At 56.3% G+C, this 57,671-nt stretch carries 54 protein-coding genes and 1 other RNA gene (2 of these 55 running past the window's edge); 40 read left to right on the top strand and 15 right to left on the bottom strand.

Translation table 11 applies throughout. The annotated features are described in order from the left end of the window. Nucleotides 1-550 carry the 5' portion of a DUF6076 domain-containing protein gene (locus tag DW724_RS07560; protein ID WP_118761125.1) on the bottom strand. 539 nt of this gene lie to the left of the window's left edge, so the window shows 550 of its 1,089 coding nt (coding positions 1-550); the start codon lies at nt 548-550; its stop codon lies beyond the left edge, outside the window. 88 nt (nt 551-638) lie between these two features. Between DW724_RS07560 and DW724_RS07555 the strand changes: the two genes are divergently transcribed. The 3 genes from DW724_RS07555 to DW724_RS07545 all read left to right on the top strand — a co-directional run bounded on the left by DW724_RS07555 (nt 639) and on the right by DW724_RS07545 (nt 4,122). Then, the gene (locus tag DW724_RS07555) at nt 639-1,265 is read left to right on the top strand and encodes an IS256 family transposase (protein WP_147358647.1); all 627 of its coding nucleotides are present in this window, start codon (nt 639-641) and stop codon (nt 1,263-1,265) included. A 315-nt stretch (nt 1,266-1,580) separates the two neighbouring features. Beyond that, nucleotides 1,581-3,965 carry a ferrous iron transport protein B gene (feoB, locus tag DW724_RS07550; RefSeq protein ID WP_118761123.1) on the top strand — a complete coding sequence of 795 codons (2,385 nt, stop codon included), beginning with the start codon at nt 1,581-1,583 and terminating at the stop codon, nt 3,963-3,965. Nucleotides 3,966-3,978: 13 nt separating this feature from the next. After that, nucleotides 3,979-4,122: a FeoB-associated Cys-rich membrane protein gene (locus DW724_RS07545; protein WP_116704689.1), complete on the top strand. Its 144-nt coding sequence runs from the start codon at nt 3,979-3,981 to the stop codon at nt 4,120-4,122. 97 nt (nt 4,123-4,219) lie between these two features. Here the strand turns inward: DW724_RS07545 and DW724_RS07540 are convergent, their stop codons facing one another. After that, nucleotides 4,220-4,765 (bottom strand): NADH peroxidase, encoded by a 546-nt coding sequence (locus DW724_RS07540; protein WP_110435265.1) that lies wholly within the window; start codon nt 4,763-4,765, stop codon nt 4,220-4,222. A gap of 30 nt (nt 4,766-4,795) precedes the next feature. Next, the gene (locus tag DW724_RS07535; protein ID WP_118285485.1) at nt 4,796-5,206 is read right to left on the bottom strand and encodes an RrF2 family transcriptional regulator; all 411 of its coding nucleotides are present in this window, start codon (nt 5,204-5,206) and stop codon (nt 4,796-4,798) included. A 485-nt stretch (nt 5,207-5,691) separates the two neighbouring features. Between DW724_RS07535 and DW724_RS07530 the strand changes: the two genes are divergently transcribed. Together DW724_RS07530 and DW724_RS07525 are read left to right on the top strand one after the other, a co-directional pair. Beyond that, nucleotides 5,692-6,174 carry an RNA polymerase sigma factor gene (locus DW724_RS07530; RefSeq protein ID WP_243105705.1) on the top strand — a complete coding sequence of 161 codons (483 nt, stop codon included), beginning with the start codon at nt 5,692-5,694 and terminating at the stop codon, nt 6,172-6,174. Beyond that, nucleotides 6,171-7,190 (top strand): DUF4179 domain-containing protein, encoded by a 1,020-nt coding sequence (locus DW724_RS07525; RefSeq protein WP_118761122.1) that lies wholly within the window; start codon nt 6,171-6,173, stop codon nt 7,188-7,190. The genes DW724_RS07530 and DW724_RS07525 overlap by 4 nt, the downstream gene beginning before the upstream one ends. A gap of 50 nt (nt 7,191-7,240) precedes the next feature. Here the strand turns inward: DW724_RS07525 and DW724_RS07520 are convergent, their stop codons facing one another. From DW724_RS07520 to DW724_RS07500, 5 genes are all read right to left on the bottom strand, one after another. Further along, nucleotides 7,241-7,786, bottom strand: a complete 546-nt coding sequence (locus DW724_RS07520) for a CAP domain-containing protein (protein WP_118761121.1) — start codon at nt 7,784-7,786, stop codon at nt 7,241-7,243. Between the two features lie 152 nt (nt 7,787-7,938). Beyond that, nucleotides 7,939-9,216, bottom strand: coding sequence for a glycosyl hydrolase family 18 protein (locus tag DW724_RS07515; RefSeq protein WP_118761120.1), 1,278 nt, complete (start codon nt 9,214-9,216; stop codon nt 7,939-7,941). A gap of 122 nt (nt 9,217-9,338) precedes the next feature. Beyond that, entirely contained in the window at nt 9,339-10,031 is a 693-nt protein-coding gene (locus DW724_RS07510; RefSeq protein ID WP_118761119.1) for an LrgB family protein, read from the bottom strand. Further along, entirely contained in the window at nt 10,024-10,392 is a 369-nt protein-coding gene (locus DW724_RS07505) for a CidA/LrgA family protein (RefSeq protein WP_147357269.1), read from the bottom strand. Before DW724_RS07505 ends, DW724_RS07510 begins: the two co-directional genes overlap by 8 nt. A gap of 5 nt (nt 10,393-10,397) precedes the next feature. Then, the gene (locus DW724_RS07500; protein WP_158579384.1) at nt 10,398-10,952 is read right to left on the bottom strand and encodes a DUF4364 family protein; all 555 of its coding nucleotides are present in this window, start codon (nt 10,950-10,952) and stop codon (nt 10,398-10,400) included. A 260-nt stretch (nt 10,953-11,212) separates the two neighbouring features. Here DW724_RS07500 and DW724_RS07495 point away from each other — a divergent pair, with 260 nt between their 5' ends. Next, the gene (locus DW724_RS07495) at nt 11,213-11,812 is read left to right on the top strand and encodes a GNAT family N-acetyltransferase (protein WP_110435257.1); all 600 of its coding nucleotides are present in this window, start codon (nt 11,213-11,215) and stop codon (nt 11,810-11,812) included. Between the two features lie 185 nt (nt 11,813-11,997). On the opposite strand, the gene DW724_RS16400 is transcribed toward DW724_RS07495, so the two are convergent. After that, the gene (locus DW724_RS16400; RefSeq protein ID WP_442861270.1) at nt 11,998-12,048 is read right to left on the bottom strand and encodes a hypothetical protein; all 51 of its coding nucleotides are present in this window, start codon (nt 12,046-12,048) and stop codon (nt 11,998-12,000) included. On the opposite strand from DW724_RS16400, the gene DW724_RS07490 reads away from it, so the two are divergent. The 22 genes from DW724_RS07490 to rsmA all read left to right on the top strand — a co-directional run bounded on the left by DW724_RS07490 (nt 12,036) and on the right by rsmA (nt 35,770). Then, complete coding sequence (locus DW724_RS07490) at nt 12,036-12,704, top strand: JAB domain-containing protein (protein WP_442861269.1); 669 nt, start codon at nt 12,036-12,038, stop codon at nt 12,702-12,704. The two genes, DW724_RS16400 and DW724_RS07490, sit on opposite strands and share 13 nt — an antisense overlap. Before the next feature lie 57 nt (nt 12,705-12,761). Then, nucleotides 12,762-14,684, top strand: coding sequence for an excinuclease ABC subunit UvrB (gene uvrB / locus DW724_RS07485; RefSeq protein WP_242994852.1), 1,923 nt, complete (start codon nt 12,762-12,764; stop codon nt 14,682-14,684). 131 nt (nt 14,685-14,815) lie between these two features. After that, entirely contained in the window at nt 14,816-17,662 is a 2,847-nt protein-coding gene (uvrA, locus tag DW724_RS07480; protein WP_118761118.1) for an excinuclease ABC subunit UvrA, read from the top strand. A 180-nt stretch (nt 17,663-17,842) separates the two neighbouring features. Continuing rightward, entirely contained in the window at nt 17,843-19,918 is a 2,076-nt protein-coding gene (gene recJ, locus DW724_RS07475) for a single-stranded-DNA-specific exonuclease RecJ (RefSeq protein ID WP_118761117.1), read from the top strand. Nucleotides 19,919-19,938: 20 nt separating this feature from the next. After that, nucleotides 19,939-22,125 carry a RelA/SpoT family protein gene (locus DW724_RS07470; protein WP_110435252.1) on the top strand — a complete coding sequence of 729 codons (2,187 nt, stop codon included), beginning with the start codon at nt 19,939-19,941 and terminating at the stop codon, nt 22,123-22,125. 456 nt (nt 22,126-22,581) lie between these two features. Next, the gene (dtd, locus tag DW724_RS07465) at nt 22,582-23,034 is read left to right on the top strand and encodes a D-aminoacyl-tRNA deacylase (RefSeq protein ID WP_118761116.1); all 453 of its coding nucleotides are present in this window, start codon (nt 22,582-22,584) and stop codon (nt 23,032-23,034) included. Nucleotides 23,035-23,210: 176 nt separating this feature from the next. Then, the gene (locus DW724_RS07460) at nt 23,211-23,843 is read left to right on the top strand and encodes an MBL fold metallo-hydrolase (RefSeq protein ID WP_110435250.1); all 633 of its coding nucleotides are present in this window, start codon (nt 23,211-23,213) and stop codon (nt 23,841-23,843) included. Beyond that, the gene (hemZ, locus tag DW724_RS07455) at nt 23,840-25,309 is read left to right on the top strand and encodes a coproporphyrinogen dehydrogenase HemZ (protein WP_118761115.1); all 1,470 of its coding nucleotides are present in this window, start codon (nt 23,840-23,842) and stop codon (nt 25,307-25,309) included. Before DW724_RS07460 ends, hemZ begins: the two co-directional genes overlap by 4 nt. A 46-nt stretch (nt 25,310-25,355) precedes the next feature. Next, nucleotides 25,356-26,279: a uridine kinase family protein gene (locus DW724_RS07450; protein ID WP_118761114.1), complete on the top strand. Its 924-nt coding sequence runs from the start codon at nt 25,356-25,358 to the stop codon at nt 26,277-26,279. Between the two features lie 169 nt (nt 26,280-26,448). Next, a complete protein-coding gene (locus DW724_RS07445) occupies nt 26,449-26,841 on the top strand; it encodes a zinc ribbon domain-containing protein (RefSeq protein ID WP_117751371.1) in 393 nt (130 codons plus the stop codon). 84 nt (nt 26,842-26,925) lie between these two features. Beyond that, nucleotides 26,926-28,551: a putative polysaccharide biosynthesis protein gene (locus DW724_RS07440; RefSeq protein ID WP_158580236.1), complete on the top strand. Its 1,626-nt coding sequence runs from the start codon at nt 26,926-26,928 to the stop codon at nt 28,549-28,551. A gap of 15 nt (nt 28,552-28,566) precedes the next feature. Next, nucleotides 28,567-29,364 (top strand): nucleoside triphosphate pyrophosphohydrolase, encoded by a 798-nt coding sequence (mazG, locus tag DW724_RS07435; protein ID WP_118761112.1) that lies wholly within the window; start codon nt 28,567-28,569, stop codon nt 29,362-29,364. 11 nt (nt 29,365-29,375) lie between these two features. Beyond that, nucleotides 29,376-29,657, top strand: a complete 282-nt coding sequence (locus DW724_RS07430; RefSeq protein ID WP_118359743.1) for an HU family DNA-binding protein — start codon at nt 29,376-29,378, stop codon at nt 29,655-29,657. Continuing rightward, nucleotides 29,654-29,899, top strand: coding sequence for an RNA-binding S4 domain-containing protein (locus DW724_RS07425; protein ID WP_118285471.1), 246 nt, complete (start codon nt 29,654-29,656; stop codon nt 29,897-29,899). Before DW724_RS07430 ends, DW724_RS07425 begins: the two co-directional genes overlap by 4 nt. A gap of 74 nt (nt 29,900-29,973) precedes the next feature. Then, a complete protein-coding gene (yabP, locus tag DW724_RS07420) occupies nt 29,974-30,258 on the top strand; it encodes a sporulation protein YabP (RefSeq protein WP_110435242.1) in 285 nt (94 codons plus the stop codon). A 6-nt stretch (nt 30,259-30,264) separates the two neighbouring features. Continuing rightward, nucleotides 30,265-30,723, top strand: a complete 459-nt coding sequence (gene yabQ / locus DW724_RS07415) for a spore cortex biosynthesis protein YabQ (RefSeq protein ID WP_118761111.1) — start codon at nt 30,265-30,267, stop codon at nt 30,721-30,723. A gap of 46 nt (nt 30,724-30,769) precedes the next feature. After that, nucleotides 30,770-31,051, top strand: coding sequence for an FtsB family cell division protein (locus DW724_RS07410; protein ID WP_110435240.1), 282 nt, complete (start codon nt 30,770-30,772; stop codon nt 31,049-31,051). 33 nt (nt 31,052-31,084) lie between these two features. Continuing rightward, the gene (locus DW724_RS07405; protein ID WP_110435239.1) at nt 31,085-31,549 is read left to right on the top strand and encodes a S1 RNA-binding domain-containing protein; all 465 of its coding nucleotides are present in this window, start codon (nt 31,085-31,087) and stop codon (nt 31,547-31,549) included. A 360-nt stretch (nt 31,550-31,909) separates the two neighbouring features. Beyond that, nucleotides 31,910-33,097: an amidohydrolase gene (locus tag DW724_RS07400; RefSeq protein ID WP_118761110.1), complete on the top strand. Its 1,188-nt coding sequence runs from the start codon at nt 31,910-31,912 to the stop codon at nt 33,095-33,097. After that, nucleotides 33,094-33,936: a fumarate hydratase gene (locus DW724_RS07395; protein WP_110435236.1), complete on the top strand. Its 843-nt coding sequence runs from the start codon at nt 33,094-33,096 to the stop codon at nt 33,934-33,936. The genes DW724_RS07400 and DW724_RS07395 overlap by 4 nt, the downstream gene beginning before the upstream one ends. Nucleotides 33,937-34,131: 195 nt before the next feature. After that, a complete protein-coding gene (hpf, locus tag DW724_RS07390; protein ID WP_118761109.1) occupies nt 34,132-34,659 on the top strand; it encodes a ribosome hibernation-promoting factor, HPF/YfiA family in 528 nt (175 codons plus the stop codon). 247 nt (nt 34,660-34,906) lie between these two features. Continuing rightward, entirely contained in the window at nt 34,907-35,770 is an 864-nt protein-coding gene (gene rsmA, locus DW724_RS07385; RefSeq protein ID WP_118761108.1) for a 16S rRNA (adenine(1518)-N(6)/adenine(1519)-N(6))-dimethyltransferase RsmA, read from the top strand. 216 nt (nt 35,771-35,986) lie between these two features. Here the strand turns inward: rsmA and DW724_RS07380 are convergent, their stop codons facing one another. The 5 genes from DW724_RS07380 to DW724_RS07360 form a co-directional block, all read right to left on the bottom strand. Then, on the bottom strand, nt 35,987-36,418 hold the full coding sequence (locus DW724_RS07380) for an Lrp/AsnC family transcriptional regulator (protein ID WP_118761107.1): 432 nt from the start codon (nt 36,416-36,418) through the stop codon (nt 35,987-35,989). A 139-nt stretch (nt 36,419-36,557) separates the two neighbouring features. Next, nucleotides 36,558-36,971: a hypothetical protein gene (locus DW724_RS07375; RefSeq protein ID WP_118761106.1), complete on the bottom strand. Its 414-nt coding sequence runs from the start codon at nt 36,969-36,971 to the stop codon at nt 36,558-36,560. Nucleotides 36,972-37,038: 67 nt separating this feature from the next. Beyond that, nucleotides 37,039-39,054, bottom strand: a complete 2,016-nt coding sequence (locus DW724_RS07370) for a YgiQ family radical SAM protein (protein ID WP_118761105.1) — start codon at nt 39,052-39,054, stop codon at nt 37,039-37,041. A gap of 405 nt (nt 39,055-39,459) precedes the next feature. Further along, nucleotides 39,460-39,705, bottom strand: coding sequence for an IreB family regulatory phosphoprotein (locus DW724_RS07365; RefSeq protein WP_110435230.1), 246 nt, complete (start codon nt 39,703-39,705; stop codon nt 39,460-39,462). A 158-nt stretch (nt 39,706-39,863) separates the two neighbouring features. Further along, complete coding sequence (locus DW724_RS07360) at nt 39,864-40,193, bottom strand: BofC C-terminal domain-containing protein (protein ID WP_118728902.1); 330 nt, start codon at nt 40,191-40,193, stop codon at nt 39,864-39,866. A gap of 349 nt (nt 40,194-40,542) precedes the next feature. Between DW724_RS07360 and DW724_RS07355 the strand changes: the two genes are divergently transcribed. The 6 genes from DW724_RS07355 to DW724_RS07330 all read left to right on the top strand — a co-directional run bounded on the left by DW724_RS07355 (nt 40,543) and on the right by DW724_RS07330 (nt 48,572). Further along, nucleotides 40,543-42,933, top strand: coding sequence for a transglycosylase domain-containing protein (locus DW724_RS07355; protein WP_118761104.1), 2,391 nt, complete (start codon nt 40,543-40,545; stop codon nt 42,931-42,933). Nucleotides 42,934-42,988: 55 nt separating this feature from the next. After that, an RNA gene (gene ffs / locus DW724_RS07350) (signal recognition particle sRNA large type) lies at nt 42,989-43,255 on the top strand. A 371-nt stretch (nt 43,256-43,626) separates the two neighbouring features. After that, nucleotides 43,627-45,252 carry a DNA polymerase III subunit gamma/tau gene (gene dnaX / locus DW724_RS07345; RefSeq protein ID WP_118761103.1) on the top strand — a complete coding sequence of 542 codons (1,626 nt, stop codon included), beginning with the start codon at nt 43,627-43,629 and terminating at the stop codon, nt 45,250-45,252. A gap of 14 nt (nt 45,253-45,266) precedes the next feature. Continuing rightward, complete coding sequence (locus DW724_RS07340) at nt 45,267-45,620, top strand: YbaB/EbfC family nucleoid-associated protein (RefSeq protein WP_110435226.1); 354 nt, start codon at nt 45,267-45,269, stop codon at nt 45,618-45,620. Further along, nucleotides 45,620-46,219 (top strand): recombination mediator RecR, encoded by a 600-nt coding sequence (gene recR, locus DW724_RS07335; protein WP_110435225.1) that lies wholly within the window; start codon nt 45,620-45,622, stop codon nt 46,217-46,219. Before DW724_RS07340 ends, recR begins: the two co-directional genes overlap by 1 nt. Before the next feature lie 757 nt (nt 46,220-46,976). Then, nucleotides 46,977-48,572: a peptide chain release factor 3 gene (locus DW724_RS07330; RefSeq protein ID WP_118761102.1), complete on the top strand. Its 1,596-nt coding sequence runs from the start codon at nt 46,977-46,979 to the stop codon at nt 48,570-48,572. Nucleotides 48,573-48,968: 396 nt separating this feature from the next. On the opposite strand, the gene gdhA is transcribed toward DW724_RS07330, so the two are convergent. Beyond that, nucleotides 48,969-50,312, bottom strand: coding sequence for an NADP-specific glutamate dehydrogenase (gdhA, locus tag DW724_RS07325; protein ID WP_118761101.1), 1,344 nt, complete (start codon nt 50,310-50,312; stop codon nt 48,969-48,971). A gap of 217 nt (nt 50,313-50,529) precedes the next feature. Between gdhA and DW724_RS07320 the strand changes: the two genes are divergently transcribed. The 6 genes from DW724_RS07320 to DW724_RS07295 all read left to right on the top strand — a co-directional run. Then, entirely contained in the window at nt 50,530-50,844 is a 315-nt protein-coding gene (locus DW724_RS07320) for an MGMT family protein (protein ID WP_118761100.1), read from the top strand. A gap of 211 nt (nt 50,845-51,055) precedes the next feature. Continuing rightward, complete coding sequence (locus DW724_RS07315; RefSeq protein WP_118761099.1) at nt 51,056-51,565, top strand: HD domain-containing protein; 510 nt, start codon at nt 51,056-51,058, stop codon at nt 51,563-51,565. 606 nt (nt 51,566-52,171) lie between these two features. Continuing rightward, the gene (locus DW724_RS07310) at nt 52,172-52,678 is read left to right on the top strand and encodes a MarR family winged helix-turn-helix transcriptional regulator (RefSeq protein ID WP_118761098.1); all 507 of its coding nucleotides are present in this window, start codon (nt 52,172-52,174) and stop codon (nt 52,676-52,678) included. Further along, the gene (locus DW724_RS07305; RefSeq protein WP_118761097.1) at nt 52,678-54,408 is read left to right on the top strand and encodes an ABC transporter ATP-binding protein; all 1,731 of its coding nucleotides are present in this window, start codon (nt 52,678-52,680) and stop codon (nt 54,406-54,408) included. Before DW724_RS07310 ends, DW724_RS07305 begins: the two co-directional genes overlap by 1 nt. Next, a complete protein-coding gene (locus tag DW724_RS07300; RefSeq protein ID WP_442861265.1) occupies nt 54,408-56,333 on the top strand; it encodes an ABC transporter ATP-binding protein in 1,926 nt (641 codons plus the stop codon). The genes DW724_RS07305 and DW724_RS07300 overlap by 1 nt, the downstream gene beginning before the upstream one ends. 274 nt (nt 56,334-56,607) lie before the next feature. Next, nucleotides 56,608-57,671: the beginning of a SpoIIE family protein phosphatase gene (locus DW724_RS07295; protein ID WP_118761096.1), read on the top strand. Its footprint extends 1,291 nt past the window's final position; 1,064 of the gene's 2,355 nt are visible here — the first part of the coding sequence; its start codon is at nt 56,608-56,610; the stop codon falls past the right edge of the window.

Raw genomic sequence — 57,671 nt, 5'->3', positions numbered from 1 at the left:
AATAACTACCGAACATTCTGGCAAAGCCCTCTGCGGTGCGGTCTGCTTCGTTGCCGTCTGATTTTTCTGCAAAATCAAGCATGGCCGTTTGGTATTCCCCAAAGGAGTAGGCCAGATGCCCGCATACGGCGGTATAGCGCTGGAGCATGATTGCTTCGGCATAGTTCTGGATTTCTTCAAACTGCAAGGAATTTATTGCGGCTTTTATGGCAAACTCCACATATTTCAGTGCATTGTCCGCAGTAAAGACCCGTTCTATCCGTTCTCTGTGTTTTGATATGTCCATATAAGAGAATGGCGGAGTTTCGCTGAGAGTATCCAGCATCGCCAGAGCAGCTTCCCTTGCCATAGGACAGAGTGCATAAGCATCCTGTCCGGCATTCAGCATCCCGAGCAGCAGATTGATTTTCTCGCATTGCTCGTTCATTTTTGTAATAGTATTCGCAGGGACATTCAGTGCATCACAGGCAAGCGTACCGACAGGAAATGTTTTGCCCTCATATATGACCGTATCCTGCCAGAAATCCAAAGTCATCAATTCTGGATTCATGCTTGACCTTCTGTCCTGTTTTTTATTTTTCTAATTATATCATGTAAATGTGAAGAAATCTCTGATCTCAGATAAGTTGTCCTGTTTTTTGAAACAGGATGGACATCGAGACATCATCGCCGTTGAACCTATGGCCGAAGAATCCAAGAGCTCCTGTGGAGTGCTGTTTCAGAATCTGAAGGACTGTGGTCTGTCTACGCCCAGGCTTATCATTTTCGATGCTCACTCTGGGTTGGTTTCGGCAATTCGTGAGTCCTTTTCCGGAGCCTCATGGCAGCGCTGCAAGGTGCATTTCATGCGGAATATTCTTGCCTATGTGCCGCAGAAAGAGAAGAAAGCCTTTGCCGCAGTACTAAAGGAAATCTGGCTGGCGCCTACGGCTGAGTTCGCCAGAAAGCGCGCATATGATATGATCGACTCCTATGCCAAGCGCTTTCCGAAAGCGGTTCAGTGCCTTGAAGACGGATTGGAAGATTCTCTGGTCTTCTATACATTCCCAATGCTGGATGCGCGAAGGATTTCATCTTCCAACATGATTGAGAGATTGAATCGTGAAATCCGCAGACGTACCAGCGTGATTGGAATCTTTCCAAATGAAAGTTCTTATGTTCGTCTGGTGACAACGTATCTCATGGAATACGCCGAGGACTGGTCTGTTTCCAGAGCCTACATAAGCCATGAATCCATTGCGGCCACACTGACCACCGCAGCCTAACTTCATTTTTCAGGAGCCTTTTTGCGATCTTTACTTGACGCGGTCTGCTTTGCAGCGTACCGGAATATCGTTTTTGCCCTGTTCGTTAAGCTCGCTCGTCTGGCGCTGCCGGTATTGCGGACACATGATTTGTCATGTTTTCCGATGGCGGCGTTATGTTCCTTGTAATTCTCAATGTCATCCGTGCGCTGCGCGTGCACAATCGGCAGGATTGCTGTATAATAAGCATTGACAACTCCCGCTCATAGGAGAATAATAGTACACGAGTATAAGAGCAAAACTGTCGACGGCATGAAGCCGCGAGGAGATATAGATATGACATTGGATAAACTGAAACCGCATGAAAGTGCGAAGATTACCGCGGTAGGCGGAAGCGGAGCCTTACGCCATCACCTGCTCGATATGGGACTGACGCCGCAGACCGAGGTTACGCTGCAGAAGGTCGCTCCGATGGGGGATCCGGTGCAGTTTGAGCTGCGCGGCTATGAATTGACCCTGCGCCTGGATGAAGCGCGGAAGATCGAAGTCGGCACGCCGTATCAGCGAACAAAAAAGCCTTCCGCCGGACAGGTACGCCACCGTCCTGCGGCGCACCCCGGCATGGGTGAGCTCAGGAAATCCAAGGACTACCACATTTATGAGCACGCCAAAGCCGCGGCTGCCGATAAAAAACTGACATTTGCGCTTGCCGGCAATCAGAACTGCGGCAAAACGACGCTGTTCAATCAGCTGACCGGTGCCAACCAGCATGTCGGCAATTTTCCCGGTGTTACGGTGGATCGCAAGGACGGCACGATCCGCAGCCATCCGGAGGCAACCGTTACCGACCTGCCCGGCATCTATTCGCTGTCGCCGTATTCCAGCGAGGAGATCGTAACCCGCAGCTTTCTGCTGGACAACAAGCCGGACGGCATCATCAATATTGTAGACGCGACCAACATTGAGCGAAACCTCTACCTGACCATGCAGATGATGGAGCTGGGCATTCCGATGGTGCTGGCGCTGAATATGATGGACGAGGTTCGTGCGAACGGCGGCACTGTCCATGTAAATGAGCTTGAGCAGGCGCTCGGCATTCCGGTAGTGCCGATCTCAGCCGCAAAGAACGAAGGCATTGATGAGCTGATCGACCACGCGATCCACATCGCCCGCTATCAGGAAACACCCGGAGGCATCGACTTCTGTCAGGACAGCAGTGATAAGAACGATCCGGTAGCCGCTGTTCACCGGTGCATCCATGCAACCGCTCTGATGATCGAGCCGAATGCCAAACGAGCTGGTCTGCCGGTGCGATTTGCCGCCACCAAGCTGATCGAAAAGGACCCGCTCATCGAAAAGGCGCTCGCGCTGTCCGATGACAATCGCTCCGCTTTTGACCAGATCGTATCCGTCATGGAGAAGGATTCCGGTTTGGACCGCGAAGCGGCGCTGGCAAACATGCGGTTCAGCTTTCTGGAAAACCTGTGCAGCACAACAGTCGTCCGCCCGCACGAGAGCAAAGAGCATAAACGCAGTATGGCGATCGACCGCTTTTTGACCGGCAAATACACCGCTATCCCTTGCTTTGCCGGTATCATGGGTTTGATCTTCATCATGACCTTCAGCTGGATCGGCGCATGGCTGTCCGACGGCATGACCGTTCTGGTCGATGCCTGCATTTCGTGGCTGGATGCCGGGTTATCCGCCCTGCAGATCAACCCCGTTGTTCACTCGCTCGTTGTAGACGGTATCGCAAACGGCGTTGGCAGCGTACTCAGCTTCCTGCCGACCATTGTAACGCTGTTCTTCTTCCTCTCGATTCTGGAGGACACCGGCTATATGGCGCGTGTGGCCTTTATCATGGATCGGCCGCTCCGCAAGCTGGGACTGTCCGGCCGCAGCTTTGTGCCGATGCTGGTCGGCTTCGGCTGCTCGGTTCCGGCCATCATGGCTACCCGCACACTGTCCAGTGAGCGTGACCGCCGCATGACGATTTTACTTACTCCGTTTATGAGCTGCTCGGCCAAGCTGCCCATCTACACCATGATGATCAGCGCCTTTTTCCCCAGGCGGTATCGTGCGCTTGCTATGATAGGCCTGTATCTGTTCGGCATTCTCTGCGGCATCCTGTATGCGGTCATTTTGAAGGTCTCCCGCTTCAAGGGCGAACCGGTTCCGTTCGTCATGGAGCTGCCGAATTACCGTCTGCCCAGTGCCAAAAGTGTTGTGCACCTTATCTGGGAAAAGGCAAAGGGCTTTATCCAGAAGGCATTTACCATCATCTTTGCCGCTTCTATCGTAATCTGGTTCCTGCAGACCTTCGATGCACGCTTTAATGTGGTGTCTATGCCGGAAAGCAGCCTGCTGGCTGCGCTGGGCAGCATTTTTGCACCGCTGTTCGCACCGCTCGGCTTTGCGGACTGGCGTGTGTCCACCGCCCTGATTACCGGCTTTACCGCAAAGGAAAGCGTTGTATCCACGCTGACGTTGCTGCTCGGCGGCGAGGTATCCAGCATCGGCACCCTGTTTACGCCGTTTACCGCGGTCGTATTTCTGGTATTCGTGCTGCTCTACACCCCTTGTGTTGCGGCAATTGCCACCGTAAAGCGTGAGATGGGTAGCACACGGGCTGCCATCACGACTGCGCTGACCCAATGCGTGATTGCATGGCTCATTGCCTTTGCCGTCCGCTGTATCGGTCTTGCATTTGGTCTGGCATAAGGAGGCACGGTATATGAATCTCCCCACTATTTTGATTCTGGCATTGATCGGTATCGCGCTGTTTGCCGCGCTCCGTTCGATGAAAAAGCATCCGTCCGGCTGTTCCGGACACTGCTCCGGCTGTCCCGTGCAATGCAAAAGTGAAAAACACAAATAAAACAGCAGCCTGTCCGTTCCAAGAGCGGACAGGCTGCTGTTTATCGGTTTCTGAAAAAAGAGGACAGGCATTTCTGCCTGCCCTCTGAAAGTCTCAATTACTTGTTGAAGTAACGCTTCAGCAGGCCCTCGAAAGCCTTGCCGTGGCGAGCCTCGTCGCGTGCCATCTCATGTACGGTGTCATGGATTGCATCGAGGTTCAGAGCCTTAGCGCGCTTTGCCAGATCAAACTTGCCAGCGGTTGCGCCGTTCTCAGCGTCTACACGCATCTGCAGGTTCTTCTCGGTGGAGTCGGTTACAACCTCGCCAAGCAGCTCTGCGAACTTAGCAGCGTGCTCTGCTTCCTCGAATGCAGCCTTCTCCCAGTACAGGCCGATTTCCGGATAGCCCTCGCGGTGTGCAACGCGAGCCATTGCCAGATACATACCAACCTCGGAGCACTCGCCCTCAAAGTTAGCACGCAGGTCAGCCATGATGTCCTCCGGAGCACCCTGTGCAACGCCTACAACGTGCTCAGCTGCCCAGGTCTTTTCGCCGGCCTGCTCCTTAAACTTCTCTGCCGGTGCGTGGCAGATCGGGCACTCTGCCGGAGCTGCTTCGCCTTCATATACATAACCACATACGGAACAAACAAACTTTTTCATGATTTTTTCCTCCTGTATCGTTGAACAAATTTATTTTTGAGGGGGCAGGAAACGATCCATTGTTATCGAACAAAGCTGATCGCGCAGAGATCGGTTGATCTCCGAGAACACGCGATGAAAATCACATTCATTCTGGGTGCCCATGTGTGTGCACTGGAACTCATTTGCAAGGCAGTGATTGATGGCGATCGGACCATCAATGCATTCGATGATCGCGCCGAGACTGATCTCCGATGGGGAGTGGTTCAGCTCATAGCCGCCGGCAACGCCCTTATAGGATTTTGTAATACCGGACTGCGTCAGCTTGCGGAGAATTTTAAGCGCAAACCGGAGTGTTACGCCGGTTGCCTCGGAAATATCCTTCGCGCACTGCTTTTCGCCTGCAAGTGCCAGACAATAGGTCACACGAATTGCATAATCCGCTTCATGTGTGATTCTCAAATCGTTCCTTCCTTTCTCTCCTTGGAACAACTTTAGTATAACCGTGTTGTGCCAAAATGTCAATAGGTTTTCTTAAAAATAAATAATATTTTTTATTTGATAATGGTTATCAATAAGTAACTTGCTTTTGGATCGGATTAACTATACCAGATAAGGACAGTATACCATGGCGGGAGACTTTTGTCTATCGGTTCAGGAATGGAGAGTTGAGGATGGAAAATGAACGTGGAGATTCAGCATTCGTCATTTATTCATTTGTATTGTGCGATGCGGTGGGGAAATGTGTTTTGAATCTCTGTACCGATTTCGTTTTGTGTGCTTGTACTGTATAATAGGTAATGCAAAATGCAAGTACGAAAAATTTTTCCTTGTACAAAACCATTTGCCGCACCGAACCGTCTAATAGATGAAAGCCGCAGACAGGAAGCGCTTTTGACGAAACCTGTCTGCGCTGTCCGGACGCTTTCGGAAAGGAGAATTCGCTTATGATGGATAGAGAGCAATTTACCTCCGCGGTGCTGGCAGCCGAGCCTACGCTGTACCGGGTCGCGAAAACCATGCTCCGCAGCGAGCATGACTGTGCAGACGCGGCGCAGCAGGCAATCCTGCGGGCCTGGGAGCAGCTGGATTCGCTGCACAGCACGCGGTATTTCAAAACGTGGCTGGTCCGCATACTCATCAACGAGTGCAGCACGATATTGCGCCGTCAGCAGCGGCTTGCGCCGTATGACGCGGCTGCTGCAGAGGCGATACCGGCGCCTGCGGCTGATGATTACAGTGACCTGTATGCCGCCATCACCGCACTGGAGGAAAAGCTGCGCCTGCCGGTGGAGCTGTACTACTTAGAGGGCTTTAAGACCCGTGAGATTGCCGGAATGCTCGGCATACCGGAAAACACGGTCAAGACCCGTCTCCGAGCGGCAAGAGAGCATTTGCGCAAGGACTTGAAAGGAGCGTGCTTCGCATGATGAACCATAATGATTTCCCGAAAATGACCGAAGAATTTGACCGCAGTGTCCGCAGGGCGCTGGACAGCCTGCCCGAGCGAGAAAGCAAGCCGGTACGCCGTTTCTCAGCAAAGAAAATCGTCTGCGCCGGACTGGCTGCCGCGCTGTGCATCGGCGGAACCGCATTTGCCGCGAATGCACAGAGCTGGTTTCCACTGCTGTTTCCGAATGGCGGAGACGCGAATCTCGAAGGGTATGTGCAGACGGCGGACAATGCCAAGTTGACCGACGAGAACGAGCATTACCGTCTGTCGGTGGAGTCCGTGCTGTTTGACGAGAGTGCGGGTACGGGTGTGATCAGTCTGCACCTTGCAAACAAAAAGCAGGACGGCGTAAAGCCGTTCACGCTGGCGCATCTGATCGACAGCTATCAGAACAAGCCAGACATCACATGGTCCACGCTGTCCTCGTGCTATGCCGAGGAGGGACAGCTTGATTTCGAGGTCATGTACGGCGACAGCGGCTTCTGCGGCAGTGAATTTTACCTCGATACCGCACGTTCGACCGACAACGACTACTATTTCGAGGGCGCATTTGCGATTTCGAGCGATTACAGGCAGGGAGAGCCGCTCCGTCTGGAGGCGCTCGAGCCGGGTAAAACGACCGTGCGTGCGGACGGAGCGGGTACCGCAAAGACGGTTCTGGCGGTCGATCTGCCGGAATTTCAGCAGATGCCGTACCTGACGAGCGCAGACGGTGATGTAACCCTGTCGCAGATCGGCATTCGCATCCGCAACGCGGATATGCACTGCACGGTGGATGATGTGGATACGCTGAGCGTGCAGATGAAGGACGGCTCGGAGTACGTTATTCTGGATGAAAACGCCGATATCGATCGGACATTGTACACTTACGGTTTCAATTCCACCGAGGACACCGACCGCATCGACACCGAGATTGCGGTGCTTGCGCGTGCATTTGACCTGGATAATGTGCAGTTGGTCACCATCAACGGTGAGGTATATCCGCTCTCGTGATAAACGGCAGGATAGAGCAAAACAGACCGCAAATGCGGTCTGTTTTGCGTTTATGCGGTGAAAAGCTGTGCCCAGTATGCGGTTCCGTTCACAACGGTACAGCCGACGCCGATCGAGGTGAAGCTGCTGCTGAGAATGTTCGCGCGGTGGCCGGACGAGTTCATCCACGACTGCACAACAGCCTCCGGCGTGCTCTGGCCATAGGCGATGTTCTCACCGGCACGCGCGTAGGAAACGCCGGCCTCGGTCAGCGCGGTAAAGCAGGATGCGCCGCTCGGGCGCGTGTGCGAAAAGCTGGTTTGCAGTTCTCCTGCGCGGGTCTGCGCCGCCTGCTGCACCGTGGTGCTGATGGTCAGCGCGGGCAGTCCCTGTCTGGCACGCTCGGCGTTCACCAGTGAGACCACCTGCGCGGCGTAGCTGCTGTTCGCGGCGGTGCTTTGTGAGGGCTTGCTCGCAGAAGGACGGCTGACCGTCTGCGTGTAACTCGGACGCACGACGAACGAAAAGCGGTTCTGCTGCAGATGTGCAGCTTCTGCAGCAGTGGTGGATGCGATGACAAGCGCAAGTGCCAGCGGCACGAGTCTCTTGAACTTCATAGGTAGATACCTCCTTGGATTTTGCGGGAAATTCCCATGCACCGTATGATAGCGGGTTTTGTAACCGTTTTGCAATGGAAATCCAAGGAGAAACTGCCGAAGCACGGAAAAAACCGACCGAAACAGGGGAAATTCGGTCGGTTTGGTGAATTTTATCCAAGCTTTTCGATGTCGTACAGGCTGTTCAGCACGAGCCACAGCTGCGGAAAATACCGCATGATATTCCAGATGCTGACGCCTGCCAGCTGATATTCTCCGGCAAGCGCCAGTTTGGCACGGATAGAACGCGCATCCTCGAACCAGACCTCGTGCTCGGCACGGTCGCGCCAGTAGTTGTAGTGCGGAGACTGTGCCGTGTCATCATAATGAATCGGCGCGCCGACCTGAATCGCCTGCTCGACGGCCTGCACGTTGCCCAGACTACGGGCGCGCGACTGTCCCTGCACATAGGGAAGCGCCCAGTCGTAGCCGTAGTTCGGGATGCCCATGAACAGCTTATTCGGCGGCACCTGCGACACGGCAAACCGCACGACCTGCTCTACCTTGTTAATCGGCGCGACCGCCATCGGAGCGGACAGTGTGTAACCCCATTCATAGGTCATCAGCAGGGCACGGTCCGCCGCAGAGCCGAGCGCGGCATAGTCGTGCGCCTCATACAGAAGACCTTGCTGCGCGGCGGAGGTTTTAGGCGCGAGTGCCGCGAAGACCGTGTATCCGGCAGGCGAGAGCCGCTCGCGGACCGAGCGGACAAACGCGGCATATGCGTCCGCGTCCTCCGGCGGCACATACTCAAAGTCGATGTCCACACCGGCGAAACCCTGCATGGCCAGTACCTGTGCCAGATTTTCGATCAGCGCCGCGCGAGCCGTCGGGGTGTTCAGCAGCCGGTGGGCACGTTCGCCGGAGAACTGCCCGTCCTCGCCGAGTGTTGTCAGAACGAGCAAAGGTTTTACCTGATACTGCCGCGCCATGCGCACGAGCAGCTCGGCGGAGAACGGTAAAATGCGTCCGGCGTTGTCAAAACCGACGGAAAATACGGATAAGTACGTCAGATAGGGCAGTGTTCGGCGCAGAACGCGCAGGTCGATGCTCGGATAGGCGTAGCCGTTCACCGCAAAGCGTCCCAGCTTATTTCCATAGCTGAGTACAAGCATCTGCCCCGGCTGAATGCGGTCGGTGCCGCCAAGCTGTGGATTGTTCTGCCACAGCTGCATCACGGTTGTGCTGTTCTGCGCGGCAATGCTGCCGAGCGTGTCGCCGCGGCGGACGATGTACGTTTTTGCCGGCTGCGGAACGACAATGGTCTGCCCAGGCGTAAGCCGGTACGGCTCGTGCAGCTCGTTCTGCTGGATGAGGAACGGCAGGGGAATACCATGCAGCTGCGCAATGCGGTACAGCGAATCACCCGGCCGAACAACATGGATCACCATAGAAAAACCACCTTTCTCCTGCATTTTATGCAGGGGAAAGGTGGTTCTGTGAATGGAGAATTAGGGTATCGCGCAAGGATAGCGATATTTTCCATTCTTCGTTCTCAATTTTCAATTACTGCTTACAGCAAAATAGCAGAGCCGATGGAAACGATAAGTGCCGTCAGCAGACCGGCAACGCCGATCGCCAGACCGGAAATTGCGCCTTCGGTCTCACCCAGCTCAATGGCGCGCGAGGTACCGACTGCGTGAGCTGCCGTGCCGATGGACAGGCCCATCTGCACCGGATTGCGCACGCCGATGCACTTGAGGAAGGTCGGCAGGATGATCGCGCCGATGATGCCGGTGACGACAACCGCAATCGCGGTGATGGAGGTTACGCCGCCGAGCATTTCGGCTACCGCGACTGCAATCGGAGTTGTTACCGATTTCGGCACGAGAGAAAGCGTCGTGCTTTCGCTCAGACCGAACAGATGGCTGAAGAGCAGCACGCTGCCGATGGATACCATCGAGCCGACGAACGCGCCGAGCAGAATGGGCAGCAGGTTTTTCAGCAGTACATCCAGCTTGCGGTAAATCGGGATCGCAAGCGCTACCGTTGCCGGCGTCAGGAAGAACGAGATCAGCTTGCCGGATTCCTCATAGGTCTGATAGGGGGTGCCGGTTGCGATCAGCAGCGCACCGACCAGAATCGAGGCAATCAGCAGCGGATTGCAGACCGCAGAACCGGTTTTCTTTTGAATCTCTACGCCAAGCGCATAAAAACCGATGGAAACCAGCAGCCAGAACTGCGAGGAGGAGAGAAGATCAGTCATGGTCGAACGCCTCCTCGGTTTCACGATGCTGCAGACGGAACACGATATGTACGGTCAGTGCGGTAGCAGCGGCAGTACACAGCGTGGTCAGCAGGCAGACGGCAAGAATGGCAAGTGCTTCACTTTTGATGTCGTTCCAGATTTCCAGCACGCCCAGCATGGCGGGCAGAAAGAAAAATGCCATGTTCTGCAGCAGAAAATCCGCTACGCTCTCTACATGGTGCAGACGAACCGCACCGAAGATGAGCAGGGCGAGCAGCAGGGTCAGACCGAGCACGTTGCCGGGCAGCAGACCGCGGAGTAAAAGGGAGAGCAGTGAGCCGCCGACACAGCAGGCAAGCAGCACACCGAGTTGCTTCATGTGTTTCAAGGTTTTTGCGCTTCTTTCTCGTTTGCGTAGTTTTTGGTCATTGCGGCGAGCAATGTTTGGTAGATGGCCTCGGCGTTTTCCTTAAAGGTACGCTCGAGCATGGCAGCCTGTCCGTGACTGACGACGTTCATTTCCACCGCGAACACCTGCTCCATTTCCATGCGGACGGTCAGGTCGTTCGGACCGTGCTCGGTGACGGCGGTGTGGATGCCGGCGTCGCGCCGGATCTGGCGGACGACACGCAGCGCAGAGCGCTGTGCGGCTTCGCGGACCGGATAGGGAAGCTGCTTCTCGAAAATGCGGGTAGCCTCACGTCCCTTTTCGGTGATGGCGTACAGGGTTTCTCCTTCGTCGGGTATCTCCTCGATGTGCCCGGTCGGGACCATCTCGTAGAAAGCCTCGCTCAGCTCGAAGTAGCCAAAGCCTTCGTCACACCAGGTCGTTAAGTCCACAATGGTGCTGAAGCTGACCGGAAATGGCAGCAGATCCATGGCGAACAGGACCAGAAACTTGATATCCTCTTTGGTATGGATAAAACCGTAGCGAACCATATGCGCGATGCCTCCTTCTCTTCCCCGGCAGGGCGAAACGCCGTTTTCGTCAGTGCTTTTCATAGTATACTACTCGGCAGGGTAAAATGCAATCGGCTGAAATGACAAAGAATATTATATAGAACGGCAAGAATTATACTGTAAAAAAATCAGCATATACAAGGCGAACAAATGTGCGATTTTTTGATAATCTTCTATTGAACATAAAAAATGAATGCGGTATACTTATATCGAGATTATATCGAAACGAGGAAAAAATCATGCCGGAAGTTGTTCTGCGTCCTGCAGAGGAAGAAGATATTGCCGAGATGCTTGCGCTGTATGCGCCGTATGTTATTCAAACCACTGTGTCGAGCGAGTACGATGCTCCTTCGATAGAGGAGTTTACCCGCCGGTGGCGCACCTATACCCAAAAGCTGCCGTGGCTGGTCTGCCGCATTGACGGCGAGGTCGTCGGCTATGGCTATGCTGCGCCGCACCGTACCCGCGCTGCCTATCAGTGGTCGGTCGAAACGTCCATCTACGTTGCACAGGAGCAGCACCGCCACGGTATCGCCGGTGCGATTTACGCCGCGCTGTTTGAACTGCTGGCGATGCAGGGATACTATAATATCTACGTCGGCATCACTTCACCGAATGAGCGGTCGATGAAGTTCCATAAAGCCATGGGCTTTATCATCTCGGGCGCATATCAGGAGAGCATGTATAAATTCGGTCAGTGGCGCGATGTCCTCTGGATGGGCAAGAGCCTGCGTCCGCATGACGGCGCACCGCAGCCGACCGTTCCGTTCCCGGAGATTAAGGACAGTCCGCTGGTAACCAGAGCGCTCAATCAGGCGGTGGAGAAGATACACTTCTAAATCATCTGCATTATTTTTATTGTAGGGCGGGATGACCTCATCCCGCCGCTTCTCACGAGGTGTAGACGGCTTACAACGGCGGGGTGAGGTCAGAAGGTGAATTGCCCGGAAGGGCAAGAGAAGCCACTATGGAGTGCCCCGCCCTACGGTAAAGCCATCGATATAGTTGGAAGGGAGGGCACCCGTTATGCCAGACAACCCGCATATGGGCCATCGCCAGCGCATGCTGGACAAATTCCGCCGGTTCGGACTGGAGATCTTCAGCGACCACGAGGTGCTGGAGATGCTGCTGTATTTTGCGGTGCGGCAGGGCGACACCAACCCGACAGCACACCGGCTGATGCAGCGGTTTGGTTCACTGCATGCGGTGCTCGAGGCAACCGAGGACGAGCTGCAGACGGTCGAAGGCGTCGGTCCGCGCTCGGCGGAGCTGCTGCACCTGTGCTTTGCCCTGTTTCACCGTTATCAGGCGGATGTGGCGAAAATGGAGCAGTTTACCGACAAACTGAACACCTATGACCGCATCGGCGCATATTTCGTGCCGCAGCTGTGCGCCGAGCGGGAGGAAGTGCTGCTGGCCGCCTATGTGGATGGCGCGGGGCGTGTGCTCAAGTGCGAGGAGATCGCACGCGGCGGACATGCGCGGGTGCAGGTGGACAGCTACAAGATTGCCCGCGGTGCCTTGATGGCCGGTGCGGCAGGCGTTGCGCTGGCGCATAATCATCCGAACGGCACGCCGACACCTTCGCAGGAGGATTTTGATATGACTGACCGTCTGCAGCGCACGCTCTCCGAACTGGGTTTGGAGCTGGTCGATCACTGCGTTGTGGCACGCAGCAATTTCACATCTATCGGTCGATTAAGAAGCGGAAGTTTGCGAAAAAGATACTGAGTGGCAAAAAAGGAGGTACGCTCTGTGCCGGAATTTAAGATACACAGCCCCTACCAAATGGCAGGCGATCAGCCGGAGGCGGTAGCCAAACTGGTGGAGGGCATCAACAACGGTCTGACCGAGCAGACGCTGATGGGCGTTACCGGCTCGGGCAAGACGTTCACCATGGCGAACATCATCGAGCAGACCCAGCGCCCGACGCTGGTGCTCGCGCACAATAAAACGCTGGCCGCACAGCTCTGCACCGAGCTGCGCGAATTTTTTCCTGAGAATGCGGTAGAATATTTCGTATCCTACTACGATTATTACCAGCCGGAGGCGTATATCGCCTCGACCGACACCTATATTGAGAAGGATTCCGCCATCAATGATGAAATTGACCGCCTGCGCCACTCTGCGACCTCGGCGCTGAGCGAACGGCGCGATGTTATCATCGTGTCCTCGGTTTCGTGCATTTACTCGCTCGGCGACCCGATCGACTACAAGAGCATGGTGATTTCCATCCGTCCGGGCATGGAGATGAGCCGCGAGGAGCTCATCCGTCGACTGATAGACATTCAGTATGAGCGCAACGACATTGCGTTCGAGCGCAACCGCTTCCGCGTGCGCGGCGACACGGTGGAAATCTGGCCGGTATACTCGGATGAGGATGTTGTCCGTATCGAGTTTTTCGGTGATGAGGTGGACCGCATCAGCCGTATTAACCCGCTGACCGGCGTTTCTCTCGGTGAACTGGGGCATATTGCTGTTTTTCCGGCGAGCCACTACGTTACACCCAAGGAAAAGCTGGAGGAAGCCATCAAGGACCTCGAAGAAGAACTGGAACAGCGCGTGAAATACTTCGAGGAGAACGGCAAGCTGATCGAGGCACAGCGCATCGCGCAGCGCACCCGCTACGACATTGAAATGCTGCAGGAGATCGGTTTCTGCTCGGGCGTCGAGAACTATTCGCGCGTGCTGTCGCGGCGTGCGCCGGGAAGTGCGCCGTACACGCTCATCGACTATTTCCCGAAGGATTTTCTGCTCATCGTGGACGAGAGCCACGTCACGCTCCCGCAGGTGCGCGCCATGTATCACGGCGACCGCGCCCGCAAGGAAAGTCTGGTCGAAAACGGCTTCCGCCTGCCGAGCGCGTATGACAACCGCCCGCTCAATTTTGACGAGTTCAACGACCGTCTGAACCAGATTGTGTATGTTTCCGCAACACCTGCCGAGTATGAGCTGTCGCGCTCGGGGCAGGTGGTCGAGCAGGTCATCCGCCCGACCGGTCTGCTCGATCCGGAGGTTGTTGTGCGTCCGGTCGATGGCCAGATCGACGATCTCATTGGCGAAATCAACGCCCGCACAGCCAAGGGAGAACGGGTTCTGGTCACCACGCTCACCAAGAAAATGGCCGAGGATTTGACCGATTACCTTGAAACTGCAGGCATTAAGGTGCGCTACATGCACCACGATGTTAAGACCATCGAGCGGCAGGAGCTGGTGCGCGATCTGCGTCTCGGCGTGTACGATGTGCTTGTCGGCATCAACCTGCTGCGTGAGGGCCTCGACATCCCGGAGGTGTCGCTCGTCGCTATTCTCGATGCGGATAAGGAGGGCTTTCTCCGGTCGGAGACCTCGCTCATCCAGACCATCGGCCGCGCCGCACGAAATGAGCACGGCATGGTCGTGCTGTATGCAGACAGCATCACGCCCTCGATGAAGCGCGCGATGGACGAGACCGAGCGCCGCCGTGCGCTGCAGGATGCGTTTAATAAGGCCCACGGGATTATCCCCAGGTCTGTGCATAAAAAGGTGCAGGATGTTATCGAGATCACCTCGAATGTGCCATCGAGCAGCAAGAAAAAGCTGCGAAGCAAGGGCGAAAAACAGCAGGAGATCGCCCGCCTGACCCGCCAGATGAAGGAGGCCGCGAAGATGCTCGAGTTTGAGATCGCAGCACAGCTTCGTGATCAGATTAAGGCGCTTGAAAATGGATAATGGAGAATTGAAAATGGAAAATGTCGCTATTCTTGCGCGAGTTCCGTCCGCGCTGCGACGAGGTGCGCCGCTTTGCGGCGATAATTTTCAATTACTCAACCCGTTATGCGTAACAATAAAGGAAAATAAAAATGCAGGAATACATTCACGTTAAAGGTGCGCGAGAGCACAACCTGAAAAACATCGACATCAAGATTCCGCGCGACAAGCTGGTGGTGTTCACCGGCCTGTCCGGCTCGGGCAAATCGTCCCTGGCGTTTGACACGATCTACGCCGAGGGTCAGCGCCGCTACGTTGAATCGCTGTCCAGCTACGCGCGGCAGTTCCTTGGTCAGATGGACAAACCGGACGTAGACTACATTGACGGTCTGTCGCCCGCCATCTCCATCGACCAGAAGACCACCTCGCAGAACCCGCGTTCGACGGTCGGCACGGTCACCGAGATCTACGACTACATGCGCCTGCTGTGGGCGCGCATCGGTACGCCGCACTGTCCGAAATGCGGCAAGGAGATACACCAGCAGACCATCGACCAGATCATTGACCGACTGATGGCGCTTGAAGAAAAGACGCGCGTGCAGCTGCTTGCGCCGGTCATCCGCGGCAAGAAGGGCGAGCACGTTAAGGTGTTTGAGGATGCCCGCAAGCAGGGCTATGTCCGCGTGCGCGTAGACGGCGAAATCCATGATCTTTCGGAAGAATTCAAGCTGGCGAAAACCAAGAAGCACAACATTGAGATCGTTGTTGACCGCGTTGTCATCCGTCCGGACGCCCGCGGACGCATTACTGATTCGGTGGAGACCGCGTCTGCGCTGTCGGGAGGTCTGGTGATTGCGGATGTCATTGGCGGCGAACCCATCACGTTCTCGCAGAACTATGCCTGCGACGACTGCGGCATTTCCATCGAAGAGCTTACCCCGCGCATGTTCTCATTCAACAACCCGTACGGTGCGTGCCCGGTGTGCACCGGTCTGGGTATTCAGAAGCGTGTCGATCCCGACCGCGTCATTCCGAACCGCCGCCTTTCCATCAAGCAGGGCGCCATTCGCGCGTCCGGGTGGGGGAACGCCGACACGGGTACGATCGCGGGCATGTACTACACTGCACTCGGCAAAAAACACGGCTTTACGCTGGAAACGCCCATCGAGGAGTTCTCCGAGCAGGCGCTCGACGAGCTGCTGTACGGCACCGGAGATGAACCGCTCGAGCTGTCGGTCAGCCGTATTTCGGGTGGCGTGATGCGCCAACCGTTCGAGGGTATCATCCCCAATCTGGAGCGCCGTTACCGTGAGACCAACAGTGAGTGGTCGCGCGGCGAGATTGAAGAAGTGATGAGCGAAAGTCCGTGTCCGGCATGCCACGGCCGCCGTCTGCGCCCAGAGGTGCTGGCGGTCACGCTCGGCGGACTGAACATCGCAGAGTTCGCGGAAAAGTCGGTCGTCAAGGCGATGGAGTTCCTCCACACGCTCAAGCTGACCGAAATGCAGCACAAAATCGGTGACAGAGTAATCAAGGAGATCATGGATCGCCTCGGCTTTTTGCAGTCGGTCGGACTGGAATACCTCACGCTCTCGCGTTCGTCCGGTACGCTGTCCGGCGGCGAGAGCCAGCGCATCCGGCTGGCAACGCAGATTGGCTCATCACTGATGGGCGTGCTGTATATCCTCGACGAGCCGTCCATCGGTCTGCATCAGCGCGACAACGATAAGCTGCTTGCGACCCTGGGGCGGCTGCGCGACCTCGGCAACACGCTCATCGTGGTCGAGCACGATGAGGACACCATGTTTGCGGCTGACCACATCGTGGACATCGGTCCGGGGGCGGGACGCAACGGCGGTGAGGTCGTTTTCGAGGGCACGATAGACGAGCTGCTGAAAAGTGATAAATCCATCACCGGACAGTACCTTTCGGGCAGAAAATTCATTCCGGTGCCCGAAATCCGGCGCAAAGGCAGCGGCAAGAGCATCACGGTCAAGGGCTGTGCGGTAAACAACCTCAAGCATACGGACTTTACCATTCCGCTCGGCACGCTGACCTGTGTGACCGGTGTTTCGGGTTCGGGCAAGTCCTCGTTCGTCAACGAAATCCTGTACAAAAAGCTGGCAGCGGAGCTGAACGGCGCGAAGACTCGTGCCGGTGCGCATGACGAATTCATCGGCATCGAGAATCTCGACAAGGTCATCGATATTGACCAGTCGCCCATCGGACGCACGCCGCGCTCCAACCCGGCGACCTACACGGGGGTGTTCAACGACATCCGCGAACTGTTCGCCAAGACGGCAGATGCGAAGGCACGCGGCTACAATGCAAGCCGTTTCTCCTTCAATGTCAAGGGCGGCCGCTGTGAGGCCTGCTCGGGTGACGGCCTGCTCAAAATCGAAATGCACTTTCTGCCGGACGTTTACGTTCCCTGCGATGTGTGCAAGGGGCGCCGCTACAACAAGGAGACGCTCGAGGTGCGCTACAAGGGCAAAAACATCTACGAAGTGCTGGATATGACGGTGGATGAAGCGTGTGAGTTCTTCGCCAACGTGCCGAAGATCGCACGCCGTCTGGAGACCATGCGCGAGGTCGGTCTGGGCTACGTTAAGCTGGGGCAGTCCTCCACAACGCTCTCCGGCGGTGAAGCGCAGCGCGCCAAGCTGGCGACCGAGCTGTCCAAACGCTCGACCGGCAAGACAATCTATATCCTCGATGAGCCGACCACCGGTCTGCATGTCGCAGATGTCCACAGGCTTGTGGATGTTCTGCAGAAGCTGGTGGACGCAGGCAACACGGTTGTTGTCATCGAGCACAATCTGGATGTCATCAAGACTGCGGACTATATCCTCGACCTCGGTCCCGAGGGCGGCGACGGCGGCGGCCGACTGGTCGTTTGCGGTACGCCGGAGGAGGTTGCACAGTGCGAGGGTTCGTATACCGGACAGTATCTCGGCCCGATTCTCGCCCGCAAAAACGGCGGAAAACGCGATAAATAAAGTCGAAATGTGTAATAAAACAGGTGTTTCTTAGCGAGACACCTGTTTTTTCTGTATTTGATAAAGATGTTGTGATTTTGGGTGTGTTTTGGTATAATAGTGATAATATAAAATCGGAGTTACTATACGCAGGCGCCGGAAGGCGTGCTGCTGCCGTGACTCAGGAAGGGATCGTTCAATATGAGAGCAAAGCGATGGGTGATCGCCTCGCCGGATACCGAGCGGGTGCGGGTGCTGTCGCGGGAGACCGGCTATACACCGCTGACGGCGGCGGTGCTGTCGGCGCGCGGCATCGACACACCGCAGGCTGCGGCGGATTACCTGAGCTGCGATGCGCGAGGACTGCATGATCCGTTCGGTTTGACCGATATGGATAAGGCAGTCGAGGTCATCCGCGATGTAATAGATCGCGGAGAGAAAATGGTGGTCTACGGTGATTACGATGTGGACGGCATCACGGCAACGTGCACACTGGTGGATTATCTGCGCAGCAAGGGCGCAAAATGTGAATATTACATTCCCAATCGTCTGACGGACGGCTATGGTCTGACTCGTCCGGCGATGGAGCAGCTGTATGAGCAGGGCACGCGCCTGCTCATCACGGTGGACTCGGGCATTACAGCCAACGAGGAGATTGCCGTCGCACGCGAGCTCGGCATGCAGGTCGTCATTACCGACCACCACGAGTGCCACGAAAACCTGCCGGACGCGCAGGCGGTCGTGGACTGCAAGCGGACGGACGATACCTATCCGTTTTCCAGTCTTGCGGGTGTCGGTGTGGCATTCAAGCTGATCTGCGCACTCGAGGGCGACACGCTTTCCGTGCTCGACCGGTACGCCGACCTCGTAGCGCTCGGCACGGTAGCCGATGTCATGCCGATTGTCGGTGAAAACCGCATTATTGTGGCGGAAGGACTGAAAAAGCTGTCCGTGACGGCAAATATCGGTCTGGAAATGCTGCTGCGTGAGGCGGGGATGAAGAACCGACGCCTGACCTCCTCGACCATCAGCTATGTGCTCGCGCCGCGCATCAACGCGGCGGGCCGCATGGGCAAGGCCGAACTGGCAGCAGAGTTGTTCCTGACGAAAGATCCGATACGCGCACAGGCGCTTGCCGCCGAGCTTTGCGAGCAGAACAAGCTGCGCCAGAGCGAGGAGAACAAGATACTCGAGCAGACGCTCACACGCCTGCGCCGCGAATACAACCCGCTTGAGGATAAAATTATCGTGCTGGCCGGAGAAGGCTGGCATCAGGGCGTTATCGGCATTGTGTGCTCGCGCCTGTGCGACCGCTACGGCTGTCCGGTCGTGCTCATCTCGGTGGACGAGGACGGCGTAGGCAAGGGCTCCGGCCGCTCGATCGGCAGCTTCAATCTGTTTGAGGCGCTCACCTCGTGTGAGGACCTGTTCGAGCGCTACGGCGGTCATGCGCTTGCCGCAGGACTGACCGTGCAGGCGGACAGGATCGAAGAACTCCGCACGCGCCTGCGCAAGTACGCGGAAACGCATGTCACCATGGCGGAGCTCGTTCCGCAGCTGCACATCGACTGCATGGTGCAGCCGGAGTGGCTGACGCAGGAGAACATCGAATCTCTGGGCGTACTCGAGCCGTACGGCATGAAAAACGCGGAGCCTGTGTTCTGCATGAAGAACATGACCGTTGAGGAGATTACGCCGCTGTCCAGCGATCGGCACGTTCGTCTGTCGCTCATCAAGGACGGCAAGCGTTTTTCTGCAATCTGGTTCGGCATCGGTGCGGGCGGTCTCGGCTTTGTCGAGGGCAACACCGTGGATGCCGCCTTTCATCTGGAGATCAACGAATTTCGAGGCCGCCGTTCGGTGCAGCTGACCATCTGCGATGTGCAGCTGAGTGACTGCGAGCATCTGGCAGATCAGAAGATTCTCAATCTGTATAATACACTCATGCAGGACGGCCCGCTCACCGCAAGGGAAGCGCGTCTGCTCCTGCCCGACCGCAAGGATCTGGTTGCTGTCTGGCGGCATGTGACCTGCCGCGCGGAGGACGGACGGCTTTCCGTACCGGACGGGGCACTTTCCCGCCGGGTTGCGTGGGAAAGCCGACGCGACATTAACATCGGCAAGCTGTTCGTCTGTCTGGACGTTTTTCAGGAGTCCGGACTCATCAGCTATCATTTCAAGGAAGGCATGCTCAATATTTTGCTCAAACCCTACGAGGGCAAGGCCGATATTTCCGGATCGGTTGTCCTTGCCACATTGCAAAGTATGGCGGGGTGACACGAATGGGGGAAGGATCTATGCAAACGAAACTGGATTTTTTGATCGAACGCGTACAAAAACAAAACCCGCAGGCGAATATCAAGAAGATTCGCGCGGCATACGAATGTGCGGCCAAGGCACATGAGGGACAGAAGCGCCGCAACGGTGAGCCGTATATCATTCATCCGGTCGCTGTCGCTGAGATCGTTGTGGAGATGGGTCTGGATACGGATTCCATCTGTGCAGCGCTGCTGCATGACTGCATTGAGGACACCGAGTTCGGCTACAAGGAGATCGAAAACAAATTCGGCACGCCGGTCGCGGAGCTGGTGGACGGCGTAACCCGACTGGGCATGCTGCGCTACTCCAAGGAGCAGGAGCAGTTCGAGGACCTGCGAAAGATGTTCCTCGCCATGGCGAAGGATATCCGCGTTATCCTCATCAAGCTGGCCGACCGACTGCACAATGCGCGTACCTTCCAGTTCCTGCCCGAGCGCAAGCAGCGCGACAAGGCACTGGAAACCATGGAGATTTACGCGCCGATCGCGCACCGTCTCGGCATGAGCCGCATCAAGTGGGAGCTGGAGGATCTGTCGCTGAAGGTTCTCGATCCCATCGGCTACAACGAGATTGTGGAAGGCTTAAAGGCTCAGAGCGAGCAGCACGAGGAATTCCTGCAGGGCATTCAGGACCGCATCAGCACCAAGCTGAAGGAAGCGAACATCCACAACGCAATTTCGGCCCGCGTCAAGCATATTTACTCGATCTACCGCAAAATGTATGCCCAGCACAAGACCATCAACGAGATCTATGATATCTGCGCCGTGCGCGTCATTGTCGATACCGTGGCGGACTGCTACAACGTGCTCGGCTATGTCCACGACCTGTACAAGCCGATTCCGGGCCGCTTCAAGGACTATATCTCCACGCCGAAGCCGAACGGCTATCAGTCGCTGCATACGACGGTCATCGGCCGAGCGGGCATCCCGTTTGAGGTGCAGATTCGTACCGTAGAGATGCATAAAATGGCGGAATACGGTGTTGCGGCGCACTGGAAGTACAAGCAGGGTCTGGATAAGAAGGGCAACGAGGAAGCGTTCGCGTGGATTCGCCAGCTGCTTGAAGCCCAGCAGGACACCGAGGCCGAGGACTTTATCAAAAACATCAAGGTTGACCTGTTCGCGGACGAGGTATTCGTCTTTACGCCCAAGGGCGATGTGGTCAACATGCCGGCAGGTGCAACGCCGATCGACCTTGCGTATGCGATTCACTCGGCAGTCGGCAACCGCATGACCGGCTGCAAGCTGAACGGCCGTATCGCACCGATCGACAGCCAGCTGAAAAACGGCGATATTGTCGAGATCCTGACCTCCAAGGAGGCGCACGGTCCGAGCCGTGACTGGGTGAAGATCGTCAAGACCACCGAGGCGCGCAACAAGATCAAGCAGTGGTTCAAGAAGGAATGCCGCGAGGAAAATATCGTCAACGGCAAGGAGGATCTCGACCGCGAGCTGCGTGCCAACCTGCTGTATAACGGCTTCTATGAGAACGAAGAGGTGCAGAAGAACACGCTCAACAAGTTCTCGTTCAACACGGTCGATGAGCTGTACGCGGCCATCGGCTACGGCGGCATTATGCTGACCAAGGTCATCAATAAGGTTAAGGACGATGTCGGCAAGCTGCGCCGCCAGCGCGAGCAGGCAGAGCGTGCCGCACATCCGCAGAATGAGCAGCAGCAGCGCCGCCAGAATAAATCCAGCGACGGCGTTGTTGTCGAAGGCATTGATAACTGTCTGGTCAAGTTTGCCCGCTGCTGTACGCCGATTCCGGGCGACGAGATCGTCGGCTTTGTCACCCGCGGCTACGGTGTTTCCATCCATCGCCGCGACTGCGTGAATGTCCATATCGAGGAAGAACCCGACCGCTGGGTCCGTGCCTGGTGGGATGAGGATATGGCGGCCAATGCCGGTCATGTCAATAAGTTCTCTACAGGTCTGCAGATTTCCACGCGCAACCGTATCGGCGTGCTGAGCGATGTTACGCTGGCGTTTGCATCGAGTAAGATCAATGTGCATGAGATTTCCGCACGCGACCTCAACGACGGCTACGGCGTTATCAACGCCATGGTTGACGTCACGAGCGTCCATCAGCTGGATAATATGATCAGCCGCCTGCGTTCCATCAAGGGCGTCGTGGATGTCACCCGAACGGTTGATACGAATTGATAATTGATGATTGAGAATGGAAAATGAGACGCGGAAAGCGCTTGTGCCTGCGCGTTTCAGGCTCCCCTAAAAGGGGAGGCATTGGCTGGTGTAGAAGGTTTACAAAGGCTCGATGGGTCATCGAGCCCCACGATGTATCTAACTGGTATCATCAAAGGAGTTGCGCGGCACTGCTATGCCGCACCCAGCGTAGACCCCAATTGGATGTAGCAGTACGGTATCCGAAATGCGAATAAGTGGATACCATGCGGAAGAAAAAATCCTCTGCCGTTCCTTTCCTGCTTGCGAAGTCTACCATCTGCACTCAGGGTATCCCAAAAAGGAAACGGGAGTCCCAAGAGGGTAGAAACCATTGGTGTCTACCCTTTTGGAACCCCAGCCAAGGTTTGGCACCCATTCCAAATCAAAAAAATCAACAGATTAAATTCAAAACTTACTACGAAAAGAGGAAAAATAATGCGGGCACTGGTTCAGCGCGTCTCCCACGCGTCGGTGACGATCGACGGCAGGATTCACGGACAGATCGGACAGGGCTTCCTTGTCCTGCTCGGCATCACAGACGGTGATACCGTGGACGATGCGGTTTATCTGGCCGATAAAACGGTTAAAATGCGTGTATTCACGGACGAAAACGACAAAATGAACCGCTCGCTCGCGGATGTCGGCGGCGGCCTGCTCATCGTGTCGCAGTTCACGCTCTACGGTGACTGCCGCAAGGGCAACCGCCCGAGCTTCACGAGCGCTGCCCGTCCGGAGACCGCCATCCCGCTGTATGAAGCATTCATCGCGCGCTGCCGCGAGAGCGGCCTGCCGGTCGAGACCGGCGAGTTCGGCGCGGATATGAAGGTCGATCTATTGAATGACGGCCCGGTAACGCTGTGGATGGACACCAAGGACATGCGGCATTGACAAGATAAACCTGTTCCGCAGGGCGGGGCACTCCAGAGTGGCTTCTCTTGCCTATCGGCAATTCACCTTCTGCCCTCACCCTGCGAAATAAAACAATTTACACTGACTTACCACGGCGGGCTGAGGGCAGCCCGCCCTACGAAGAAGGCTTAAATGCCGAAGAAAGGGTATAACTGATGAAGTTAATGCAACTCTGTGTGGGCATGGTCCGCACGAATTGTTATATTGTATATGACGAAGCAACCCGCGAAGCCGCGGTGATCGATCCGGGCGACAATGCCAAGTCGATTTTGCACGCAGTAAACGAGGAACAGCTGAATGTCAGGTATGTGCTGCTGACGCACGCGCATTTTGACCACATTTTGGCGGCGCACGAGGTGCTCGAAGCCACCGGCGCACAGTATGTTGTGCCGGAGAAGGACACCTGGCTGCTGAGCCGCGACAACATGGGTCAGTTCCGCGGACTGGCACGCAATTATGTGCAGGATACGCCGGATATTCTGGCGAATGAGGGCACCGAGGTGACGTTCGGCGGTATGACCGCGACCTACATGGCAACGCCCGGTCACACGCCCGGCTCGTCCGTCATCAGGATCGGTGACTGCCTGTTCACCGGTGATACGCTGTTCCGTCACGAGTGCGGGCGCTGCGACCTTGAGGGCGGCGATTTCTCTGCCATGCTGCGCTCTTTGAAGCGTCTGCATGACCTTGACGGCGATTACAAGGTATTCCCCGGTCACGAGGGCATTTCTACGCTGAACGAGGAACGCGCATACAATCCATATATGCTGCAGGCGATGGGAAAATGATCTATACACTGGAAAATCATGAACTGAAACACGCGGTAGAGGAAATGCTGTTTCATCTGCTGCCGACCGAGACATTAACGCGTGTTGAGACGGTCGAGCAGATCACCGAGCCGTACTGCCGCAGCATTTTGACCGAGGAGAACGGCGAAGCCGCCGCGCGTGCGATCGTCTGTATGGATGGCGTGACACAGGAGGCCGAGAAACGCGCCTCCATCGCCGGACTGGCAACGCTGGACTACAAGCGCACCATCACCGAACTGGTGAAAACGACCGTGTACGACGCAGTCGTGCCGTTTCTGCCGCAGGCTCCGGTCTGGGGAAGCCTGACCGGCGTGCGTCCGGCCAAGCTGGCGCGCGGCATGATCGAGCGCGGCATGACGCGCGGCGAGGCGGCGGTCGAGCTGCGCGAGCACTTTCATGTTTCGCCGGAGCGCACGGCGCTGACCATCCGCGCGGCCGCAACCGCGATGGAGATGGACAAGACCATCGGTGAAAACGATATTTCGCTGTACGTCGGTATTCCGTTCTGTCCGTCGAGGTGCTATTACTGCTCGTTCGTATCGGCAACCACGGCGCAGTCCGGTAAACTCATCGAGCCGTATCTGGACACGCTCTGCCGCGAGATCGAGGAGACCGCCGCGCTCGTCCGCGCAGCGGGCAAGCGGGTGCAGAGCGTCTACATCGGCGGCGGTACACCGACCACGCTGGACGAGCATCAGCTGGCACGGCTGCTGTCGGCGCTCGAAAATCACTTTGATTTTTCACATTTGCGCGAATATACTGTGGAAGCGGGCCGTCCGGATACCATCACACCGGAAAAGCTGCGCGTGCTCAAAAGCGCGGGCGTTGGCCGCGTGAGCATCAACCCGCAGAGCATGAATGACGCCGTTCTGGCTGCAATCGGCAGAAAACACGGCTCGGCAGATGTGCTCCGCGCATTCGAGCAGGCACGGCAGGCCGGTTTTGACGAGATCAACATGGACCTTATCGCGGGTCTGACCGGCGACACCGCCGAGACTTTTGCACAGACTGTGGATACTTTGCTGCATCTTTCGCCGGAGAATATCACGGTGCATACGCTCGCCATCAAGCGCGGCGCTGATCTGACCGATAAGGCGGCTGCCGCCGCACAGCGCGAGACGGTTTCTCAAATGCTGGACGGTGCCGCACATGCGTTGCAGAACGCAGGCTACGGCCCGTATTATCTCTACCGGCAGAAATTTATGGCAGGCGGCTTCGAGAACGTCGGCTGGTGCAAGCCGGGCACCGAATGCTTCTACAACGTGAGCATGATGGAGGAGCTGCAGACCATTCTGTCGCTCGGTGCAGGCGGTGTTTCCAAGCGTGTCGTGCGCGAGACCGGCTGGATCGAGCGCGCGAACAATCCGAAATATCCGCTTGAGTACATTCAGGCGGCAGACAGACTGGCCAACGGCAAGAAAAAGCTGCTGTTCCCCAAGAAATAATCAGGATAGGGAAATGAGTGAGTAATTCCGTAAGAAGGGACTGTCTATGGCAGAATACACACTGAAATACATCAATCACCGCGCCGAATGCGACGCGGAAGCCTTTGTGAACGACTGCGAGGAGCACTATCATCGTCAGCTGCATCAAGTGGCTGACCAGATCGCCGCGAACTGCAAGCGCAAGCCGGTCGTGTTGCTCAATGGCCCATCCTCATCGGGCAAGACCACCACGAACGACCGTCTGGGCCGCATTCTCGAGCTGGCGGGCATTCACACGCACATGATCTCGATGGACGACTATTACCGTACCTCGGACACCTACGACATTCCGTTTGACGAGGAAAACGGCGTCAATGACCTCGAAAGTCCGGAGTGCATGGATCTGGATCTGCTCCGCGACCACCTGACGCGTCTGGTGGCAGGCGAGGAAATCATGGTGCCGCGCTTCGACTTTGAAACGCGTACCTCGCATCGCAACGACCGTCCGGTGCAGCTGCATAAGGACGAAATTGTGATGATCGAGGGCATTCACGCGTTCAATCCGGTCATCATGGGCGATCTGGAGAAGCATGCGACAAGCGTCTATCTTTCGGTGGCGAGTGTGCTGTTTACGGACCGCAACGTCCGCGTTGAGCCGCACATGCTGCGCTTTCTGCGCCGCGCCATGCGTGACAGCCTGTTCCGCAGCTCACCGGTGGAGTACACCTTAAAGCAGTGGAACTCGGTGCGGAGAGGCGAGAGACTGTATATTTCGCCGTACCGCGGGCAGGCTGATCTTACGGTGGACACCTATCTGCCGTACGAGACCAACATCCTCATGCAGTACCTGAGCGAAAAGCTGCAGGGCGAGGAGAAAATGCTCGAGCAGGCCGACCTTGCACCGCTCAGCGCGATTCTGGATAAGGTTTCGCCGATCGACTACAAGCCGTATATGCCGGAGGATTCGGTTCTGCATGAGTTTATCGGCTGAAAAGTGTCCGGATTCTTGCTTTTTGGCAGGGTATGAAGTATAATGGCAATACCACATAATTGAAACTGCGGCGTTTTGCGGAAATTTTCCGCAAATCGCCCTTGTTCCATTACGCAATATTACCATGAGACCGGAAACGGAGACATTCCGTCGGAAGGAGCGACAAGCTATGGATATGAAAATGCAGGCTTTTCTGGATAAGGTAAAGGACATGGCGGATAAGACCGGCAAGGTCTCCCGTCATGCGGCAGGCGTAGCCGGCAAAAAGGCGAACGACCTTGCACTGGCGACCCGCATCAACCTGCAGATTTTCGATCTGAATACCGAGTGCGAAGCACTGTACAAGGAAATCGGCAAGCTGGTGTACGATCTGCACCGCGGCGCAGAGGTCACCAACGAGGAAATGGACGAAAAGATGGCGCAGGTCGATGCCAAGCAGGAAAAGCTGGCCGCGCTGCGCGACAAGCTGGCGGAAATGCGCTCGGTAACGGCGTGCCCGCACTGCGGCAAACCGTGCGGCAAGGATGACGCATATTGCTCATCCTGCGGTGCAGAGCTGTAACATAATACGGTTTGATGCATCATATTGTAATATCGGGCAAGGGCAGCTATGCCCATTCTGATCAAAGGAAGGGGCGTACGGCGTTTGCAGCGTAAAAAACAGAATTTCATTCAGGGTGCGTTCATTTTGATGCTGGCCAGTCTGCTGGTCAAGGTGATTGGCGCATTCTTCCAGATACCGCTGCTCAACATGATCGGCGGCAAGGATTCGCCTGCGTTCGGCATGTTCAGCGCGGCGTACCGCGTGTACACGGCGATGCTGATGATCTCGACCGTCGGTGTTCCTGCGGCGCTGGCGAAAATGGTCGCAGAGGCCACAGCCCGCGGCAGAGAACATGAGGTGCGGCGTACCGTCCGTGTGGCGGGAAGCATTTTCATTCCGCTCGGCGCGGTCTGCTCGGTCGTGCTGTTCCTCGGCGCGGGCACGTTTGCATCCTGGATCAAGAGCGCGGATTCCCGGCTGGCGGTTATGGCCATCGCACCGAGTGTGCTGATGGTTGCTGTTCTGGCGGTGTTCCGCGGCTACTATCAGGGCCGCTCGAACATGGTGCCGACGGCGGTTTCGCAGGTGATCGAGTCACTCGGCAAGCTGTTTATCGGTCTTGGACTGGCGTATTACGCGGTTCAGCATAACTTTTCCGATCAGGCAGTCGCGGCAATGACCGTCCTCGGCGTTACCATCGGCGAGGTGGCTGCCGCTGTTTACATGCTCATTCAAGGTGCGATCACGCATCGCAGCAGCTCGGCGGTGCACGCGCTGGACGACAGCGTGCGTCCGGCGGGCCAGCTGGCGAAAACGCTGCTCAGTCTGTCCATTCCGATCACGATCAGCTCAGCGGTTATGAGTCTGACCGACCTGATCGACGTGGCGCTGATTTCCACGCGTCTGCAAAGTCCGGCGGTCGGCATGACGGCAAGAGAAGCAATGTCTACCTACGGCATTTACACCGGTCAGGCCATCAACTTCTTCAACCTGCCGCAGACGCTCATCACCGCACTGGCGGTCAGCGTGCTGCCGACCATCGCAAGCGCACGCGCAGCGGGCAACCATGCCAAGGTTTCCAAAACACTGGGTACCACGCTGCGCATGACGGTTATCATCACCCTGCCGGCCGGCGCGGGCTTCATCATGCTCGCCGGACCGATCCTGCGCATGCTGTACTCGCAGGGAACGGAGCTTGGCGGTGTGCTCATGGGTCTGCTCGGCTTTGCCGTACCGGCGGCGGCACTTGTGGCTGTTACCAACTCGACGCTGCAGGCGTTCGGCCGTATTGACCTACCGCTTGTCTCGATGTTTGCGGGCGCGGTTGTTAAAATGCTCGGCGACTATTTTCTCATCGGCAATCCGGCGCTGAATATCATGGGTGCGCCCATCAGTACGGCGCTCTGCTACTGGCTGATCGCGGTCATCAACCTGTTCCACATCAGGCGTCTGACGGGTTCGCTGCCGCCGATCGGAAAAACGGTCTGCCGTCCGCTGGCGGCCACCATCGGCATGAGTGCGGCGATTTTCATTGTGCAGCGCGTGCTGAACGGTGCGTTGAACGCGGCTCCCGGCACCATGCCTGACAAGCTGATCACGCTCGCGTGCATCGGTGTGGCGGTTGCCGTGTATGCCGTTCTGCTGCTCGCGCTCGGTGCAGTCGAGCGGGATGATGTTCTGCTGCTGCCCAAGGGCGAGAAAATCGCAGATATTTTACATCTAAAGTAATCAGGAAGTGCAAAAATGGTTGATTTTGAAATAAAGGATTGTTACAAGTTCGATGATCTGCTCCGCATTATGGAAATCCTGCGCGCGCCGGACGGCTGCATGTGGGACCGTGAGCAGGATCATCATTCTATCCGCCGCAACTTCATCGAGGAGACCTACGAGGTCTGTGAAGCCATCGACGACGAGGACACCGAGCATATGAAGGAAGAGCTTGGCGATGTTCTGCTGCAGGTGGTATTCCACACCCAGATGGAGAAGGAAAAGGGCACATTCGACATCGACGATGTGGCGGACGGCATCTGCAAAAAGCTGATCTTCCGTCATCCGCATATCTTCGGCAATGTCGAGGTCGGCTCGTCCGAGGAGGTCCTCAGGAACTGGGATGACCTCAAGCGCAAGGAGAAGCATCAGGAGACCGATACGCAGGCGCTCGAAAGCGTAGCAAAGAGCCTGCCGAGTCTGATCCGTGCAGAAAAGCTGCAGAAGAAGGCGGCAAAGGTCGGCTTTGACTGGGATAACGTGAAGGATGCACTTGACAAGGTGCAGGAGGAGCTTGACGAGGTCCGCCGTGCCATCGACGGCGACGGCGATCCGGAGGAGGAGATTGGCGACCTGCTGTTCGCGTCCGTCAACGTGGCGCGTCACCTGAAGATCGATCCGGAGGCTGCCGCCGAAAAGACCTGTAACAAGTTTGTCAGCCGCTTTGCGGAGATGGAGCGTCAGGCGACTGCCGCAGGCAAAAAGCTGGCTGACCTGTCCCTTTCCGAACTGGACGCACTGTGGGACAGCGCAAAGCATGAGGAACACGCATAAGGAGCAAAACCATGAAGAAAAGCGAACTGGTGACGCTGGTCGCAGAAAAGACCGGCTTTTCCAAGAAGGACACCGAAAAGACGATCGACACCGTGTTTACCGCCATTGCGGATATCATGGCAGCTGGTGACAGGCTGCAGATCAGCGGCTTCGGCACGTTTGAGACCAAGGAGCGCGCAGCACGCACGGGACACAATCCGCGTACCGGCGAGGAGATCAATATTGCAGCGGCGACCATGCCGGTGTTCAAGCCGGGCAAAGTTTTGAAGGATAAGGTAGACGGAAACAAGTGAGATTAGACAAGTATTTGAAGGTATCCCGCCTGATCAAGCGCCGCACGGTGGCGAATGATGCATGCGATGCAGCGCGCATCACGGTCAACGGCAAGCCGGCCAAGGCTTCATATCAGGTGAAGATCGGCGACGTGATCGAGATCGCATTCGGTCAGCGCACGATGAAGGTGGAAGTGCTGAATATCGCGGAGCATACGCTCAAGGCAGATGCGTCCGCGCTGTATAAGGAACTGCCGCTCTGAACAGGTGATAAAGTATCCCGCTCTCGCATATATTGCAGAGCGGGATACTTTTTTGCAGTCAGGAGGGGAGTTATATGGCACAGGAGGAACGAAGCCGTGAAATGCCGCACAGTGTCATTCTGGAGGGGAGAGAGAAGCTGACGATTTCCGGTGTGACCGACGTGCACAGCTTTGATGAGGAACAGGTGCTGCTCGAAACCGTGCGCGGCATGCTGGTCGTGCGCGGTCAGGGACTGCATGTAGAGCGGCTGCAGCTGGAGGCCGGAGAACTGATCATTCAGGGTGAGATCGGCCTGCTTGAGTACGACGACAGTGTGCAGCCGCGCGACAGCCTGTTCCGGCGGATCTTCGGCGGGTGAGCGGCCATGCCGGTGTTTACGAACAGCCAGCAGGTCACGCTCGTGCTGCAAAGCCTGCTGCTCGGTGTCGGGATCGGGGCGGTGTATGACATGCTGCGGGCACTGCGTCTGCATTTCCGGTGCGGATGGGCAGGGGTGGCGCTGCTCGATACGCTGTTCTGGGCGATCGTGCTGGCGGCCTTATTCGAGTTCGGGCTGATCGCGGCCGCCGGTCAGCCGCGCGGCTTTGTGCTCTTAACGGCGGCAGGTGGCGTGGAATTGTACCTTGCAGCACTGAGTGAAACTATGCTGGAAGTGCTTATGAGGCTCCTGCAGATGCTTGCGAAGCTGAGACGCGCCGTATACGGCCTGCGGGTGCACTGTCAAACGGTGGTAAAACAGCGGTGCAGTTCGGTAAAAATTCGGTTTTTGACGAAAAAATTTAAAAAAGACTCTTTTCTTTTTCGCAGAAAAGGTATAAAATAAAACCTGTATCAGTCTGACGCGCAAGCAAACGATATGAGGTGAGCAGATGACAAGGCGCACGCGGATGATCCTTATCAGGGCAGCGGTAGTGGTGTTTCTGCTTTACGCGGTCGTCAATGTGGTAAACCTGCGCACGCAGATCAAGAGCAAGCGGGATGAACTCGCGTCTCTGACGTTGCGGGTGGAGGAATATCAGAAGGCGAACGAGACGCTCCGGCAGGAAATGCAAAGCGGCATTTCCGAGGAGGATATCGGAGAGATGGCGCGGACAGAACTGGGCTATGCGGAACCGGGCGAGCGTATTTTTGTAGATACGTCCAGCCGGTAAAAGGGAAATAATAACGGAGGCAAAACAGCTTATATGGATTTGGCAGTGGGAGCAATCGTAGAGGGCAAGGTAACCGGCATCACCAAGTTTGGTGCATTCGTTGCGCTGCCCGAAGGCAAGTCGGGTATGGTGCATATTTCGGAGGTCGCTTCGACTTTCGTAAATGACATCAAGGATTTCCTGCAGGAGGGCCAGCAGGTCAAGGTAAAGATCATCAATATTGATCAGGCAGGCCGTATCAATCTGTCGATTAAGAAGGCGCAGCCGCAGGAGCCGCGTCAGCCGAGACAGGAGCGCCGTGAGGGCGGCTTTGCGCCGCGTCAGCCGCGTTTCCAGCGTTCGTCCGCACCGCGCGGACGTGTGCAGCAGGCACCGAAGGACCCGTCCACGATGAGCTTTGAGGATAAGCTGAAGGCGTTTATGTCGGACAGCGAAAGCCGTCAGGCCGATGTGCGCCACGCAACCGATCGAAAGAACGGTTCGCGCCGCCGCAGATAAAGAAGAAAACCGAGGGAAACCTCGGTTTTACTTTTATATGCCGGTGCACGAAGCGTCGGCAGGGCTTTTCGGCACTGGCTGTCCGGTGCACATGAACTGCGTAAGCGTGTTCGCCCCCTGACGGGCGGTGCGTTTTTCGCTGAGATTCAGCGGGAGTTTGCCTGCCCGGCATAGCTTGTGCTGGAAAAGTAACGAAATCCTGCTTTTATGCAAAAAAAGCGCGCTCTTCCTTGCGAAAGAGCGCCAAAAGTAGGATTGTGGGGATAAAGATATGAACGGTGCATGGCGGCTTTCCCAACCGCCATAATAAATATACCATAAATTACCACACTTGTCAACAGTTTTTGGAAGAGGTTTTCCATGAATCAAACACTGATCAAAAATATCAATATTTGGACGATGGACGAGCAGGATTCCCGCTTTTTTGGCTGGATTCTGCTCGAAAACAACAGGATTGCGTCCATGGGCGAAGGTGAACCGCCTACAATGTCCGTTATGATTGACGGAGATGTAATCGACGGCGAGGGCGGCGTGCTGACACCCGGCCTGATTGACATTCACTCGCACATCGGTCTGTACGAGGACGGCCTCGGCTTTGAGGGCGCGGACGGCAACGAGGATACCGATCCGGCGACGCCGCATCTGCGTGCACTGGACGGCGTCAACCCGTTCGACCGCAGCTTCCGCGAGGCACTTGAGGCCGGTGTGACGGCTGCCGCAGTCAGCCCGGGCAGCGCAAACCCCATCGGCGGACAGATTGCGCTGCTCAAGACGGCAGGCCGCCGTGTGGACGATATGATTCTCAAAGCGCCGCTGGCGATCAAGTTCGCGCTGGGCGAGAACCCGAAGTCGGTCTATCACGACAAGGACGAAACGCCGGTCACGCGCATGGCGACCGCGGGCATCATCCGCGAGGAGCTGTACAAGGCGAAGGAGTATTTCTCACGCAAGGCGCGCGCGGAGAACGACCCGGACCAGGACGAGCCGGATTTCGACATCAAGATGGAAGCGCTGCAGCCGCTTCTCTGGGGCAAGGCTGAGGCACATTTTCACGCGCACCGTGCGGATGACATTTTCACTGCGCTGCGTATTGCGAAGGAGTTCGGTCTGCGGGCGGTTATCATTCACGGCACGGAGGCGCATCTTGTGGCCGACCTGCTGGCCGAGGAGCACGTTCCGGTGGTCAGCGGCCCGTACATGACCGACCGTTCCAAGCCGGAGATCCGCAACCTGTCGGATGCCGCGCCCGGACTGCTGTGCAAGGCCGGAATCGAAACCGCCATTACGGTCGATCACCCGGAAATTCCGCTGCGGCTGCTGCCGATGGCGCTTATGCTGGCGGTGCGCGCGGGTATGGATAAAACGGATGCGCTGCGCGCTGTCACTTCGGTACCCGCGAAAATTGCGGGCATGCAGGACAGAATCGGCAGCCTGAAAACCGGTCTGGATGCAGACTGTGTGCTGTGGAGCGGCGATCCGCTGGATATTGCAACTCAGGTGCAGGCTGTTTTTGTAAACGGCGCACCGGAATATAGGAGGACAAAATGAGGACGATTGAGGTTTCGGAAGTAACCAAGCTGGTGCGTCAGCTGTGCATTGATGCCAACTACTATTTGCCCGCAGATCTGCGGCAGGCGTTCGTGGATGGTCAGAACGCGGAGGAGTCTCCGCTCGGCAAGACCATCTTCGGTGAAATGATCGCCAACTGCGACCTTGCACGCGAGAACAACGTGCCGGTCTGTCAGGATACGGGCATGGCGATCGTGTTCGCGGAGATCGGTCAGGACGTGCATCTGACCGGCGGCTCGTTCGAGGATGCAGTCACCGAGGGTGTCCGCCGCGGCTACATTGACGGCTATCTGCGCCTGTCGGTGGTCGGTGATCCGCTGCGCCGCGAAAACACCAACGACAACACGCCGTGTATCCTGTACACCTCGGTCGTTCCGGGTGACAAGGTGAAGATCACGGTGGCACCGAAGGGCTTCGGCTCGGAGAATATGACCCAGATGAAGATGTTCACGCCTGCCGCTACCAAGGCGCAGATTGTGGATTTTATCGCGGATGCGTGCATCCATGCGGGCTCCAACCCGTGCCCGCCGATCGTTATCGGTGTCGGTCTGGGCGGCACGAGCGATAAGGCGGCATATCTCGCCAAGCGTGCGCTGCTGCGTCCGGTCGATCAGCACAACGCCGATCCGCTGTACGCCGAGATGGAGCAGCAGATTCTCGATAAGGTCAACGCATCCGGTGTCGGCCCGCAGGGACTCGGCGGCACGGTTACCGCTCTTGCGTGCGCCATTGAGCCGTTCGGCACGCATATCGCCGGTCTGCCGTGCGTGGTTAATATTTCCTGCCATGTTACCCGTCACGCAGAGGGCGAGCTGTAAGCAACCTTGACAAGAGATTGTAAAACATCTTGGGAAATATGCTGAACAAATTGTGAACTTCTGAAAAATTGTTGGACAAGTTGCATAGGTTGTGCTATACTGAAGATAGCAAAAACCCAATACCGTTTCCGCCACACCACGGCGGCCGCGGATAAAGCCATCAAAGGCGGTTTACGCCTGTTAGGAGATGATTTTATGATGTTCACTATCGTCGAAAGAAAAATCAAGATCGAGGACGAGCTGCGCCAGTACGCACTGCGTAAGGTAGAAAAGCTGGATCGCTACTTCCAGCAGGATTCGGATACCACGCTTACATTCAGCGAGCTGCGCGGCAAGCAGACGGTCGAGATCACGGTGCGTCAGGTTGGTCTGGTTGTCCGCGCCGAGGAAACGACGACTGATATGTATGCTTCCGTAGACGGTGCCATCAGCAGTATCGAGCGCCAGATCCGCAAGCATAAGACCCGTCTGGAGAAGCGCCTGCGTGAGGGCGCATTCGACAAGATGGCAGAGCAGAAGGCCGCACTGACCGAGGAGGATTTCGATGTAGTACGCCGCAAGCGCTTCGACGTAAAGCCGATGAGCGTGGACGAGGCTATCCTGCAGATGAACCTGCTTGACCACCAGTTCTACTTCTTCCGCAACGCCGACAACGACAATATCCACGCCGTTGTTTACAAGCGTGCGGCAGGCGGTTACGGTCTGATCGAGGGCGAGGAATAATTCGTTGAAAAGCACGCTTTTCAACGAGTAGAATATGCCGAACAATGTTCGGACATATCCAAAGAGAAAATCAGCGCGTCGCTATGCGGCACACTGATTTCCTCACTTGTATAAAAACCGTGATACATGCTCCCGGTTTTTATGGATTTTATAAATAAAATCCGATTAAAAATGCACTGCGTGCAAAATACATAAAAGAGCCGGCGGCATATGCCGCCGGCTTTTTTGAGCCACAGGGAGAAAATAAATGAATTTATGTGATATTGAGACAATCCGAGCGGTTCTGGGCCGTCATGGCTTCCATTTTTCCAAATCGCTCGGACAGAACTTTCTGACGGACGAAAGCGTGCCGCGCCGCATTGCGGAGATGAGCGGCGCGGCCGAGTGCGGCAACGCGATTGAGGTCGGCCCGGGCATGGGCTGCCTGTCGGCGGAGCTGTGCCGGCGCGCGGATAAGGTCGTAGCGGTCGAGCTGGACCGTGCCCTCATGCCGGTTCTGGCAGAGACGCTCGCGGATTACGATAACTTCGAGGTCGTGCACGGCGATGTGCTCGAAACCGACCTTGCCGCGCTCTGCAAGGAGAAATTCGGTGACGAAAAGGCGATCGCGTGCGCCAATCTGCCGTATTACATCACCACACCGGCGATTACGGCGCTGCTTGAGAGCGGCGCGTTCGAGCAGGTGACGGTCATGGTGCAGAAGGAGGTCGCGCAGCGCATCTGTGCAGAGCCGGGCACGGCGGCGTACTCGGCGTTCTCGATTTATGTGCAGTACCACGCCAAGGCGGAAATTTTGTTTGATGTTCCGGCGGACTGCTTTGTGCCCAGACCCAAGGTGGATTCGGCGGTGCTCAAGCTCGTGCCGCTCGACAAGCCGGCGGTTGAGACCAAGGACGAAAAGCTGTTCTTTGCCCTCGTGCGCGCAGCCTTCAATATGCGTAGAAAGACGCTCGTGAACGCGCTCGGTCCGGTGCTCGGCTCGTCGATGAGCAAGGAAGAGATCACCGCACTCGTAGAAGCAGCCGGTCTGGATGCCCGCGTTCGCGGTGAGCGGCTCAGCCTCGCGGAGTATGCGAAACTGGCAGATCTCGCGGCGGAAAAGCTGCAGTAAATTTTGATTTGTGGGTTTAATCAACCTGTACAGGCTATCGTAGGGGCGGACCAGTGTGTCCGCCCTTTTCCGTGGTTGGCGATCGGTTAGATTAGGGCGCACACATTAGTGCGCCCCTACGGAACGTGTGCCGTTTACCGGCTATACCTAATGTCATACTCAAACCTATCCCCACCCTGTGGACAAAAGAAAAAGCCTGCACACGCAGGCTTTTTCTCATACCACAATGGCTCTCGGCGGCACCGGCGAGGAAAACACGATCTGTGTTTCGGTCTTGCCGAATTTCTGCAGACGTCCGATAAAGCCGTCCAGCTCCTGCGTCGAGGCGAACGACACCTTGATCAGCATGGAGTAGTTTCCGGTCACGCAGTTGCACTCGAGCACATTCGAGCACGAAGCAATGAACGGATAAAATTCCTCTTTCTGGGTGGGCTGCATATCCAGATGAATGTACGCGAGAATGTGATGGCCAAGCTGCAGCGGGTCCAGATCGAGCGTATACGCACGAATAACACCCTGTTTTTCCAGCCGCTCAATACGCGCGGAAACCGCAGGGGAGGAAAGGCGAACCTCACCTGCAAGGGCCTTGATGGGGGTGCGGGCATTCTTCTGCAGCAGCCGCAAGAGCTTCAGATCAATTTCGTCCATGGGGCAAATAGCCCTCCTTATCCTAAAAATAAAAACAGGAGTCCGACCCGCCTTCGCGGGACGAACTCCTTTGTTCACTGTTTATTATAAAGCACGACCGGGTTGTTGTCAAATAAAATAAGGCTTCGAACAAAAGTTTTTATACATCCGAGTCGGTGATAGGCTTGAACACGATCCACTGGTTATCAATCAGCACCTCGATATGGTCGTCTATGCGCTGATAGCCGTAGCCCGTGCCGAAGTTGGACTGGCCGTTCTCGGTGGGCGCGTCCGTGCCGTTCGCCGTCTGCGAGGTGATCTCGCCGTCCATGTTGCCGCAGCGGCCATCGACCGTGCTGACCTCACCGGTAGACTGATACAGCGTGTTATCCACCATCACCATCATGGGTGCATCCGCGACCGGCTTCTGCTCGGTGGTATCCGGCAGGGCAGCTGCGTCATCCGTGCTCTGGCTGCCGATTTCGGCTTCTGTGGTTTTCGGCTCAGCATTGCCGCAGCCGGTCAGCAGCAGCGCCAGAAGTGCAAGAAGCATTGCTAAAGTACGTTTTTTCATAAAAAACACCGCCTTTCGTAACTCTGATAGTATAGACGAAAGACGGCGTAAAAAGTTCCGTATAAAATTATTTTTTCTTTTTCGGTTTTGCCCAGCCGGATTTTTTACCCTGATTCGGCTTGCCCTGTGCCGGACGTGAAGCCGGTCGTTTGCCGTTCGGTGCACTGTGCTTGCCGTTATTAGGCGCAGAATGACGGCGGTCGTTATTCTGCTGTCTGCCGCCGTTGGACACGCCGTGGCGGCTAACGCTGTGCTGCTTGCTGCCCGGCATGCGCTGGTCGCTGCCTCTGCCCGGACGAATGAGACATTCCCTGCCAAAGCCGATGAGATCCTCGCGGTGCGCCTTTTTGAGCGCGGCAATGACGATCGGGCGCTTGTCCGGTCGGCGCCACTGCAGCAGCGCACGCTGCATCGCCTTGTCCTCGGGCGTTTTCGCCACGAAAACCGGCTTCATGGTGCGCGGATCAATCTCGGTGTAGTACATCGCGGTGGACAGCGTACCCGGCGTGGGATAAAAATCCTGCACCTGCTCGGGCATGTAGCCGACGCGGTTGAGATACTGCGCGAGCATGATGGCGTCATCAAGCGTTGCACCCGGATGCGAGCTCATCAGATAGGGCACAAGATACTGCTTGCGGCCAAGCTTTTCGTTGATGCGGGCATACCGCTCGCGGAACTGCTCGTACACCTTGAAGGACGGCTTGCCCATGTAGTACAGGGCGTTGTCGCTCATGTGCTCCGGCGCGACCTTCAGCTGACCGGAAATATGATGCTCGACCAGTTCGCGGAAGAACGCATCGTTCTTCTCGGCCATCATGTAGTCGTAGCGCAGACCGGAGCGCACGAACACCTTTTTCACGCCCTCGATGCGGCGCAGCTCACGCAGCAGTTCGAGGTAATCCGTGTGGTCGGCTTCGATGTTCTGACAGGTGGTGGGGAACAGGCAGCGCTTGTCCTTGCAGCAGCCGTATTTCTCCTGCTTTTTGCAGGCCGGAAAGCGGAAATTCGCGGTCGGGCCGCCGACATCGTGGATGTATCCCTTGAATCCGGGCATTTGGGTGATCTTTTTTGCTTCCTCGATCACGCTCTCGTGGCTGCGTACTTGAATGTACCGTCCCTGATGGAACGCCAGCGCGCAGAAGTTGCACGCGCCGAAGCAGCCGCGGTTGTGGATGATGGAGAACTGCACCTCCTGAATGGCGGGCACGCCGCCGAGCGCTTCGTAGGACGGATGATAAGTTCGCATATACGGCAGCGCATAAACGTGGTCCATCTCCTCTGTGGTCAGCGGCTTCGCGGGCGGGTTCTGCACGAGGATGCGTTTGCCGTGCCGCTGGAGGATGGCCTTGCCGCGCACCGCATCCTGCTCATCGTACTGGATTTTGACCGAACGGGCGTAGTCCGGCTTGCTGGCGCAGACATCTTCATACGAGGGACATTCGACCGCATCATACTCCAGATCGTCCGTATTATGCACCATATAGGCCGTGCCGCGGACTCCCTTGCACGCGTCTGCGCCCTTTTTGCCGTGCTTGAGGTTGTTTGCCAGCTCAACGACCGAGTGCTCGCTCATGCCGAACATCACGCCGTCCGCGCCGGTGGATTCCAGAATGGACGGCATAACGCGGTCAGCCCAGTAATCATAGTGCGCAAATCGGCGCAGACTGGCTTCAATGCCGCCGAGATAGACCGGCGTTTCCGGGAAGGCGCGCCGCGCAAGCATGGAATAGACGGTTACCGCACGGTCCGGCCGCTTGCCGCCCACACCGCCCGGCGTGTACGCATCGTCCGAGCGGCGCTTTTTCGCCGAGGTGTAGTGCGCGACCATCGAGTCGATGTTGCCGCCGTTGATGAGCACCGCATAGCGCGGACGGCCCATCTCGAGGAAGTCGTGCTCATCGCGGAAGTCCGGCTGACTGAGGATAGCGACCTTGTAGCCGGCATCCTCCAGCACGCGTGAAATGATCGCCGTGCCGAACGACGGATGATCAACGTACGCATCGCCGGTGACGATGAGAAAATCGCAGTAATACCATCCGCGGTCGGTCATATCTTGTTTGGAAATAGGGAGAAAACCGTTCATATATACCTCTTTGGCTTTACAAGGTGAAAATTATAGGTTACAATAAAAATACGGGTAATCCGGCAAAAGATGTTGAAGACGGTTGACCATACTCCCTGAAGGGAGGTGGTATTGTGGATCAGATTCTGCAGATTATTACATTGATCATTCTGCTTGAAATCGTTAAAACCATAAAAAAATAACCGTCCTCGGCCAAAGGTAACGGTTATTTTTTCAACAAAATAATTGAAGCCAGGTCAACCGTCTTCTGCCGGATTGCCCTTTTCTATCTATAAGTATAGCAAATCTGCGGTAAAAGTCAAGCCGCAGAGAACGGAAATGTTTTGCAAAATAAAAAATAACCGTCCTCGCCAAAGGTAACGGTTATTTTTTCGCAAATAAGGTATACGGTTATTCTGCAAAAACTCAGTTATCCAGATAGAACTGAACCAGCTCCTGCATGAGTTCGTCGCGGTCGATCTTGCAGATCAGGCTGCGGGCATTGTTGTGGTTGGTTATGTAAGTCGGGTCCTCAGAGAGAAGATAGCCGACGATCTGGTTGATCGGGTTGTAGCCTTTCTCCTTGAGCGCGTCATACACAGTGGTAAGCGTGCGCTTCATCTCCTTGTTGGACTCGTCTACCAGACTGAATTTTCTCGTTCCGTCAAGCATATTTGGTCTCCTTTCCGATCCTACCTGTCGGTGTTTATCGTTACTTAAAGCATAATACAAAAAGCGGAAAAAGTAAAGCCTTATCCGCGCAAAACTCGTATGAAAACTTTTTCCGCCTGTGGCATACACTGTATGGCGATGGAAAAGGAGACGGTGTTTTACGAGCTGTAATTTTCCAGCAGCCGCGCCAACTCCTCTGCATTATCGAGTGTAATGCCGTCCGCAAGTGCCTGCTGCTCGGCAGATGGCAGCGTGCGCGTGTCGATGCCTGTGCGCAGGACCGAGCCGTCGCTCTGCCGGATGACAAGCCGGTCGTTTTCGCTCTGCACCGTATAGGTAATCGATGCGCTCGCCGGAACGGCCGGCGAAGCCAGAAGCGCACGTCCGGCCAGTACCAGACTGATCATTGCCGCAAGACACGCCAGCGCGGCGAGCTGTGTGCGCCGCCGCGCCTGCTGCATAGCAAGCAGATAAAAACCCTGCATCATAGTCAAAACTCCTTCACTCAGTGGGACTTGCTTTGAGTATTCCCACAAAAATATGGTCTATTCTAAAAGCAGCGTAAAAAATGTTTGGAATTTGCAAAGTCCTGTGGTATAATGCTATCAGAGTGCCTATTACCTCGGCAGTAAGCTGCCGGAAGAAAATCGGCACAGGCAGCTATTGTACAATTCATTTAGCCTTATAAGACGGTAATACCGATGAATTTTACGGTATTGCCAACAATACACGGTGCTTCAAAAAAACAAGACCGTGTGCGGGAACAAATAGGACGTGTTCTTCGTCTTACCCGACAGGACCCTGCGGTGCATATCGTAGGGCAAGGAGGAAAACAAATTGGCAACTGGCAATCAAAAAGGAACGGGAATCGGACATCTGTTCTCCCGCATACTGATTACACTGGTATTGATCGGTGTGCTGTGCGGCTGCTTCTGCGGTATTGCGTTTGCGCTGTATGTACACATCTATATCAATCCGTCCGCGCAGGAAACTGCGGTGGAGATCAGCAAGGGACTGGGTCTGAATCTGAATTCATTCATCTATGCTAAGGAATCGGATTCCGATGAATACAAGCTGTACGAAACCATCAAGGGCAAAGAAAACCGTGAATGGGTGGACAGCGACAAGATTCCGGATACTCTCAAGAACGCAGTCGTTGCAATCGAGGACGAGCGCTTTTACAAGCACCACGGTGTAGACTGGGTGCGCACGATCGGTGCGGTCAAGGGCTGGCTGCTCGGCGGCACGCAGTACGGCGGCTCGACGATAACGCAGCAGCTGATCAAAAACATCACGGCTGATAACGATTACTCGGTAAAGCGCAAGGTAAACGAGATTTTCCGCGCGTTTGCACTCGAGAAAGAGATTGACGACAAGGACCGTATTCTGGTCATGTACCTGAACACGATCTATCTGGGCTACAACAGCTACGGTGTGCAGACTGCGGCGATGCAGTACTTTGACAAGGATGTATCGCAGCTGGATCTGGCAGAATCCGCCGTGCTGGCAGGTCTTACCAACAACCCGTCGATTTACGACGTTTATAACCATCCCGAAAAGGTAAAGAAGCGTCAGGAGACCATCCTTGCACAGATGCTCGATCAGAAGATGATCTCGCAGGAGGAGTACGAGGCTGCCGTAGCAGAGGAGCTTAACTACCGCCCCTACGAGGAGTATCAGCAGGAGATCAAGTCCACCTACAGCTACTTCACCGATGAAGTTATCAAGGACGTGATCAACGACCTGATGACCGAAAAGGGATATTCCCGTCTGGTTGCGGAGAACATGGTTTACTCCGGCGGTCTGAACATCTATGCGACCATCGACACCAAGGTGCAGAATGCACTTGATGAGGTCTGGGCTAACGCAGATAATTTCCCGAACACCGAGAAGTACGGAGAAATCCCGCAGAGTGCCATGGTCATCACGGACAAGCAGGGCAATATCGTTGGTATTGCCGGCGGCCGCGGTGAAAAGACCAGCAGCCGCGGTTTCTCCTATGCGTCTGACGCACGCCGTCAGCCGGGTTCTTCGCTCAAGCCGCTCTCGGCTTACGGACCGGCGATGGATAACGGCATCGTCACGCCGGACAGCACGATTTATGATCGTGCGCTCATGGAGGATGAGGAAGGCAATCCGTGGCCGATGAACGACGGCAAATATCCGACCGGCCGTCAGCTGACCATTAAGGAGGGCATGACCCGTTCGCTCAATACGGTCTCTGCACAGCTTCTCAAAACGCTGACACCGCAGGTATCGTTTAACTTTTTGACCCAGCAGCTTGGCTTTAAGCTGGTAGACAGCCGCACCAACGAGGATGGTACCGTGCAGTCGGATATCGACCTTGCACCGTTGGCGCTTGGCGCACTGACGGACGGTGTTACCGTTCGTGAGATGGCGGGCGGTTTCTCGACCTTCATCAATGATGGCGTTTGCGGCGGTACCCGCACCTACACCAAGGTGACGGACAGCGAAGGCAACACCGTAATGGAGAATACACCCAACACGGATAAGGGCTTTACCAATGTCCGCACGGATTATTATATGCTCGACTGTCTGCAGAACGTTACCGCACACGGTACCGCCTACGGCATTCAGCTTGACGGTGTAGAAACCGGCGGCAAGACCGGTACCACCACCTCCAATACCGATATCTGGTTCTGCGGCATCACGCCAAAGTATTCCGGTGCGGTATGGGTAGGCTACGAGCATAACTACCGTCTGGACGGCCTGTACGGCCGCAATGCGGCGAATATCTGGCTGGCTGTTATGCAGAAGGTGCATGCAGGTGATTCCGGTCTGGTATTTGACTCGCATCCGCAGGATTTCGAGGAAGTCACCTACTGTATGGATACCGGTCTGCTGGCATCCGGCGCGTGCCGCGCTGCGGGACGTGCTGCAACCGGCCGATTCTGGAAGGGCAAGGTTCCGACCGAGACCTGCAGTCATCAGAATATCGAAAACAAGTATGATTTCGAGAACATGGGCGTAGATAATTATTACTACGATGATGAAGAAGATGACAGTGATTCGGACAGCAGCTCTTCGGATACCGACACCGGCAATGAGGATTCCGGTGACGGCGGATCGTATGACAGCGGCGACAGCGGCGATTCCGGTGACGACAGCGGAGACGGCGGTGACAGCGGAGACGATTCGGGAGACAGCAGCGATTCCGGTGGCGACAGCGGAGACAGCGGTGACAGCTCGGAGGATCCGGAAGCATAAAGCCGAATTGTTCGGCACAAACTGAAAACTGAAAATCGTTCAGCGCCGCACAAGGCCGCACAAGTCGGGGCGTTAGCGGTGCCTTGAACCCGCAATCCGCTTCAGCGGGGACTATGCGGGTAACAAGGAGCACACATGCGGCGAGGCAGCCACTCACAGGGCGATGAGGGACCGGTACTGCGCAACGGAGGACTGTGAACCATGTCAGGCGGGGAACCGAGCAGCATTAAGCAGAAACCATCGTGTGCCGCAGATCTGCCGATTCTGAGCCCGAAATGCGGAAAGGCAGCCGGGTGTGTGTATTCGAATTACCTGTGTGCGGTCTTGTGGGGCGCTGAACGAATCTCGATCGAAACCACGCTTTCGATCGAAGGGGATGTGCTGAGCCTGCGGCTCGGACAAATCCCGGCGGGACAAAAGTTCCTCCCGATGGTCGAAACTTTTGCTCCGTCTTGTATAAAAACCCACGCACATGTCGCGGGTTTTTATGAATCTTACGGCGTGGCCGTAAGATTTGATTGAATGCCGCCGTGAAGCGGCGGAGACCGATGACTCGGTTTTCTGGACGAAAACCTGCCATGTGGTTAGTCGCTGCAAGCAGCGACGGATTTAATGCGCGAACGTGGTTCGCGGAAGACGCTTTGAGGCGGGCTTACGCCCGCCTCTTTATTTTATTGAGGGGAGGATTTTCGTTTGTATCAGGCTTTATACCGCAAATGGCGGCCGCAGACGTTTGCGGATGTGATTGGGCAGCAGCATATTACGGACACGCTGCGCGCGCAGCTGCAGTCTGGACGTTTGAGCCATGCATATCTGTTTACAGGCACGCGCGGCACCGGCAAGACCACCTGTGCGAAGATCCTCGCGCGCGCAGTCAACTGCGAGCATCCGGTGAACGGCGATCCGTGCAACGAGTGTGCGGCGTGCCGCGGCATTCTGGACGGCTCGGTGCTGGACGTGACCGAGATTGATGCGGCGTCCAACAACGGCGTGGACAACATCCGCGACCTGCGCGATGAGACGCGCTACACGCCTGCACAGGTCCGCAAGCGCGTGTTCATCATCGATGAGGTACACATGCTGTCCATCGGTGCGTTCAATGCGCTGCTCAAAACACTCGAGGAGCCGCCGGAGCACGTTCTGTTCATTCTGGCTACCACCGAGCTGCACAAGGTACCTGCGACCATTCTGTCGCGCTGTCAACGGTTCGATTTCCGCCGCATTGGCGCGGAGGACATTTCCCGCCGGCTGCTGGATGTTGCGGCAGGTGAGGGCATTGCGCTGACCGAAGGTGCGGCACGCCTGATCGCCCGGTTGGCAGACGGCGCCATGCGAGACGCGCTTTCCATGCTCGACCGTGCGGCGGCAGCCGGTGCGGTGGACGAGAAAACGGTCACGGCGGCGCTCGGCGTGATGGGTCAGGACGATGGCATTCGCCTGGCCGAGCACCTGAAAACCGGTGATCTGGCGGCGGCAGTCGGCCTGCTGGATGAATATTACAATGCGGGCCGTGATCTGGCGTCCGTGTATGATCAGATGCTCGGCCTGATCCGCGATGCACTGCTGGTCAAGACCAGCAAGACCGACGTTTCCGCGCTTATTTCTCCGGCGTACAGCGTAAAGACGCTGCAGGCGCTGTGTGACGGTCTGGCGTCGTCCACGCTCATCGCGTGGAGCCGCATTATCAGCGATTCGCTTGACCATATGCGCACGGCAGCCAACCGCCGTGTGGAGGCGGAGCTGTGCGCGGTGCGGCTGTGCAGCCTGGGGGCTGACAATTACGACACGCTTGGCGGGCGTGTAGAAGCGCTCGAGGAAAAGCTGAAGAACGGCGTTCCGGTGCAGATGGTGCCCGCAGCAGCCGCGCAGCAGGCAGGCGATGTGCCGCCTCCGCCGAGTGACAATGATGCACCGCCGCTTCCGGGCGACGAGGATGCACCTGACTGGGCGCGAGAGGAAGACGGGACCGCAGACACGCCTAAGCAGGAAGTGACGCTGTGGAGCCAGTGGCAGCCGCTGCTCGAAGCGCTGACCGGCAAGATCAACATCGGCGCACACACCAATATCAAGCTGAGCGCGAAAGGCGTGCTCGAGGACAACGCGCTCGTCATTCTCTGCGAGGACAAAATGACGGCCATTCTCGCGGCAAAGGAGCCGACCATTTCGGTCATCCGGGAGCAGGCGGCCAAGCTGAACGGTGCACCCATCAAGGTCAAGGTGCGCGAAGCGGGCGAGGAGCTTGTTGTGAAAAAAAATATCGCAGTCGATGAACTGATCGACCGCGCTAAATCAATGGATATTCAAGTGAAACAGCTTTAAGGAGGACGTTTATTATGGCAAAGGGTAAGGGTTTCGGCGGCTTTGGCGGTGGCATGAACATGCAGGCGATGATGAAGCAGGCACAGAAGATGCAGGAGAGCATGCTCAAGGCGCAGGAGGAGATCGCGCAGATGGAATCCACCGGCACGGCAGGCGGCGGCATGGTTACCGCGACTGTAACCGGCACTTCCACGCTCAAGAGCATTGAAATCAAGCCGGACGTTGTTGATCCGGACGACATCGACATGCTGCAGGATCTGGTCGTTGCAGCGGTCAATGAGGCACTCAAGGCGGCTTCCGATAAGTCGCAGAGCCAGATGTCTGCGATTACGGGCGGCATCGGCGGCGGTCTGGGCGGTCTGCTGTAATGGAGCTTTTTGCACCGCCGGTCGAACGGCTGATCGAGGAGTTTGCAAAGCTCCCGGGCATTGGCCAGAAGACTGCACAGCGGCTGGCGTTTCATGTGCTCGACCTGCCGAAAGAGGACGCCGAGCGGTTTGCGGATGCCATCCGTGAAGCAAAAGCCAAGACGTTCACCTGCAAGCGCTGTCAGAATCTGACGGACAGCGAGATCTGTCCGATCTGCTCGGACAAGACGCGCAACCAGAAGGTGATCTGCGTGGTGGCAGAGCCGCGCGACGTAATCGCGTTCGAGCGCACGAAAGAGTACAAGGGTCTGTATCATGTGCTGCACGGCACGCTGTCTCCGATGGGACACGTCGGACCGGACGACATCCGTATCCGCGAGCTGGTCAAGCGCGTGGCGGAGGAGGAGACCGAGGAGGTTATCCTCGCCACCAATCCGGACACCGAGGGCGAAGCCACGGCGATGTACATTTCGCGGCTGCTGCAGCCGTTCGGCATCAAGATTACGCGGCTGGCGTATGGTATTCCGGTTGGCGGGCATTTGGAGTTCGTCGATGAGGTGACGCTGACCCGTGCACTGGAGGGTCGAAAGGAGCTGTGATGGCTCCTTTGCAGCCTTGTCAGGGTTTGCATTTGACGGAAATTGGTGCCGCAGTATGCGGCGGTTCTTGCCTTTGCGGCAGGCGCACAAGAGGGTAGACACCAAGGTTTCCACCCTCTGATTTTCACCCCTTTCCTAAGATAGCCTGACGCAATCAGAGACCGGCGACCGCTTCGAAAAGGGGAACGGCAGTCGACCCTTACACGTTGACGAGGGTCTCTTCTGCGTCTGACAGCGCGTGCCGCACGCAATGGTTAAGTGGGCGGCATAGCTGTCCTCCAGAGGACCTTCTCTTGCCCTGCGGGCAATTCACCTTGTGCCGCCCTCTGCGTAGACTTTCCGATATGTGTAGCAGTAAGTTGTCTGTGAACTGCGAATAGGCGGAGAAAGACACGCTGCGGTAGACCGACTGTCGTTCCCCTTTTTCGGAGCGGTCACAGATAGGAAAGCTGCGCTGGACTAACAAGTTAAGGGAAACGGGAGTTAAGAGGGTAGAAACCGTAGGTGTCTACCCTCTTGCCCCGATGCGGCGGGTGCCGCAGCTTTCGTTCTACCTTTGAAAAAGGTAAAAAAACAGGAACAGCCGAACTTTCGTCCGGCTGCTCCCGCAATAAAAGGTAGGATAGAGAGTAGAAAGCAAGAACATGTGGGGGGATCTTACGCTTTCCACGTCATTTATAATACTGGTGAATTGTGAACATTCTGTGTACATTCTACAACAATATTAGATTTTTGATAGATCGGGAGGAAAAAGTCTGTGGCAGACCTGAAAAAAGAAATTGAAAATCGGCGCACATTTGCAATCATTTCGCACCCTGACGCCGGTAAAACCACCATTACGGAGAAGTTTTTGCTCTACGGCGGAGCCATTCAGGAGGCCGGCATGGTCAAGGGCAAGAAAAACAGCCGTCATGCGGTTTCCGACTGGATGGAGATCGAGAAGCAGCGCGGTATTTCGGTAACGTCCTCAGTGCTGCAGTTCCGCTATGAGGGCAAGTGCATCAACATTCTGGATACCCCGGGTCATCAGGACTTCTCGGAGGATACCTACCGCACGCTGATGGCGGCTGACTCTGCGGTGATGGTCATTGACGCCTCCAAGGGCGTCGAGGCACAGACCCGCAAGCTGTTCAAGGTCTGCGCAATGCGCGGCGTGCCCATCTTCACCTTTATCAACAAGATGGACCGTGAGGCACGCGACCCGTACGAGCTGCTCGAGGACATCGAGAACGAGCTGGGCATCGGCACCTATGCGGTAAACTGGCCGATCGGCTCGGGCAAGCGCTTCAAGGGCGTGTACGACCGCATGGACGATGAGGTTATCGCGTTTGAGGGCGCGGATTTCCGCCACGAGGTCAAGGCGCAGCGCCTGTCGATCGACGATCCGATCCTCGAGGGACTGCTGCCCGAGGATCAGTACCAGACGCTGATCGACGATGTGGAGCTGCTCTCCGGTGCAGGCGATGAGTTTGATCTCAAGGCTGTGCACGAGGGCAAGCTGTCGCCGGTATTTTTCGGTTCCGCGCTGACTAACTTCGGTGTTGAGCCGTTCCTGAAGAAGTTCCTGCAGATGACGTCGCCGCCGACCGCGCGTACCGCTGACATCGGTGTGATCGACCCGTTCGACCCGCATTTCTCCGCGTTTGTGTTCAAGATTCAGGCGAACATGAACAAGGCACACCGCGACCGTGTTGCGTTCATGCGTATTTGCTCCGGCAAGTTTGAGCGCGGTCAGGACGTGCTGCACGTTCAGTCCGGCAAGAAGATGGTGCTTGCCGCACCGCAGCAGCTGATGGCACAGGACCGCTCCATTGTCGATGAGGCGTATGCGGGCGATATTATCGGTATTTTCGATCCGGGTGTGTTCTCCATCGGTGATACCGTGTGCGATCCCAAGCATAAGTGCGTGTACTCCGGCATTCCGACGTTCGCACCCGAGCTGTTTGCCGTTGTTCGCCAGAAGGATACGCTCAAGCGCAAGCAGTTCGTCAAGGGTGTCGAGCAGATCGCACAGGAGGGCGCTATCCAGATCTTCCGCGAGCCGAATGCCGGTATGGAATCGGTTATCGTCGGCGTTGTCGGCGTGCTGCAGTTTGAGGTGCTCGAGTACCGATTGAAGAACGAGTATAACGTCGAGATCATCCGCGAAAACCTGCCGTATGAGCACGTTCGCTGGGTTGAGAATGATGAGGAGGACTTCGATATTAAGAAGCTCCAGCTCACGAGCGACACCAAGATCGTCGAGGATCTCAAGGGCAATAGCCTGCTGCTGTTCACTTCGCCGTGGAATATCACCTACGCAACCGACCATAACGAGAACCTGCGTCTGGCAGACTTTTCCGAAAACGCATAAGCTAAAAGACCGCCTTACGGCGGTCTTTTTTGATGGTGTGTGATAAGATGCTCGGGAGGGATGGACTCGGCGCACCGAATGAAACGATTGGTACATGTTATCCCGTAGGGGAGCACAGTGTGCTCCCACACAACGTGAAATGGAACGTGTTTTGGGCGAACAATGTTCGCCCCTACGGCTATATATCTGCAAATGGTCTGCAACGGTGCGCCGAGTCGGCGCACCCTACGGTTAAGCGATATCGTATGGTTTGATACTTTGCCGGGTCATTTTTAGCAAACAATAAAAGAGCACCGGAATCGAAATTCCGGTGCTCTTTTATTGCGGTAGCCCTTACAGGCAGCGCCTGTCAAGGGCGTCCCTCGATTGAAAGGGCGTAGCCCTTTCAATCGAAAATCAGCATACGCCCTGAGCGAGCATAGCGTCAGCGATCTTCTCGAAGCCGCCGATGTTAGCGCCCATAACAAGGTTGTCCTTGTGGCCGTACTTCTCAGCTGCAGTGATGCAGGTGTGGAAGATGTTAACCATGATGTCGTGCAGACGCTGGTCAACTTCCTCGAAGGTCCAGGACAGACGCAGGGAGTTCTGGCTCATTTCCAGACCGGAGGTAGCTACGCCGCCTGCGTTAGCAGCCTTTGCCGGGCCGAAGAATACGCCGGCTGCCTGGAATGCTGCAACAGCCTCCGGGGTGGACGGCATGTTAGCGCCCTCAGCTACAAACTTGCAGCCGTTGGCGATCAGAGCCTTGGCGTTCTCCTCGTTCAGCTCGTTCTGGGTTGCGCACGGCAGAGCGATGTCGCACTTTACGCCCCACGGACGCTGACCCTCGGTGTAGGTGCTGCCTGCAACGCGCTCAGCATACTCCTTGATGCGGCCGCGCTTAACTTCCTTGATGTCCTTAACAACATCCAGGTCGATGCCGTTCGGATCGTAGATGAAGCCGTTGGAGTCGGACATGGTAACAACCTTAGCGCCCAGCTGGGTAGCCTTCTCGCAGGCATAGATCGCTACGTTGCCGGAACCGGAGATTGCAACGGTCTTGCCCTCGAACGAAGTGCCCTTGTATGCGAGCATTTCCTTCATGTAGTAGCACAGGCCGTAGCCGGTTGCCTGCGTGCGTGCCAGAGAACCGCCGTAGGACAGACCCTTACCGGTCAGAACGCCGGTGTACTCGTTGCGCAGGCGCTTGTACTGGCCGAACATAAAGCCGATCTCACGGCCGCCAACACCGATATCGCCTGCCGGAACGTCGGTGAACTGACCGATGTGCTTGCACAGCTCGGTCATGAAGGACTGGCAGAAACGCATGATCTCAGCATCGGACTTGCCCTTCGGGTCGAAGTCGGAACCGCCCTTGCCGCCGCCCATCGGCAGAGTGGTCAGGCTGTTCTTGAAGCACTGCTCAAAGCCGAGGAACTTGATAACGGATGCGTTAACAGAGGGGTGCAGACGCAGACCGCCCTTGTAGGGGCCGATTGCGGAGTTGAACTGTACACGGAAGCCGCGGTTAACCTGAACCTTGCCCTGATCGTCAACCCACGGTACACGGAACATGAACATGCGCTCCGGCTCTACGATGCGCTCCATGATGCCGTTCTTCTCAAGCTCCGGACGAGCTTCAACAACCGGCTCAAGGCTCTCGAGAACCTCGTAAACTGCCTGCTGGAACTCCGGCTCATTCGGGTTGCGCTTCTGTACGGTTTCGTACACGCCCTGCAGATAAGAATTGGTAAGTGCCATTTTTATTGTCCTCCTTACATTCTATACCACTCGCTTAACTTTCGTAAGTAATCCGAGTGGAATGCTCTTATATTTGGTGACGGTTTTATTATATAGCAATTTTTTTGTATATGCAATACTTTAGCGTGATAAAATTATACAGTTTTTTAGGCTGAAAAACCTATGGATATCGGCAATCTGACTTGATATAATAAAGTAAAAGAAGGAGGCAACAGCCATGGCAAACAGCTTTGACCGTATATATGCAGTGGTGAAGAAAATTCCGCGCGGAACGGTGGCCAGTTACGGGCAGGTCGCGCTGCTCGCGGGCAACCCGAGATGGGCGCGCGTCGTCGGCTATGCACTGCATGCCAATCCCGATCCGGAGGGTATTCCATGCTACCGCGTGGTGACGAAAGACGGACGAACGTCACCGGCGTTTGCGTTCGGCGGCGCGGATATCCAGCGCGCACTGCTCGAAGCGGACGGCATCGAGTTCACTGAGGACGGCCGCGTGGATATGATGAAATACGGCTGGACAGGATTAGGGTAACACCGCACAATTAAACTGCGGCGCTTTACGGAAATTTTGTGCTCTGACGTCGTTGTGCTTTCACGGTAATACACAAAGTATTACCGCAAAATCACGCCTAATCAAACCGCAAAATTTACTCGTAAATCGCTCTTGTTCAATTATGTGGTATTACCCTGACTTGACAAATCCGGTCGTGCGGTGCTATGCTTGCGCCAAAGGAGTGACACGCATGATCGACATCGAAAAGCTGACCGCGCTCGCCATCGCATACGACGCAGGCGACGCAAAACAGATTCAGCACTTTATAAAGGTATACGCATACAGCCGCCTGCTCGGGCGCAGGGAAGGTCTGGATGAGCAGAAGCAGAATGTACTTGAAGCCGCAGCCGTTCTGCACGATATCGGCATCCACGAAGCCGAACGGAAGCACGGCTCGAACGGCGGGCATTGGCAGGAGATGGAAGGTCCGGCGGTCGCGGCACCCATGCTGCGGCAGTGCGGCGCGGATGAGCGGGAGAGCGAGCGCGTGCAGTGGCTCATCGCGCATCACCATACCTATACCGCCGGAGAGGAAAAAGATTTCCGTATTCTGCTTGAAGCGGATTTCCTTGTCAACGCCTACGAGGACGGTATGACGGCAGAACAGTGTAAAACCGCGAAAGACCGCGTGTTCCGGACCGAAACCGGTAAGCAGTATCTTGAAGCAATGTTTCTCAAACCGGCATATCAGGTGAAATAATGGAGAATGGAGAATAAACCAGACGGTGTTTATTCTCCATTTTTTTATTGGGTGCAAATCGTTAGATACGGTGCGCCGAGGTCGTACCCCAGGGCACCTTCTCTTGCCCTTCGGGCAATTCACCTTGTCGTACCCTACGGTAAAGCATAGAGATTATATTTAGCGGAGTGTAAAATTCGTAGGTGCCGTCTGCGGCCACCGGATCAACGAGTTGCGCAACACTGTTGTGTTGCGCCTGCGTAGACCCAACCGGCTGTGTAGCAGTACGCTATCTGTGAACTGCGAATATGTCGAGAAATGGGCGCACACTGTGCGCCCCTACGGCAGAGTAACCCGACTGCCGTTCTCATATTTTTCGCAGCGGTCGCCGGTCTCTGGTATGCGTCAGGTTAAGAAACAAAAGAAAGTGGGAGTTAAGAGGGTAGAAACCATTGGTGTCTACCCTCTTGCCCCCGCCGTGGGTACGGCGCCCCCCGCCGGGCAGGTGAGATTCCTCTCGCTTCGTAAGCGACCACTCCCCGAAATGTGAACATTTCGTGAAACCCGTTGACATTGCCGAGTGACGGTGTATAATATGTTAGCAAGCTAACAGTAAGGAGGCTAACAATGAATTGCTGTGACCATAATGAATGCTGCGGTCACTCGAACGACTGCATCGGTGCAGAAATCGGCATGCTGCATAATCTGCTTCGGCGGCAGATGGCGTGTATGACCGAAAAGACTGCGAATGCAGCAAATGTGACCGGCATGCAGGCGATGATCGTCCATCACCTGATCATACACGAAAAGCAGGGCGATATATTCCAGAAGGATCTGGAAAACGCGTTCCAGATGCGCCGCTCGACCGCAACGGGCATACTGCAGCTGATGGAGCAGCACGGCATTATCCGCCGCGAGCCGGTGGAGCATGACGGCCGCCTGAAACGTTTGGTGCTGACCGAGCAGGCGCGTGCAATGGATGAATACATTACTGAGCGCATGAAGCAGATGGAGCAGCTTCTGCGGCAGGGCATCACCGAGGACGAGCTGAAGGGCTGGTTTGCGGTCTGTGAAAAAATCCGCTCCAATCTGGAGCAGTACCAATGCAATATGTGCAGGGAGGGACAGAAATAATGATAAAACGACTGCTGAAAAGTGTGCGTGAGTTCAAAAAGGACGCGCTGCTCACGCCGTTTTTCGTTGTGCTCGAGGTCGTGATGGAGGTCATCATTCCGATGGTTATGGCGCTGCTGATCGACAAGGGCATTGACGGGCAGGATATGGCCGCCATTTGGAAATACGGCATCATCCTTGTGCTGTGCGCCATGCTCGCGCTGGTGTTCGGCGCGGCGGCCGGCACCTTTGCGGCGAGAGCCTCAACCGGCTTTGCCCGCAATCTGCGTCACGATATGTACTACAATGTGCAGAATTTCTCGTTTTCCAACATTGATAAGTTCTCCACCGGTTCGATCGTCACCCGTCTGACCACCGATGTTACCAACGTACAGAACGCCTTTCAGATGTGCACGCGCATCGCGGTGCGCTGCCCGGTCATGCTGGTCTTTGCGCTGTTCATGGCGATGAAGATCAACAGCAGGATGGCGCTCGTATTCCTCGCGGTGCTGCCGATTCTGGCAATCGGCATGGGCATCCTGATGAAGGTTGTCGGTCCGGTCTTTGAGCGCGCATTCAAAATCTACGACCGCATGAACACGGTCGTACAGGAAAATGTGCGCGGTATCCGCGTTGTTAAGACCTATGTTCGTGAGGATCACGAGACTGAAAAGTTCGAGGGCGTTTCCGGTATGCTGTACCGCACGTTCTCCAAGGCGCAGAAGACCATGGCAGGCGTTATGCCGCTGATGCAGTTCTGCATGTACGCGTGCATGCTGCTCATTTCGTGGTTCGGCGCGCGTCTGATCGTCGGCGCCTCGATGACCACCGGCGAGCTGACCAGCATGTTCTCCTACGCGATGCAGATCCTGATGAGTCTGATGATGGTAGCGATGGTTTTCGTTATGATCACCATGGCCAAGGCGAGCGCAGAGCGTGTTGCCGAAATCCTCGATGAGCAGCCCGACCTGCACAATCCCGCAAACCCGATTCACGGGGTCAAGGACGGCGCGATCGAGTTCGATGACGTTTCCTTCAGCTACAAGGGCGATGAGCGCAAGCTGGCGCTCAAAAACGTCAACCTGCATATCAAGGCCGGTCAGACCGTCGGCATTCTCGGCGGCACCGGTTCCGCGAAGTCTACGCTCGTACAGCTGATTCCGCGTCTGTACGATACCACGCACGGCACGGTCAAGGTTGGCGGCGTGGATGTCCGCGATTACGATATCGAGGCGCTGCGCGATCAGGTTGCCATGGTGCTCCAGAAGAACGTGCTGTTCTCCGGCACGATCAAGGAAAACCTTCGCTGGGGTGACGAAAACGCTTCGGACGAGGAGCTCGAGCGCGTATGCCGTCTGGCACAGGCGGATGAATTCATCCAGCAGATGCCGGATAAGTATGACACCCACATTGAGCAGGGCGGCTCAAATGTCTCCGGCGGTCAGAAGCAGCGACTCTGCATTGCGCGTGCGCTGCTGAAAAAGCCGAAGATCCTCATTCTTGATGACTCGACCAGTGCGGTAGATACCAAGACGGATGCGCTCATCCGCAAGGCATTCGCGGAGGAGATCCCGGACACGACCAAGATTATCATTGCACAGCGCGTTTCCTCTGTGCAGGATGCGGATCAGATCGTCATTCTCGACGGCGGCACCGTGCAGGCTGTCGGCACGCACGATGAGCTGCTCGCCGCCAACACGATCTATCAGGAAATCTACAACCAGCAGAACAGAAAGGGCGGTGAGGAATAATGGCAAGACCTCAGATGCGCGGACCCGGCGGCCGCAGAGGCATGATGGGCGGCAAGCGCAGCAAAAATCCGAAAAAGACGCTCGGACGGCTTATGAAATACATTCAGAGGGGTTACGGCGTACAGTTTGTGGTTGTACTCATCTGCATTCTGCTGTCGGCTGTGGCAAACGTGGCCGGCTCCATGTTCCTCAAAAGTCTGATCGACGACTATATTTCTCCGCTGCTGCTGCAGGCATCTCCGGTGTTTACCGGTCTGCTGCATGCGCTGATGAGCATGGCGGTGATCTATCTCATCGGCATTGCGACTACGTTCATCTACAACTGGCTGATGGTCAGCATTTCGCAGGGCGTGCTCAAAAAGGTGCGTGACGAGATGTTCGCGCACATGCAGAAGCTGCCGATTCGCTACTTCGATACGCATACCCACGGCGACCTGATGAGCCATTTCACCAACGATACCGATACGCTGCAGCAGATGCTCAGCCAGTCCGTGCCGCAGATGTTTTCCTCAGCGATGACCATTATCTCGGTGTTCATCGGCATGCTGGTGACGAATGTATGGCTGACGCTGTTCGTACTGCTTGGCGTGTGCGTCATGCTCAAGGTGGTTAAAAAGCTGGGCGGTCAGTCCGCGAAGTACTTCCTCGAGCAGCAGAAGTCGCTCGGCAGGGTCAACGGCTATATCGAGGAGATGATCAACGGTCAGAAGGTCATCAAGGTGTTCTGCCACGAGGAAAAGTGCAAGGAGCAGTTCGATGCGCTCAACGATGAGCTGCGCGAGAACGCTGCGAGCGCGAATACCTTCGCAAACATCCTCATGCCGATCATGATGAACATCGGCAACCTGCTGTACGTTCTGGTCGCGGTTGTCGGCGGTGCGCTGGCGCTGTCCGGCGTGGTCGGAAACAGCATCACCATCGGCGTTATTGCATCCTTCCTGCAGCTGACCAAGTCGTTCACCCAGCCGGTAACGCAGATTTCGCAGCAGTTCAACTCCATCGTTATGGCGCTTGCCGGTGCCGAGCGTATCTTTGAGCTGATGGACGAGGAGCCTGAGGTAGACAACGGCTACGTTACTCTCGTCAACGCCAAGTACGACAAGAACGGCGAACTCGTTGAAACCCCGGAAAAGACCAACATCTGGGCGTGGAAGCACCCGCACGAGGACGGCACCACCACCTACACGCAGGTCCGCGGCGATGTCCGCTTCTTCGATGTGGATTTCGGTTATAACCCGGATAAGATCGTTCTGCACGACATCACGCTGTACGCCGAGCCAGGTCAGAAGGTCGCGTTCGTCGGTGCAACCGGCGCGGGCAAAACGACCATCACCAACCTGATCAACCGTTTCTACGACCTCGCAGACGGCAAGATCCGCTACGACGGCATCAATATCAATAAGATCAAAAAAGCCGATCTTCGCCGCTCGCTCGGTATCGTTCTGCAGGATACCAACCTGTTTACCGGCACCATTCGCGATAATATCCGCTACGGCCGCCTGGATGCGACCGACGAGGAGGTCGAGGCAGCGGCGCAGCTGGCCAACGCGGACGACTTCATCCGCCGACTGCCGGACGGCTATGATACTGTCATCGACGGCGACGGCGGCAGTCTGTCGCAGGGTCAGTGCCAGCTGCTTTCCATCGCGCGTGCGGCTGTTGCCGATCCGCCGGTTATGATTCTTGATGAGGCGACCAGCTCGATTGATACCCGCACGGAGTCCATCGTGCAGGCCGGCATGGACGGCCTCATGTACGGACGTACGGTGTTCGTTATCGCGCACCGTCTGTCCACGATTCAAAACGCAGATGTTATTATGGTGCTGCAGCTCGGCCATATCATCGAGCGCGGCAACCATGAGCAGCTGATCGCGGAACACGGCAAATATTATCAGCTCTATACCGGAGCGTTTGAATTAGAATAAGTGCTTTCTGCTCGAAACCTGCAGAATTAGAACCCGAAACGAAGATTTCGGGTTCTTTTTTGTGCGCAGAAACAGAAAAACCGCCGGCGGCGGTCTATCGGTTGGGCTTCTGCGGCAAAAGAGCCGCTTGCCGCACTTTGCCGTCGTTTTTCGCGCTCGAAAGTTGGAATATGCGCTTAATTTTTTTCAAAACACAATTCCCGCTGTTATTTCCCGCCAAGCGGCACGTCTACATTGGGATATACTGGGAAAACAGCAAGGGAGGCGTAACGAAATGGATAAACAAAGGGCAAGACGGTCCGCGTCGATACCGGTGCGGATCGGGCATGCAGCAGCATGGGCTGCCGGATTATGGAAACAGGAGCATTTGCGGACGCTCATCACAGGCGTACAGCGATTCGTGCTGTGTGCGGTGCTGGCACAGGGAACCATCCTTGGCGGGTACATGCCGTTTGGACTGGCGATGACGGCGGCCTTGATGGCTCGAGGAGCGGGTTTGTCCGCGCTCGGCGGTCTGGTGTGCGGCGTCATGCTGCGCGGCGACGGATTCCACGGCGGCATTTACGCCGCGGCAGCGCTGCTGGTGCTGTGCGTGATGAGCGTGTGCGCTGGTCTGCGCGTGATGTCTGAGCGGTGGTTTGCACCCGGTGTAGCAACGTTTGCAAGCGCGGCGTGTACATTCGTGTTTCTGCCGCTCGGCGCAGAGCTGACCGCATCGGCGGTGCTGACATTCCTGCTCGTGCAGGGCATCACGTTCGGCGTGTGCTGGATGTACGGCGCGGCCTTCGCACCGCCGCGCGACGAAAACGACTGGCGCAGACCGGTAACGCTTTTGGTGCTGACCGCAACCGTGCTTTTATCGCTTTCGGGTATCAATCTGTTCGGCGTGTTCGCTCCTGCGAGAGCGGGGGCGCTGCTGCTCGTGCTGGCGGCGGCGTATCTCGGCGGACCGGCGGCGGGCGCGGCAGCCGGTGTCGCGTTCGGCGCGGCAATGGATCTCAACATCGGCTACGGAGCCTTGTTCACCTGCTGCTATGGCCTGTGTGCGCTCGTTGCCGGACTGTTTCATGACAGCGGCCGCGGCTGGTTTTCGGTCTGTGCGCTCGGCGGCGGACTGTGCGCGGCCATGCTCGGCGTGGAGCATCCGCTGTTCATTCCGCTGATCGCAGAGCTGTTCTGCGCGGTCCTCATGTTCGCGGCGCTGCCGCCCTTCGTGTGGGAGGCTATCCGGCGCAGCCTGCTGCCGGATACTCTGATGGGCGAAGCCGCCAGTCAGCGCGTGCGGCGGCTGGCGGGTACCTGTGCGACCGAGGCGGCGCAGGCGTTCTACGAGCTGTA

Source organism: Butyricicoccus sp. AM27-36 (genome assembly GCF_003480945.1).
GTDB lineage: Bacteria > Bacillota > Clostridia > Oscillospirales > Butyricicoccaceae > Agathobaculum > Agathobaculum butyriciproducens.
The sequence above is the reverse complement of the archived record's forward strand: the minus strand, read 5'-3'. Positions and strand labels throughout refer to the sequence as shown.

What these genes read in the sequence shown, in the direction of transcription:
- feoB (WP_118761123.1), top strand. Translation starts at nt 1,581, where the DNA reads ATGACATTGGATAAACTGAAACCGCATGAAAGTGCGAAGATTACCGCG.
- DW724_RS07545 (WP_116704689.1), top strand. Translation starts at nt 3,979, where the DNA reads ATGAATCTCCCCACTATTTTGATTCTGGCATTGATCGGTATCGCGCTG.
- DW724_RS07540 (WP_110435265.1), bottom strand. Translation starts at nt 4,765, where the DNA reads ATGAAAAAGTTTGTTTGTTCCGTATGTGGTTATGTATATGAAGGCGAA.
- DW724_RS07530 (WP_243105705.1), top strand. Translation starts at nt 5,692, where the DNA reads ATGATGGATAGAGAGCAATTTACCTCCGCGGTGCTGGCAGCCGAGCCT.
- DW724_RS07525 (WP_118761122.1), top strand. Translation starts at nt 6,171, where the DNA reads ATGATGAACCATAATGATTTCCCGAAAATGACCGAAGAATTTGACCGC.
- DW724_RS07520 (WP_118761121.1), bottom strand. Translation starts at nt 7,786, where the DNA reads ATGAAGTTCAAGAGACTCGTGCCGCTGGCACTTGCGCTTGTCATCGCA.
- DW724_RS07515 (WP_118761120.1), bottom strand. Translation starts at nt 9,216, where the DNA reads ATGGTGATCCATGTTGTTCGGCCGGGTGATTCGCTGTACCGCATTGCG.
- DW724_RS07510 (WP_118761119.1), bottom strand. Translation starts at nt 10,031, where the DNA reads ATGACTGATCTTCTCTCCTCCTCGCAGTTCTGGCTGCTGGTTTCCATC.
- DW724_RS07505 (WP_147357269.1), bottom strand. Translation starts at nt 10,392, where the DNA reads ATGAAGCAACTCGGTGTGCTGCTTGCCTGCTGTGTCGGCGGCTCACTG.
- DW724_RS07500 (WP_158579384.1), bottom strand. Translation starts at nt 10,952, where the DNA reads ATGGTTCGCTACGGTTTTATCCATACCAAAGAGGATATCAAGTTTCTG.
- DW724_RS07495 (WP_110435257.1), top strand. Translation starts at nt 11,213, where the DNA reads ATGCCGGAAGTTGTTCTGCGTCCTGCAGAGGAAGAAGATATTGCCGAG.
- DW724_RS07490 (WP_442861269.1), top strand. Translation starts at nt 12,036, where the DNA reads ATGCTGGACAAATTCCGCCGGTTCGGACTGGAGATCTTCAGCGACCAC.
- uvrB (WP_242994852.1), top strand. Translation starts at nt 12,762, where the DNA reads ATGGCAGGCGATCAGCCGGAGGCGGTAGCCAAACTGGTGGAGGGCATC.
- uvrA (WP_118761118.1), top strand. Translation starts at nt 14,816, where the DNA reads ATGCAGGAATACATTCACGTTAAAGGTGCGCGAGAGCACAACCTGAAA.
- recJ (WP_118761117.1), top strand. Translation starts at nt 17,843, where the DNA reads ATGAGAGCAAAGCGATGGGTGATCGCCTCGCCGGATACCGAGCGGGTG.
- DW724_RS07470 (WP_110435252.1), top strand. Translation starts at nt 19,939, where the DNA reads ATGCAAACGAAACTGGATTTTTTGATCGAACGCGTACAAAAACAAAAC.
- dtd (WP_118761116.1), top strand. Translation starts at nt 22,582, where the DNA reads ATGCGGGCACTGGTTCAGCGCGTCTCCCACGCGTCGGTGACGATCGAC.
- DW724_RS07460 (WP_110435250.1), top strand. Translation starts at nt 23,211, where the DNA reads ATGAAGTTAATGCAACTCTGTGTGGGCATGGTCCGCACGAATTGTTAT.
- hemZ (WP_118761115.1), top strand. Translation starts at nt 23,840, where the DNA reads ATGATCTATACACTGGAAAATCATGAACTGAAACACGCGGTAGAGGAA.
- DW724_RS07450 (WP_118761114.1), top strand. Translation starts at nt 25,356, where the DNA reads ATGGCAGAATACACACTGAAATACATCAATCACCGCGCCGAATGCGAC.
- DW724_RS07445 (WP_117751371.1), top strand. Translation starts at nt 26,449, where the DNA reads ATGGATATGAAAATGCAGGCTTTTCTGGATAAGGTAAAGGACATGGCG.
- mazG (WP_118761112.1), top strand. Translation starts at nt 28,567, where the DNA reads ATGGTTGATTTTGAAATAAAGGATTGTTACAAGTTCGATGATCTGCTC.
- DW724_RS07430 (WP_118359743.1), top strand. Translation starts at nt 29,376, where the DNA reads ATGAAGAAAAGCGAACTGGTGACGCTGGTCGCAGAAAAGACCGGCTTT.
- yabP (WP_110435242.1), top strand. Translation starts at nt 29,974, where the DNA reads ATGGCACAGGAGGAACGAAGCCGTGAAATGCCGCACAGTGTCATTCTG.
- yabQ (WP_118761111.1), top strand. Translation starts at nt 30,265, where the DNA reads ATGCCGGTGTTTACGAACAGCCAGCAGGTCACGCTCGTGCTGCAAAGC.
- DW724_RS07410 (WP_110435240.1), top strand. Translation starts at nt 30,770, where the DNA reads ATGACAAGGCGCACGCGGATGATCCTTATCAGGGCAGCGGTAGTGGTG.
- DW724_RS07405 (WP_110435239.1), top strand. Translation starts at nt 31,085, where the DNA reads ATGGATTTGGCAGTGGGAGCAATCGTAGAGGGCAAGGTAACCGGCATC.
- DW724_RS07400 (WP_118761110.1), top strand. Translation starts at nt 31,910, where the DNA reads ATGAATCAAACACTGATCAAAAATATCAATATTTGGACGATGGACGAG.
- DW724_RS07395 (WP_110435236.1), top strand. Translation starts at nt 33,094, where the DNA reads ATGAGGACGATTGAGGTTTCGGAAGTAACCAAGCTGGTGCGTCAGCTG.
- hpf (WP_118761109.1), top strand. Translation starts at nt 34,132, where the DNA reads ATGATGTTCACTATCGTCGAAAGAAAAATCAAGATCGAGGACGAGCTG.
- rsmA (WP_118761108.1), top strand. Translation starts at nt 34,907, where the DNA reads ATGAATTTATGTGATATTGAGACAATCCGAGCGGTTCTGGGCCGTCAT.
- DW724_RS07380 (WP_118761107.1), bottom strand. Translation starts at nt 36,418, where the DNA reads ATGGACGAAATTGATCTGAAGCTCTTGCGGCTGCTGCAGAAGAATGCC.
- DW724_RS07375 (WP_118761106.1), bottom strand. Translation starts at nt 36,971, where the DNA reads ATGAAAAAACGTACTTTAGCAATGCTTCTTGCACTTCTGGCGCTGCTG.
- DW724_RS07370 (WP_118761105.1), bottom strand. Translation starts at nt 39,054, where the DNA reads ATGAACGGTTTTCTCCCTATTTCCAAACAAGATATGACCGACCGCGGA.
- DW724_RS07365 (WP_110435230.1), bottom strand. Translation starts at nt 39,705, where the DNA reads ATGCTTGACGGAACGAGAAAATTCAGTCTGGTAGACGAGTCCAACAAG.
- DW724_RS07360 (WP_118728902.1), bottom strand. Translation starts at nt 40,193, where the DNA reads ATGATGCAGGGTTTTTATCTGCTTGCTATGCAGCAGGCGCGGCGGCGC.
- DW724_RS07340 (WP_110435226.1), top strand. Translation starts at nt 45,267, where the DNA reads ATGGCAAAGGGTAAGGGTTTCGGCGGCTTTGGCGGTGGCATGAACATG.
- recR (WP_110435225.1), top strand. Translation starts at nt 45,620, where the DNA reads ATGGAGCTTTTTGCACCGCCGGTCGAACGGCTGATCGAGGAGTTTGCA.
- gdhA (WP_118761101.1), bottom strand. Translation starts at nt 50,312, where the DNA reads ATGGCACTTACCAATTCTTATCTGCAGGGCGTGTACGAAACCGTACAG.
- DW724_RS07320 (WP_118761100.1), top strand. Translation starts at nt 50,530, where the DNA reads ATGGCAAACAGCTTTGACCGTATATATGCAGTGGTGAAGAAAATTCCG.
- DW724_RS07315 (WP_118761099.1), top strand. Translation starts at nt 51,056, where the DNA reads ATGATCGACATCGAAAAGCTGACCGCGCTCGCCATCGCATACGACGCA.
- DW724_RS07310 (WP_118761098.1), top strand. Translation starts at nt 52,172, where the DNA reads ATGAATTGCTGTGACCATAATGAATGCTGCGGTCACTCGAACGACTGC.
- DW724_RS07305 (WP_118761097.1), top strand. Translation starts at nt 52,678, where the DNA reads ATGATAAAACGACTGCTGAAAAGTGTGCGTGAGTTCAAAAAGGACGCG.
- DW724_RS07300 (WP_442861265.1), top strand. Translation starts at nt 54,408, where the DNA reads ATGGCAAGACCTCAGATGCGCGGACCCGGCGGCCGCAGAGGCATGATG.